33 protein-coding genes are annotated in these 41,977 nt (G+C 66.1%); 20 read left to right on the top strand and 13 right to left on the bottom strand.

The window, feature by feature from the left end; translation table 11 throughout:
• Positions 1 to 273 precede the first annotated feature (273 nt).
• Entirely contained in the window at positions 274 to 1,248 is a 975-nt protein-coding gene (locus KF833_21575; GenBank protein MBX3747906.1) for a class I SAM-dependent methyltransferase, read from the top strand.
• Between the two features lie 4 nt (positions 1,249 to 1,252).
• Here the strand turns inward: KF833_21575 and KF833_21570 are convergent, their stop codons facing one another.
• Positions 1,253 to 2,014, bottom strand: a complete 762-nt coding sequence (locus KF833_21570; protein MBX3747905.1) for a Nif3-like dinuclear metal center hexameric protein — start codon at positions 2,012 to 2,014, stop codon at positions 1,253 to 1,255.
• 285 nt (positions 2,015 to 2,299) lie between these two features.
• Here KF833_21570 and speA point away from each other — a divergent pair, with 285 nt between their 5' ends.
• Positions 2,300 to 4,237 (top strand): biosynthetic arginine decarboxylase, encoded by a 1,938-nt coding sequence (speA, locus tag KF833_21565; GenBank protein ID MBX3747904.1) that lies wholly within the window; start codon positions 2,300 to 2,302, stop codon positions 4,235 to 4,237.
• Complete coding sequence (locus KF833_21560; GenBank protein ID MBX3747903.1) at positions 4,234 to 5,019, top strand: hypothetical protein; 786 nt, start codon at positions 4,234 to 4,236, stop codon at positions 5,017 to 5,019. The genes speA and KF833_21560 overlap by 4 nt, the downstream gene beginning before the upstream one ends.
• Before the next feature lie 44 nt (positions 5,020 to 5,063).
• Here the strand turns inward: KF833_21560 and KF833_21555 are convergent, their stop codons facing one another.
• The gene (locus KF833_21555; GenBank protein ID MBX3747902.1) at positions 5,064 to 5,222 is read right to left on the bottom strand and encodes a hypothetical protein; all 159 of its coding nucleotides are present in this window, start codon (positions 5,220 to 5,222) and stop codon (positions 5,064 to 5,066) included.
• A 267-nt stretch (positions 5,223 to 5,489) separates the two neighbouring features.
• Between KF833_21555 and KF833_21550 the strand changes: the two genes are divergently transcribed.
• The 7 genes from KF833_21550 to KF833_21520 all read left to right on the top strand — a co-directional run bounded on the left by KF833_21550 (position 5,490) and on the right by KF833_21520 (position 14,660).
• Entirely contained in the window at positions 5,490 to 6,359 is an 870-nt protein-coding gene (locus KF833_21550; GenBank protein MBX3747901.1) for an alpha/beta hydrolase, read from the top strand.
• Between the two features lie 248 nt (positions 6,360 to 6,607).
• The gene (locus tag KF833_21545; GenBank protein MBX3747900.1) at positions 6,608 to 6,991 is read left to right on the top strand and encodes a DUF4160 domain-containing protein; all 384 of its coding nucleotides are present in this window, start codon (positions 6,608 to 6,610) and stop codon (positions 6,989 to 6,991) included.
• A gap of 42 nt (positions 6,992 to 7,033) precedes the next feature.
• On the top strand, positions 7,034 to 8,299 hold the full coding sequence (locus tag KF833_21540; protein MBX3747899.1) for an HlyD family efflux transporter periplasmic adaptor subunit: 1,266 nt from the start codon (positions 7,034 to 7,036) through the stop codon (positions 8,297 to 8,299).
• A gap of 23 nt (positions 8,300 to 8,322) precedes the next feature.
• On the top strand, positions 8,323 to 9,042 hold the full coding sequence (locus KF833_21535; protein MBX3747898.1) for an ABC transporter ATP-binding protein: 720 nt from the start codon (positions 8,323 to 8,325) through the stop codon (positions 9,040 to 9,042).
• Positions 9,043 to 9,123: 81 nt separating this feature from the next.
• Positions 9,124 to 9,786, top strand: coding sequence for an ABC transporter ATP-binding protein (locus KF833_21530; GenBank protein MBX3747897.1), 663 nt, complete (start codon positions 9,124 to 9,126; stop codon positions 9,784 to 9,786).
• Between the two features lie 9 nt (positions 9,787 to 9,795).
• Positions 9,796 to 12,219: an ABC transporter permease gene (locus KF833_21525; protein MBX3747896.1), complete on the top strand. Its 2,424-nt coding sequence runs from the start codon at positions 9,796 to 9,798 to the stop codon at positions 12,217 to 12,219.
• A gap of 38 nt (positions 12,220 to 12,257) precedes the next feature.
• Positions 12,258 to 14,660, top strand: a complete 2,403-nt coding sequence (locus KF833_21520; GenBank protein MBX3747895.1) for an ABC transporter permease — start codon at positions 12,258 to 12,260, stop codon at positions 14,658 to 14,660.
• 130 nt (positions 14,661 to 14,790) lie between these two features.
• Here KF833_21520 and KF833_21515 read toward each other — a convergent pair whose 3' ends face one another.
• Positions 14,791 to 15,030 (bottom strand): hypothetical protein, encoded by a 240-nt coding sequence (locus tag KF833_21515; GenBank protein MBX3747894.1) that lies wholly within the window; start codon positions 15,028 to 15,030, stop codon positions 14,791 to 14,793.
• A gap of 290 nt (positions 15,031 to 15,320) precedes the next feature.
• Between KF833_21515 and KF833_21510 the strand changes: the two genes are divergently transcribed.
• Positions 15,321 to 17,753, top strand: a complete 2,433-nt coding sequence (locus KF833_21510; protein MBX3747893.1) for an ABC transporter permease — start codon at positions 15,321 to 15,323, stop codon at positions 17,751 to 17,753.
• A gap of 210 nt (positions 17,754 to 17,963) precedes the next feature.
• Here the strand turns inward: KF833_21510 and KF833_21505 are convergent, their stop codons facing one another.
• Positions 17,964 to 18,269 carry a hypothetical protein gene (locus KF833_21505; GenBank protein MBX3747892.1) on the bottom strand — a complete coding sequence of 102 codons (306 nt, stop codon included), beginning with the start codon at positions 18,267 to 18,269 and terminating at the stop codon, positions 17,964 to 17,966.
• Positions 18,270 to 18,753: 484 nt separating this feature from the next.
• Between KF833_21505 and KF833_21500 the strand changes: the two genes are divergently transcribed.
• Together KF833_21500 and KF833_21495 are read left to right on the top strand one after the other, a co-directional pair.
• The gene (locus tag KF833_21500; GenBank protein ID MBX3747891.1) at positions 18,754 to 20,373 is read left to right on the top strand and encodes an IS1634 family transposase; all 1,620 of its coding nucleotides are present in this window, start codon (positions 18,754 to 18,756) and stop codon (positions 20,371 to 20,373) included.
• Positions 20,374 to 20,727: 354 nt separating this feature from the next.
• A complete protein-coding gene (locus KF833_21495) occupies positions 20,728 to 22,764 on the top strand; it encodes a hypothetical protein (GenBank protein MBX3747890.1) in 2,037 nt (678 codons plus the stop codon).
• 209 nt (positions 22,765 to 22,973) lie between these two features.
• On the opposite strand, the gene KF833_21490 is transcribed toward KF833_21495, so the two are convergent.
• Both KF833_21490 and ruvB read right to left on the bottom strand, forming a co-directional pair.
• The gene (locus KF833_21490; protein MBX3747889.1) at positions 22,974 to 23,399 is read right to left on the bottom strand and encodes a nucleoside-diphosphate kinase; all 426 of its coding nucleotides are present in this window, start codon (positions 23,397 to 23,399) and stop codon (positions 22,974 to 22,976) included.
• Positions 23,400 to 23,533: 134 nt separating this feature from the next.
• Complete coding sequence (gene ruvB / locus KF833_21485) at positions 23,534 to 24,658, bottom strand: Holliday junction branch migration DNA helicase RuvB (GenBank protein MBX3747888.1); 1,125 nt, start codon at positions 24,656 to 24,658, stop codon at positions 23,534 to 23,536.
• A gap of 36 nt (positions 24,659 to 24,694) precedes the next feature.
• Between ruvB and cysK the strand changes: the two genes are divergently transcribed.
• Positions 24,695 to 25,690 (top strand): cysteine synthase A, encoded by a 996-nt coding sequence (gene cysK, locus KF833_21480; GenBank protein ID MBX3747887.1) that lies wholly within the window; start codon positions 24,695 to 24,697, stop codon positions 25,688 to 25,690.
• Between the two features lie 131 nt (positions 25,691 to 25,821).
• Here cysK and KF833_21475 read toward each other — a convergent pair whose 3' ends face one another.
• The 6 genes from KF833_21475 to KF833_21450 all read right to left on the bottom strand — a co-directional run bounded on the left by KF833_21475 (position 25,822) and on the right by KF833_21450 (position 32,733).
• Entirely contained in the window at positions 25,822 to 26,193 is a 372-nt protein-coding gene (locus tag KF833_21475; GenBank protein MBX3747886.1) for a hypothetical protein, read from the bottom strand.
• Between the two features lie 302 nt (positions 26,194 to 26,495).
• Positions 26,496 to 27,668, bottom strand: a complete 1,173-nt coding sequence (locus KF833_21470) for a glycosyltransferase (GenBank protein ID MBX3747885.1) — start codon at positions 27,666 to 27,668, stop codon at positions 26,496 to 26,498.
• Positions 27,665 to 28,501: a lysophospholipid acyltransferase family protein gene (locus KF833_21465; GenBank protein MBX3747884.1), complete on the bottom strand. Its 837-nt coding sequence runs from the start codon at positions 28,499 to 28,501 to the stop codon at positions 27,665 to 27,667. Before KF833_21465 ends, KF833_21470 begins: the two co-directional genes overlap by 4 nt.
• Positions 28,498 to 30,012 (bottom strand): aldehyde dehydrogenase family protein, encoded by a 1,515-nt coding sequence (locus KF833_21460; GenBank protein MBX3747883.1) that lies wholly within the window; start codon positions 30,010 to 30,012, stop codon positions 28,498 to 28,500. Before KF833_21460 ends, KF833_21465 begins: the two co-directional genes overlap by 4 nt.
• Positions 30,009 to 31,556 carry a phytoene desaturase gene (crtI, locus tag KF833_21455; protein ID MBX3747882.1) on the bottom strand — a complete coding sequence of 516 codons (1,548 nt, stop codon included), beginning with the start codon at positions 31,554 to 31,556 and terminating at the stop codon, positions 30,009 to 30,011. The genes KF833_21460 and crtI overlap by 4 nt, the downstream gene beginning before the upstream one ends.
• A gap of 163 nt (positions 31,557 to 31,719) precedes the next feature.
• Positions 31,720 to 32,733 (bottom strand): RNA polymerase sigma factor RpoD/SigA, encoded by a 1,014-nt coding sequence (locus KF833_21450; protein MBX3747881.1) that lies wholly within the window; start codon positions 32,731 to 32,733, stop codon positions 31,720 to 31,722.
• A 261-nt stretch (positions 32,734 to 32,994) separates the two neighbouring features.
• Between KF833_21450 and KF833_21445 the strand changes: the two genes are divergently transcribed.
• Positions 32,995 to 34,053, top strand: coding sequence for a MerR family transcriptional regulator (locus KF833_21445; protein ID MBX3747880.1), 1,059 nt, complete (start codon positions 32,995 to 32,997; stop codon positions 34,051 to 34,053).
• Positions 34,054 to 34,080: 27 nt separating this feature from the next.
• Here the strand turns inward: KF833_21445 and KF833_21440 are convergent, their stop codons facing one another.
• A complete protein-coding gene (locus KF833_21440; GenBank protein MBX3747879.1) occupies positions 34,081 to 37,767 on the bottom strand; it encodes a VCBS repeat-containing protein in 3,687 nt (1,228 codons plus the stop codon).
• 112 nt (positions 37,768 to 37,879) lie between these two features.
• On the opposite strand from KF833_21440, the gene KF833_21435 reads away from it, so the two are divergent.
• The 5 genes from KF833_21435 to KF833_21415 form a co-directional block, all read left to right on the top strand.
• Positions 37,880 to 38,971, top strand: a complete 1,092-nt coding sequence (locus KF833_21435; GenBank protein ID MBX3747878.1) for a dienelactone hydrolase family protein — start codon at positions 37,880 to 37,882, stop codon at positions 38,969 to 38,971.
• A gap of 449 nt (positions 38,972 to 39,420) precedes the next feature.
• Complete coding sequence (locus tag KF833_21430; protein MBX3747877.1) at positions 39,421 to 40,599, top strand: tyrosine-type recombinase/integrase; 1,179 nt, start codon at positions 39,421 to 39,423, stop codon at positions 40,597 to 40,599.
• 126 nt (positions 40,600 to 40,725) lie between these two features.
• Positions 40,726 to 40,968: a hypothetical protein gene (locus KF833_21425; GenBank protein ID MBX3747876.1), complete on the top strand. Its 243-nt coding sequence runs from the start codon at positions 40,726 to 40,728 to the stop codon at positions 40,966 to 40,968.
• Positions 40,969 to 40,990: 22 nt separating this feature from the next.
• The gene (locus KF833_21420) at positions 40,991 to 41,593 is read left to right on the top strand and encodes a hypothetical protein (protein ID MBX3747875.1); all 603 of its coding nucleotides are present in this window, start codon (positions 40,991 to 40,993) and stop codon (positions 41,591 to 41,593) included.
• A gap of 57 nt (positions 41,594 to 41,650) precedes the next feature.
• Positions 41,651 to 41,977, top strand: a 327-nt coding sequence (locus KF833_21415; GenBank protein MBX3747874.1) for a hypothetical protein, incomplete at its 3' end; no start/stop codon positions are given.

Here is a 41,977-nt window from a genome sequence, read left to right as displayed (position 1 = left end):
ATTTTGCAGCGGCATTTTTGCGACCTTGCGTCCTGAAGTCGTGGGGAGAGGTGGGGACTTGGCGAAGCGAGGCCTCGGAGGGCCGGGTTCCACGAGGCCGCAACGGTGTGGAGCGTTGGAGGGAGGACTCGCGGAGCTCGTCCCTCCGAGTTGCTGCCTCCTCACCGACACGTTGGGGATGCAACGAGGTTGGGGAAGGGAACCTCTGCGGGTTGGATTGACCCGGTGGCGGGCGGGCCGTATCGAGGTCGGGTGACTGGAGACGATCGAGGGATGAAGCCGTCCGGGAACGCCTCGCGTTGTCCGCTCTGCGACGACGCGGGCACGCGGGTCGTGCTGCGGGCGCCGGACTTCGAGTATCGATGTCGTCCGGGGGAGTGGATGCTGGCGGAGTGCGGGCGGTGCGGGCATGTGTTTCTCGATCCGCTGCCCTCGATCGAGGAGGTGGGGGCGCTGTATCCGCCGGGGTACTACACGGTTAATCCGAAGTCGCCGATCTGGATGGAAGGGCGGGTGGTGGAGGCGAAGATGACGCGGGACGCGGAGGGATTGCGACGGCAGTTGGGCGATCGCCGGGTGCGTTCGGTGGTGGATCTCGGCGGCGGGAATCTGAGCCGGTTGATCCGGTTGAAGAAGGTTTTCGAGGCGGCAGGCGGGCAGGGGGTCGAGGCGACCTGCGTGGATCTGCAGTTCGATGACGGGATGCGTCGGTTGGCGGAGGGGGCGGGGGTGCGGTGCGTGGTGGGGAATGTGGAGACCGACCTGTCGGAGCTGGCCGAAGGGGCGCACGACCTGATCGTGATGCGGCAGTTGATCGAGCATCTGCGGGACCCGGGGGCGGCATTGCGTCAGGTGAGGCCCAAACTGGCGCCGGGGGGGCTGCTGGTGATCGACACGCCGAACCGGGGGGGGTGGGATTACCGGTTGTTCCGGCGCCGGTACTGGGGTGGGTACCATGTTCCGCGGCACTTTCATTTGTTCGACCGGGCGACGCTGGCGGGGCTGTTGCGGGAGAGCGGGTATGACATCGAGCGCCAGGGCTGCACGCCTTCGATCGCGTTCTGGATCATCAGCCTGCGCAACAGGCTGGGACTGAACTCGCTGGAGAGGGGGGCATCATTCTGGGAGTTCTTGAGCCTGAAGAGTCTGCCGGTGGTGGGGACGTTCTACCTGCTGGACCTGCTGTGGCTGAAACTGGGTGGGGCGACTTCGAACCAGTTCGTCTGGGCGCGACGGGGCGAGGGTTAGAGGGTTAGAGGCCGGTGGGGCAGTCGATGAAGTCCCAGGGCAGGCGGAAGCGGCGGGCGAGTTGGGCGGTGAGGGCGCGGACGCCGAAGGTTTCGGTGGCGTAGTGGCCGGCATAGAAGACGTTGAGGCCCAGGTCGTCGGCGAGGGCTGCGGTCCAGTGGGGTCCTTCGCCGGTGATGAAGGTGTCGATGCCGGCTTCGGCGGCCTGACGCAGTTCGGCCCCGGCGCCGCCGGTGACCACGCCGATGGCGCGGCAGATTCGGGGGCCTCCCGGGAGGAGGATGGGGGAGGAACCGGTCGCCTTGGCGAGGCGGTCGCGGAGGGCGTCGCGATCGAGTCGGGCTTCGGCACGGAAGCCGATGGGCTGGCCCTTGGTTTCGAAGAAGGGTTTCGGGGAGGTCAGGCCGACGGCGCGGGCGAGTTGGATGGAATTGCCGAGGCGCGGGTGGGCATCGAGGGGCAGGTGGGAGCTGTACACGGCGAGATCATGGTCGAGAAGGCGGCGTAGGAGCTGGTAATGGTTGCCGGTCCAGGGTTGGGGCGGGGTCCAGAACAGGCCGTGATGGACGACGAGCAGGTTGGCCCCGGCTTCGATGGCGAGTTCGATGGTGGCACGGCGGGCATCGACGGCGGCAGCGAGGCGGGTGACGCGGCCGGAGTTCTGGACCTGGAGGCCATTGACGGCGCCGGGCCAGTCGGTGAAGGCGTGGGTGCGGAGGGTCCTGTCGCAGTAGCGGATCAGGACGTCGAGGGGTGCGGCGGCCATGGTGGGGGGGGGAGCTGAGGGCTGAAGGCTGAGGGCTGAAGGCTGAAGGCTGAAGGCTGAAGGCGGAGGACGGGGGGGCGCGGTTGGGGGGGGCAACTGGGTGGGGTGGGAGAGTTGGAGGAACCCGGTTTGGTCTTGCTGCTGGGTTTCCCGGTCCGGGTCAGGGGTCAGGGTGTTCAGGGGAGAGCGGGACGACGATTTTCGATCGGGGGATGGTGTGCATTGCATCCGCGGGGTGGATTTTTATAGTCGCGCGCGCGCAGCACCCGCGGAAGCGAATCTGAAATGAGCGAACCTTTGTCCGAGGCTCCGGCGTGGAGCATCGAAGCGGCCCGAGGCCTGTACAACATCGACCGGTGGGGAGGGGGATATTTTGACATCAGCGGGGAGGGTCATGTGGTGGCCCGTCCGCTTCAGGAGAAGGGGGCATCGGTGGATCTCACGGATGTGATTGGGGAGGCGCGGGGCCGGGGGTTGAAGTTTCCGCTGCTGATCCGGTTCCAGGACATCCTGCGTCACCGGGTGCAGGCGATCAACGAGACGTTCCGGTCGGCGATCGTGGAGTTCGGGTATCAGGGGCAGTACCGGGGGGTGTTTCCGATCAAGGTGAACCAGTTGCGGGAGGTGGTGGAGGAGATCCTGGAGGCGGGGCGACCGTACGATTTCGGGCTGGAGGTGGGGAGCAAGCCGGAGATGTTTGCGGCCTTGGCGCTGCAGGACCGGGCTGGGGGGTTGATTATCTGCAACGGGTACAAGGACACCGCGTACATCCGGATGGCGTTGCTGGGGATCAAGCTGGGGAAGCAGGTGATCCTGGTGGTGGAGAAGCTGGAGGAACTGCGGCAGATCATCGCCATATCGCGGCAGATGGGGGTGGATCCGCAGATCGGCGTGCGGATCCGGCTGCTGGCGAAGGGGGCGGGGAAGTGGGCGGAGAGCGCGGGGGAGAACGCGAAGTTCGGGTTGAGCGCGGTGGAGATCCTGGCGGCCTGCGATCTGCTGCGGAGCGAGGGGCTGACCCATTGTTTCAAGCTGGTGCATTTCCACATCGGGTCGCAGGTGCCGGACATTCTGACGATCAAGAAGGCGGTGCAGGAGGCGGCGCGGTACTATGCGAAGCTGCACAAGCTTGGGTTTGCGCCGCAGTTTCTCGATGTGGGAGGGGGGTTGGGGGTGGACTACGACGGCAGCCGGTCGGCGTTCGACAGTTCGACGAACTACACGCCGCAGGAGTATGCGAACGACGTGGTGTATTACGTGGCGGACGTGTGCAACCAGGAAAAGGTCCCGCACCCGGACCTGGTGAGCGAGAGCGGGCGGGCGATCGTGGCGCACCACAGCGTGCTGGTGGTCGAGGTGTTCGGGTCGATTCACAAGACGGGGCTGGCGGAGACGCTGGTGTATGGGGAGAGCGAGCACGCCCTGGTGCGGGAGTTGCTCGACATGCGAAAGAACCTGGCCCGGCTCAACAAGCTGGAGGCCTTCCACGACGCGGCGGAGCGGCGGGAGGACGCCCACAACATGTTTGTGCTGGGGCTGATGGATCTGCAGGACAAGGCGAAGATCGAGGCGTTGTACTGGCAGATCAGCCAGGCGGTGGTGGCGAGTTTCCGGGGCCAGGCGTACATCCCGGAGGAGATCCGCAAACTGGAGGACAGTCTGGGGGACCAGTACCTGTGCAATTTCTCGGTGTTTCAGTCGTTGCTCGACCACTGGGCGCTGGGGCAGTTGTTTCCGATCATGCCCCTGGACCGGCTCGAGGAGCGCCCGTCGCGGGAGACGACGCTGGTGGACATCACCTGCGACTCGGACGGGCAGATCAACAAGTTCATCGATCTTCGGGACGTGCGGGACACGCTGCCGGTGCATGCGTTGCGGGGCAACGGGCATGGTCCGGAGCCGTATTACCTCGGGTTCTTCCTGATGGGCGCCTACCAGGACATCATGGGGGACTTGCACAACCTGTTCGGGCGTGTGAATGAGGTCCATGTCTTCCTCGAGCCCGACGAAGCGGCGGGGTACTACGTCGAGGATGTCATCGAAGGCACCACCATTGTGCAGGCGCTCACCTCGGTGCAGTACGACGAGAACGAATTAAAGCGCCAGATGAAGTCGCAGATGGACGCCGCCATCAAGTCGGACCGCCTGAAGCCCAGCGAAGCGATGCGCCTGCTGGACGAATACGAGCGGGGTTTGAAGGACTACACCTACCTGGGATCTTGACCGCACGCCTGCCCATCGAACCCGGCTGGCCTCCGGCGCCTCCGCGCGAGGGCGGCGCCGGCAGCGGCGTGGAGGGGGTGGGCGAGCCGGGTGCGGCGGGCGCGTTGCGGAGCGAGCTGGCGGGGGTGATGCGGGGATTGTCGGCGATCTTCTGGGGGCTTCCCATGGCGCTTCTGGCGTTCGCCCGGCATTTCCTGATGTTGTGGCCGACGGTGTACGATCTGTTGTTCCCGGTGGCGGCGGCGGCGTTGCTGACCTACGGGGTGACACGATTGGGCGGGTTGCACCGGCAGGAGCGGATCTGGCAGCGGGCGTTGCTGTTGACGCAGATCATGGCGGTGTTTGTGCTCGGCCTGGCGCCCTTCCTGTTCTTTTGGAGCCGCATGCCGCACATCGATTTCTTCAGTCGCGCCGTGGCCATCCTGCTGGCGCTTTCCTTTGGCTTCGTGGTGACGTTGACCCGCGCGCTGCTGCGGTTGTCGGCGATGCTGCCGGACGAGACGGCCCGGGCGGACGCCCGACTGTTTCACGGGTTGTCCACGTATGTGGTTTGCGTGCTGCTGGGGGTGGCCGTGACGCTGTACGTGCGACTTTCGCCGATCCCGCTGGCGGAGTTTCTGACGCTGCCGCGCCAGCCGTTTGGCTTTGGGCGGCAGGCGATCCTGCTGCTGCTCACGCTGGTGCCGGTGGCCATGGCGATGGCCGTGGCGTGGAAGCTGAAGGAGGTGGTGATGGCGATGCTGCTGGGTGCTGGACGCCCGACGCGGTTGGCGGGCGGTTGAATGGGGGGGTGGCGAGTTCCGGACGTCCCGGACGTTCCGTGCGTTCAGTGCGACTGGCAGCCGTAGCGGATGAAGAGGGCGAGGAAGGCTGCGGTGCCGAGAAGCAGGAACCACACGCCGTGCCCGTGGGCGGCCAGGCCGATGCCCAGTCCCAGGACCACCGAGATCAGGACGGTCACGACGAACGCAGCAAGGAACTTCATCGGCGAGGAATCTATCGGACCGTGCCGACGGCTCTCAAGCGTCAATCCCTTCCCTGCGGTGCATCGCGGAGGTGTGGGTGAGGCGCGAACTTCGCGAAGCATCGCCTCGGAGGGCCGAGTTCCACGAGGCCGCAAGGGTGGGGTGGGTTGGGATGAGGACTCGCGGAGCTCGTCCCTCCGATTTGCAGCCTCCTCACCGACAACTTGGGGATGCACCGCGGGCACGAAGGTTGCGCTGGGCGGGGAGGATCTTCAGGCTCCGGGCGCGTGGCGGACCCGCAGCCATTGGGGGGTGGCATCGCTCGGATCTTCGAGGGGGCGGCGTCGTGCGGGGAACGGTTGATCCTGCGGCTCCATGGGCGGTCGGGCGGACCCATGCTGGTGTACCTTCCGGGACTGCATGGCGACTGGACCCTGGTGGGCGGGTTGCGGGCGGCATTGGGGTCGGAGGTGGGGTTTGCCGAGTTCACGTATCCGCGGACGGTGACCTGGACCTTGTCCGAGTATGCGCGGGCCATCGAGGAGGTGCTGGAGACGGCCGGGGTGGGGAGCGGTTGGGTGCTGGCGGAATCCTTCGGGTCCCAGATCGCGTGGGACCTCTGCGCCCGGGCGACGCGATTCGCGCCACGGGGTCTGATTCTGGCAGGCGGGTTTGGGCGTTACCCGATACCGTGGGCACTGCGGCTGGGGATTGAGGTGGGGAGGCGGTTTCCGTTGAAGTGGTTTCGCGATCCGCTGCGGGCGTACGCCGTTCTCAGCCGGTGGCGTCTGGGCGGGGCGCCGGAGCGGGTCGCGGACCTCGCCGAGTTCGTGGGTCGGCGGACGGAGGAGGACCGCCAGGCCGCGGTGCACCGCCTGCGGTTGATTGCCGGGAACGATCCGGCGGAGCTGGCCGGAGAGGTGCGGCTTCCGGTGTACTATCTCACGGGTCTTTTCGACCCGATTGTTCCATGGCCCTGGATTCCGGGCTGGTTGCGCCGGCATTGTCCGGGTTTCCGGGCCTGGCGGATGGTATGGGCGTCGGATCACACGGTCTTGGGAAGCGGGCGTCGTGCTGCGGCGCGGGCGATCCTAGGATGGGTCAAGGATGGCGCGGAGGTGCCTGGAGTGGGAGGAGAGTCGTCCGGGTGCGGATGAATCGGCGAGGGTGCCCATGCGTGTCCCGTTATCGGGACGGGGCATTCGCGATCTCGAGACGGGCGACGATTCGGACAGGGACTCGAAAGGGGTATGGGTCGGAGAGCGGGGGGCTTGGAGCGGCGCCGGGTGCCATGCGTGTAATCCTTTGGGGATGAACGGATTGAGTCAGCCAATCCGGGGTTTGGGATGGGTGGGGTGGAGGCGGTGGATGGGGATGCTGGCATGGACCGTGATAGGGAGAAGGCATGCAAGAGCGAACCCCATGCAACCTGACGGTCGATTCGGGAGTGGTTGCCTGGGACGGCGCCGAATTCCGACCCGGCCTCGTCGCAGGATTCTCCGGTCGGTTCATTCACTCAGCCACTGCCATGCCTGTCATCTCACGTTTTTACGGAATCATCATCCGCCTGCTGCGCCTGCCCGGTTCGATCGGGCGGATCTACGCGAACTACGGGGAGCATGAACTGGTGCTGGATCTCCCGACGTTGCAGATCGTGGACGGTTCGGCACCGCTGCGGGTGCAGTCGATGGTCCTCGAATGGGCGCGGGCGCATCACGAGGAGATCGAGTACGCATGGCGCCAGCTCCAGGAACGGAACACGCCGGCGACCATCGAGCCGCTGCGCTGACGGGCCACGCCTGCAGTCCAACCCGCTCCATCTCCAGACGCCATGGACATCGCCCGTCCCGATCTGAAACGCCGCAAGCAACGCCGCCGCCTGATGGCGGTGGGGGCCGGCATCGGGGCGATGGTGATGGTGACGTTGGGGTTGTCACGGTTGGAACCGGCGGCGCCGAGGCTGGACCGGGCGCAGGTGTGGACCGACACGGTGAAGCGGGGCGAGATGTTGCGGCAGGTACGGGGCAACGGGGCGCTGGTGCCGGAGCAGATCCAGTACGTGCAGTCGGACACGGACGGCCGGATTGAACGGATTCTGGCGTTGGCCGGGGCCGAGGTGGAGTCGGACACGCTGCTGATGGTTCTTTCGAATCCCGAACTGGAGCAGCAGTCGTTCGACCTGGAGTGGCAGGTGAAGGCGGCCGAGGCGAATTTCAGGAAGCTCCTCGTGCAACTGGAAAGCGACCGGCTCACCCAGGAATCCGGCATCGCCACGCTGAGGGCGGAGCACACGCTGGCGTTGCTCGAGGCGGAGGCGGACGACGTCCTGGCCCGGGACGGGCTGGTGCCCGAACTGCTGGTGCGACGTTCGCGGGCCAAGGCGGACGAACTGAAGCAGCGGCTGGATGTGGAGATGCGGCGGCTGGCGATCCAGGGCGAATCCGTCGAGGCGCAACGGGCGGCCTTCGAGGCCGACCTGGCGAAGCTGCGCGCCTCGCGGGAATTGAAACGGCAGCAGGTGGACGCGCTGCAGGTGAAGGCGGGCGTGGCGGGCGTGCTTCAGCAGATCGGGGATCGCGAGATGTTGCAGGTGGGGCAGCGCATCGGTCCCGGGGCCACTCTGGCCAAGATCGTCCAGCCCCAGCGGCTCAAGGCGGAGATCAAGATTGCCGAGACCCAGGCCCGCGACGTGCAGATCGGCCAGCGGGCCCAGGTGGACACCCGCAATGGGGTGATTCCAGGCCGCGTTTCCCGTGTCGATCCGGCGGTCATCGGGGGAACCGTCACTGTGGATGTCGTGCTGGAAGGGCCGTTGCCGCGCGGGGCCCGGCCGGATCTGAGCGTGGACGGGACGATCGAGCTGGAACGTCTGGAGGATGTGCTTTACGTGGGGCGCCCGGTTCACGCCCAGCCCGACGGCACGGTGGGGCTGTTCCGGGTGGGCGAGGATGGCCGGACGGCGATGCGGGTGCCGGTCCGGCTGGGACGCAGTTCGGTCACCACGATCGAGGTCGTGGACGGGCTTCGGGAAGGCGACCAGATCATCCTCACCGACATGTCCTCGTGGGATGCCCACGAGCGGGTTCGCCTGAACTGAGATGGCGCCGGTTTCACAACGTCATGAACAACGACATCCTGATCCGGCTGGAAGGCATCCAGAAGGTGTTTCTCACTGATGAAATCGAGACCCATGCGCTCAGCGAGGTGCATCTCTCGATCCGGCGCGGCGAGTATTTCTCGATTGCGGGTCCTTCGGGTTGCGGCAAATCCACGCTGCTCTCGATCCTGGGCCTGCTCGACACGCCGAGCGGGGGTCAGTACTGGCTGAACGGGCGGGACGTGGCCGGACTGAACTTCGGGGAGCGGGCGCGGATCCGGAACCGCGAGATCGGCTTCATCTTCCAGAGTTTCAATCTCATCGGTGATCTCACGGTGTATGAGAACGTCGAGCTGCCGCTGACCTACCGGGGGACGCCGTCCGGGGAACGGAAGGCGGCGGCGATGGCGGCCCTGGAGAAGGTGGGGATGGCGCACCGGACCAACCATTATCCGTCGCAGCTTTCGGGGGGCCAGCAACAGCGGGTGGCGGTGGCGCGGGCGCTGGCGGGGAAGCCGTCGATCCTGCTGGCGGACGAGCCGACCGGGAATCTCGATTCGCGCAATGGCGAGGCGGTGATGACGCTCCTCCAGGATCTGCATCGCGAGGGGGCGACGATCTGCATGGTCACCCATGATCCCCGGTTCGCCCGGCACGCGCAGCGGAGTGTGCACCTGTTTGACGGCCGGATCGTCAACGAGGAGGTCGCGCATCTGGAATCGCCGGTGGTGACGTCCGCGTGACGCGGCGGCGGGACCGCATCAAGGAAGGACGACAACCCGGACGGGGCGCGGTGGATTGCCAATGAACGGTTCCCTTTTCCCATGATCCAGCTACGAAATCTCGAGAAGCGTTATCAGACCAGGGCCGGGTTCAGTTATGTGCTGCGCCGGATCGACCTCGACATCGGGGAGGGGGAGTTTGTGACGTTGATGGGGCCGAGTGGAGCCGGGAAGTCCACGCTGCTGAGCATTCTGGGGATGTTCGACGGCGACTATGAGGGCGAGTACCGGTTCCAGGGTCAGGCGGTGGGGGAACTCAAGGCCAGGGAGCGGGCGGCGCTCAACAAGCGGCACATCGGGTTTGTCTTTCAGCAGTTCCATCTGCTGGACGACCTGACGGTGGCGGAGAATCTCGATCTGCCGCTGTCCTACCGGGACCTCAAGCGTTCCGAGCGGGAAGCGCTGGTGGGGGACACGCTGGACCGGTTTGGGATCGTGGGGAAGAAGGACCTGTTTCCATCGCAATTGAGCGGCGGGCAGCAGCAGTTGGTGGCCATTGCCAGAGCCATCATTGCGAAACCCTCCCTGCTGCTCGCCGACGAACCCACCGGAAATCTGCATACGGATCAGGGACGCGAGATCATGGATCTGTTCAAGCGGTTGAACGAGGAGGGGACCACCATCGTGCAGGTCACCCACAATCCGGAATGGGCCCGGTACGGCGGGAAGATCGTGAAGCTCAAGGACGGATGGATGGAGGTGTGAAATTCGCCCATGAACGATCTCCGATTCGCATTCCGGCAGTTGTTGCGGCAGCCCGGGTTCTCGGCGTTGGCGGCATTTTCGCTGGCGTTGGGGATCGGGCTGGTGGCGACGCAGTTCAGCCTGATCGATGCCATCCTGCTGCGGGGGTTTCCGATTCCGGACGGGCAGCGGTTGATTCATGTGTCGCGGCTGAATCCGCAGACGGCGGATCCGCATGAATGGGAGACGATGCCGACGCGGGATTACCTGGCCTTGCGGGAGCAGCAAACCGTGTTGCGGGATCTGGCGGCCGTGGACGAGGCGGGATTCAATCTGGCGGGGCCGGGCCGGGTGGCCTCGCACCATGTCGGGGCCCAGGCGACGGCGAATCTGACGCGACTGCTGGGCGTGGCGCCGCAGTTTGGGCGGTGGTTTGACGAGGAGGAGGACCGGCCGGGAGCGGCGCTGCGGATCGTGCTCTCGCATGGACTGTGGGTGGAAGAGTTCGGCAGCGATCCGGCGATCGTGGGGCGCCCGCTGACGTTGAACGGGGAGATGGGAACGGTCATTGGGGTGATGCCGGCGCGGTTCCGGTTTCCGAACCAGCAACGTTTGTGGACCAACCTGCGGGCGGCGCCGACGGACCCGCGGGAGTCGCGTCTCCAGCGGGTCGAGGTGGTGGGGATTTTGCGTCGTGGGATTTCGCTGGAGGCGGCCCGGGCGGAATTGAACGGGATCGCGGCGCGACTGGCGGAGGCGTATCCCGAGACCCACCGCGGGTACGAACGGTTGAACGTGGTGAAGTTCGCGCACGCCTACGCGGGCGGCGGAACCGAACCGGTTCTGTACCTGATGCTGGCGATGACGGGATTCATCCTGGCGCTGGCCTGCGTGAACGTGGCGAACATGCTGCTGGCCCGGGCGTCGCGACGTTCGCGGGAGCTGGCGGTCCGGGCATCCATTGGGGCGGGTCGATGGCGGCTGGCGTGCCAGTTGCTGATCGAGGCGGTGGTGCTGGCCCTGGCGGGATCGGCGGGCGGGTTGCTGATCGCGTGGATCGGGGCGGACCAGTTGCAGCGGCACCTGTTCGAGCGGATGAACGTGCCCGGCTGGTTCGAGTGCCGGCTGGATCTGCGGGTGGTGGGGATCGCCGCGCTGGTCTCGATGGCGGCGGGGGTCGCGGCCGGGTTGGTGCCTGCGTGGCAGGCGGGCCGGGTGGACGTTCAGGCCGCCCTGAAGGACGAATGTCGCGGGGCCTCGAGTCTGGGCATGGGCCGGTTTTCCAGGGGGCTGGTCACGGCGCAGGTCGGCTTCTCGGCGATGCTTCTGGTGGCGGCGTGCGTGCTGGGCTGGACGGTGTTTCAGACCCGGCAGGCGAATCTCGGGTATGAGCCGGAGCGGCTGTTGAGCGGGAGGATCGAACTGCACGATGCCACCCATCCGGAGCCGGCCGACCGGGCGCGGTTCTACCGGGACCTGATGGACCGGCTGGCGGGGGAACCGGGGGTGGAAGCGGTCGCGGTGAGCAGCCGCAACCTGGTTCATCCCGGCGTCGGGACCCGGGTGGTTCCCGAGGGCCGGGTCTATGCCCACGAGAACGAGCAACCGCGGGTCTGGCTGGAGGTGGTGTCGAACGATTACTTCCGGCTTCTGGGGGTGGCGCCCGTGATGGGGCGGCTGTTCGACTCCCGGGAGAGGGGCAACGAGGGACGGACCGGCCTGGTGAACGAGTCGTTTGCGAGGCAGTTCTGGCCGGACGAGGAGCCGGCGGGGAGGCGGTTCCGGTCGGATCAGACCCAGGAGCAATGGGTGACCGTGGTGGGGGTGGTGCCGGACCTTCAGATGCAGGGTCTCTTCTCGCCGCCCAGCGTGAACGCGGCGGGGTTCTATCTGGCGCAGGAGCAGATGGGCTGGGGCTGGCTCAACCTCCTGGTGCGGACCCGAGGCGATGCGACGGGCCTGGCGGGGCCGGTGCGGCGCGCGGTGGCGTCGATCGATCCGGACCAGCCGTTGCATTCGATCGCGACCCTTGCCGAGCACACCTCCCGCCAGGTTCGCGGGTTCACCATCGTGGGCGTGATGGCAGGGATCTTTGCGGCCATCACCCTGTTTCTCGGCGCGGTCGGCGTGTATGGCGTGACATCGTACTCGGTCGGACAGCGCACGCGGGAGTTTGGTGTCCGGATGGCGCTTGGGGCGACGGTGACGGGGGTGCTGGGGCTGGTCCTGCGGCAGGGGGCACGTCCGATCGGCATCGGGCTGGCGGGAGGGTTGGTGGCGGCGTTTTTCATTACGCGTCCGCTGCAGGGGGTGTTCGGTGATGAATTCGTGAACAGTCCGCTGGTGTACGGGGCGGTGGTGATGGTGGTGGGAGGCGTCGGGTTGGTGGCCCTGCTGGTTCCGGCGCGACGGGCGGCGCGGGTCCATCCGATGGAGGCGCTGCGAGCGGAGTAGGGGAGGATTCCGGAAGCCACTGTCATGAATCGAAGCTCATGAACGATCTGAAACACGCCCTGCGCCAGATCCGGAGGAACCCCGGCTTTTCGCTCGGCGCCATCTCGATTCTTGCGGTGGGTCTGGCCGCGAACGCGGTGGTCTTCGGTCTGGTGGACGCGGCGTTGTTGCGTCCGCTCGCGTCGGTGCGGGATCCGGATCGGCTGGTGGCTCTGGAAGTTCCACACATGGGCAGTGCGTTCTCCCGGGACAACCTGGAAGTGCTGCGACAGGAATCCGGCGCGTTCGAAGGCTTCGCTGCGTTCTCCCGGCAGACGGCACTCCTACGGTCCGGGAACGGGCAGGAACGCGCCGATGTGGAGTTTGTGTCCGACGGTTACTTCGCCCTGCTGGGTACGCCGCCCCAATGGGGTCGAACGCTCGACGGATCGGATCGCGGGGAACCGCATGTGGTCATAGGCGACCGGTTGTGGCGTTCGCGCTTCGACGCCGACCCCGACATCGTCGGCCAGCCACTGGTCGTCAATGGCGAGCCCTTCACGATCGTCGGGGTGGCGGCGCCGGGATTCGGCGGGATGCGGGCGATGGCGCCGGTGGCGGCCTGGTTGTCCATGGATCTGGCCGAACCGCATCTTCCTGCCGGGTCACGGGATTGGGACCGGCGCTGGCTGGAGGTCTTCGGTCGGATGGCGCCCGGGGTGCGGGTCGAGACGGCCCTCGGATCGCTGGCGCCGTTGGAACCGGGACTTCTCGAGGCGTGGATGATCGAGAATCAGCGACGGCTTCGCCTGTCGCCGTGCGGACGCGGTTCGATCTCGGAGTTCGAAGCCCGGGGAGCCGCCGGCCGGGTTTCGATGTTCCTGTTTGCGGTGGTTGGATTGGTGGTGGCCGTGGCGTGCGCGAATCTTGCCTGCCTGCTGCTGAGCCGGGGGATTGGCCGGCACCGGGAGATGGCCGTGCGGCTTGCCCTGGGCGCGTCACGCGGGCGGTTGGTCCGGCAGATGCTGGCCGAGACGCTACTTCTCTCGCTGGCGGGCGGACTGCTGGGGCTGCTTCTCGCCGTCTGGGGAGCCCGGGCAAGCGCGTGGGTGGCATCGGGCATTCCCGGTTTCGACACACTCGACCTCACCCTCCCCCTCGACGGGCGGGTCATCGGTTACACGCTGATGGCCGCGGTGGCGGTGGCGGGGGTGTGCGGCCTCTACCCGGCCTGGCGTACGAGCGACGTGGCCTGCCACACCGCGATCAAGGACGACAACGGCGGTGTGGGACCCGGGCGCCGAGGGTTCGATCCGAGGTCCGTCCTGGTCGCGTTGCAGGTTGCGATCTGCGTCGTCCTTCTGGTGGGCGGCGGATTGATGCTGCGCAGCCTGGGACAACTGCGGAGCCTGCCGCTGACGTTCGACTTCGAGCGGTGTGTGGTGGTGGGGCTTTGGGAAAGGGACACTGCCATTTCGGAGGCCGAGCACCGGCGCGTCCGCCGGGAGTTGCTGGCATCCGTTCGCGACATGCCGGGGGTTGCGACGGCGGCGATCGCCACGCATCCGCCGCTCGGACCCGGTTCGTCCGCCACCTCCGTTTCAGCGGTGGAGAATCGGCGCTCCGTTTCCGGCACGTTTTTCGGGGCCGTGTCGCCGGGGTTCTTCGACACGCTGAAGATTCCGGTGCTGGCGGGTCGGGACTTTGGTTCCCGGGACATCGAGGAGGGCTCCGACGTGGTGGTGGTGAACCGGTCTCTCGCCGAAGCGCTGTGGCCCGAGCAGTCGGCCCTTGGACGCCGGCTCGGCTTCTTTGGGCGCGAGTACGAGGTCATCGGGGTCGTGGCCGACGCCTACTACTGGCAGGTGAACCAGAAACCGGGCGCGGGGATTTACCTGCACGAAGGGCAGGGGCGGGTCGGTGGGGGCGGCTTTTTGGTGGCTCGAAGCTCCCGCGAGACAGCGCCCCTGCGCACGATGCTCGCCCAACGGGTGCAACAGTCGGATCCCGGGGGTGCCCGTCCTTATGCGGCCGACTACGAGGACCTGATTGCAGTGGGGTATGTGCGCCAACGCGTGGGTTCCTGGGTGCTCGGCCTTGGTTCCCTTGTCGGGTTGATGCTGGTCAGTGTCGGGCTGTACGGAGTTCTGGGATATCACGTGGCCCGGCGGACACGCGAAGTCGGGGTGCGCATTGCCCTGGGCGCGACGCGGAGAGCGATACTGCTGGTGATGTTGCGGCGCGGACTGGCGCCGGTCCTGGTCGGCATCGTCCTGGGGGGAGGCCTGAGTCTGTATGGTGCCGGCTTCCTGCGTGCGCTCCTGCACGAGACATCGCCTGCGGATCCGATGACCTTGACGGTCGTTGTGTTCCTAATGCTGGCGGTGGGAACGCTTGCCTGCTGGTTCCCCGCGCGCCGCGCCGCGCGCATCCAACCCATGGAGGCGCTAAGAACCGAGTGAGGTGTTTCCCATCATGAGCGACTTGAAACACGCCCTGCGCCAGATCTGGAAGCGTGCGATGGAACACAAGGCCATGAACCTTTTTCAGGCGCTGGCGATTGGACCGAAGGCGTGGGGGTCCGCCGGAAGGTCAGCGGGGTGGACGGCGGGGGGTCCGGGTGGCGAGCGGGCTCATCCGTGCGACCTGGGACGCATCGACGAGGTTCCAGTCCGAGCCCACCCAGACGACGAACAGGTCGGCTTCCGCCGCGGGGGGTACGGCGAGGTACTCAGGATGCGGCACCGGCAGCGTTTCCCCGTTGGTGAGGTGGATCTGGAAGGCGCGGAACGGAGCCCGGTCGCGGAGTTTCCGGATATCGCTGACTTTCATGAATCTGTGGACAGCGTGCGCCGGCCGGGGGGGATAATCAACGTCTTCGGAGGCGGCGCGGGCGGTCCGTCAGGGTGCCGGGTGCCCGTCCAGGAGATCCGCAGGCGGAGCAGGCTCCGCTGCACTGAGAATGCCCAATCCCCAATTCACGGGACCGGGCGCGGACAGCCCTGTCCAAGGGTCGCGGGACGGGGCCGGGGTCCGAGCGGACAGGGCTGTCCGCTCTCCGAAGGGCGGGGGGCCCTTCCGACGATCTCATACTTCGCGGTGCACATCGCTTCTGGGGACTTATGATCAACGATCTTCGACTGGCTTTTCGGCAACTGGGGAGGAATCCGGGGTTTGCGGGGGTGGCGGCCTTCACGCTGGCGGTGGGGATTGGGGCGAACACGGTGGTTCTTTCGTGGATTCGGGCGACGCTGGTGGACGCGATTCCCGGGGCCGAGGCGGCCCATCGGCTGGTGGTTTTGGCGCCGCAGCACCTGACGCAGGGGGTTAACGACACGATGTCGCTGGCCGACATCGGGAGTCTGAGGGAGGCGACGAACGTGTTTGCGGGCATCACGGGATCGCAGATTGACGCCATGCCGGTGCGGATCGGGCGGGAGATCGAGTGGGTCTGGGGTCAGGCGGTCCAGGCCAATTTCTTCGAGGTGCTGGGGGTCCGGCCGGTATTGGGACGGGCCTTCGTGGAGGGCGAGGATGAGGCCGGGGCGGCGGAGAGGGTGGCGGTGATCGGGCATCGATTGTGGCGTAACCGGTTTGGGGGTTCGGCGGACGTGGTGGGTCGGACGATCGAGATTCAGGACCGGCGGGTGACGATCGTGGGGGTGGCGCCGGCGGGGTTTCGGGGGACGATGGGCGGGCTGGATCTTCAGCTTTGGTTTCCCCTGTCGGGATATGTGGCGCCGGAGGTGCTGCGGCAGCGGACGGAGTCGCGCGGGTGGCGGTGGTTGCACACGGTGGGGCGGTTGCAGGAGGGCGTGGGGATTCGGGAGGCGCGGGCGGCGGCCGGGGCGATCGGGCAGCGGCTGGCCGAGGCGCATCCCAATTCGAACCGGGACAGCACCCTTGCGGTGCTGCCGCTGTGGCGGTCGCCGTGGGGGGGGCAGGAGGTGTTTCTGCCGCTGTTGCGGGCCCTGGCGGTGGTGGCGGTGCTGCTGCTGGCGCTGGTGACGGCGAACGTGGCGAACCTGCTGCTGGCGCGGGCGCAGGGGCGCGAGTCGGAGATTGCGGTCCGCGCGGCGCTGGGAGCCGGGCCGGGCCGGTTGCTGCGGCAGTTTCTGACCGAGAGCCTGGTTCTGGCGGTGCTGGGCGGAGCGGGCGGGGTGGCGTTGGCGTGGTTGGGGAAGGGATTGTTGTTGAGCCTGATGCCGGCCACCTACCTGCCGATCGCCTACGATCTGCGGATTGACGGATGGGCGTTGCTGGCGACCGCGGGTCTCACGTTGGGGGCCGGGTTGTGCTTTGGGTTGGTTCCTGCGTTGCGGGCACTGCGACTGGATCTGCACGACACGCTCAAGGCGGGTGGGCGGGCGCAGGTGGGGCCGGCGTCCCGCGCGTGGTTGAGACGGAGTCTGGTGGTGGGCGAGGTGGGGCTGGCCTGCGTGGTGCTGCTTGGGATGGGGTTGTGCGTGCGCAGTTTTCAGAAGGCCCGACAGATTGAGGTCGGGTTGGATCCGTCCCAGGTGTGGGTCACCGGGTTCCGGGTGAGTCCGCATGCGGGGGACGCCGCCTGGGTGAACGGGCTGTTTCGAAGGCTTCGGGAGGAGGCGGCGCGGCTGCCGGGTGTGGAATCCGCGGGGTTGGTGGACTGGTTGCCGCTGGGATTCGAGGACGGGTCCACGACGGGGTTCGAAATCCCGGGGTACGTCCGCCGGCCGGGGGAAAGCATCAGCGCGCGCAGCGGGGTGGTCTCCCCGGGGTACTTCGGCACCCTGCGGATTCCGATCGAGGCCGGGCGGGACTTTCGGGATGACGATGCCGGCGGGGAGATGCGGGCGGTGGTGGTGAACCGGGCGTTCGCGAACCGGTATTTTCCCGGAAGGGATCCGGTTGGGCTGACGTTCCGGCTTTGGGGGGGGGACGCACGGATCATTGGGGTGGTGGCGACCGGGAAGTACCGGACGCTGGACGAGCCGCCGCAGCCGTATCTTTACGTTCTTTCGGAAACCATGGGGCATCGCACGCTGACCCTGGCGGTGCGGGCGCGGGGTTCGTTGAGGGCGGTGGGTAGGGAGGTGGACCGGTTGGCGGTGTCCATTGATCCGCAACTCAGTCCGGTGGCCGGACTGAGTTACGAGCAGTACATGGCGGCGGCGCTGGCGGTGCCGCGGATGGCGGCGGTGCTGCTGACGGCACTGGGGGCGATCGCCCTTGGATTGGCGGGGTTGGGGACCTACGCGGTGATGGCGCAGGGCGCACAGCAGCGCCGGCGCGAGATCGGGGTGCGCATGGCGCTTGGGGCACGGCCGGGCGACATCCGACGGTTGATTGTGGGACAGGGGTTGACGATGGCGGCGCTGGGACTCGGACTGGGTGGGGTTGCGGGGGTGGCGGCGGCGCGGGCGCTGGGAGGGGTGCTGGTGGGTGTCACGGCAGCGGATCCCCTGGCCTGGGCAGTTCCGCCCATCCTGCTTCTTGCGGCCACGGTGGCGGCGTGCTGGTGGCCGGCGGTGCGGGCGGCGCGTGTCGATCCCATGGAGGCGTTGCGGGGGGAGTGAAGGCTGGGGCCTGAAACCTGAGGCCTGAGGCCTGAGACCTGAGGCCTGAGACCTGAGGCCTGAGACCTGAAACCTGAGGTCTGGGGCCGGAGAAGGACGATGGGCGACTTGAGACAGAAGAGGAGTGAGAGGGGGCGGAAGGCCGTGGCCTGTCCGGGAGGGGGGACGCGCCGGTTGAGAATGGCTGGCTCGCCTCCGCCTCGCGGCGTGTCAGGGCTTGAGCGGATTGAGTCGGAGCAGACCGTCGAAGCGCGAAAAGTCGGCGTCGGTCGAGCACAGAGTTGCGCCGCGTTCGAGGGCCAGCAACTCACCGACATTGTCGTAATTCACATGCGGAAGAATCCCCATATCCTCCGGTGCCGTTCGAAAAGGCTTCGATTTCGGTTTGATGGACCGCTGATCCAGGCCGCGGCGAAGGGTGGTGTTGATGGCCTCCTTAAAGCTCAGCTTCTCGATCCGGCTCACTTCCCGCAGTCGCCGGGCGACATCGGGTTCCAGGGTCACAGTCGTTCGCATTCCGTGATGCTACGGAGGCGACAAATGAGCGTCAATACGACCAATCTTTGGCATCATGATGCTCGGGAGAGGCATCGATGAAGCCTGAAACCTGAGACCTGAAGACTGAAACCTGAAGACAGAAGACGGAAGACGGAGGAGGGAAGGCGACAGCGGAAGGGATTGGGACGATGACGAACTGAGACTGGCGATGCGGCAAATGGGCCGGAAGCGGGGCTTCACCGCGGTGATGGGATGGTGGCCCGCGCGGCGCGCCTTCCGCGTGGCCAGGAGCGGAACACTGAACTTCGCCGCGGTGAGCCCGGGCTCTACGCCGTGGTGGCTTACGTCGTGCGAGGTCGAGCGGGCTAGCCTAACTTCCTCCCGAATTGAGCCAAAACATCGACTTTGCTGGCGTTTTGCCAAATTGTGTAGCAAGTAAAATATGACGATAATCCAACTCGGATGTTGACTTCCAATGGACATCTGAATATGTGTGTAGCCCGTGTTCGTTCAGGCCACCTCTCCCTCGCGTAAGAACGGCAAAACCTACGTCTCCTACCTCGTCCGCGAGTCCTTCCGCACCCCATCCGGGCCTCGCTCCCGCACCGTCTGCAATATTACCGACCTGCCCGCCCACCTCCGCGATCTCATTGCCGCCTCCCTCAAAGGCCAACACTTCGTTCCAGCCGATCAAGTGCAGCTGCATCATGCTCTGGACTACGGCGGCCTCGCCGTTCTCAACGACGCCTGGGCCCGCTTCAGCCTCCATACCCTCTTCGCCGATATCGGCTCCCCACGCCAACGCGGCCTCCTCCAGGCCATGATCTACAGTCGCCTCCTCTTTCCCTGCGCCAAGCTCTCCCTGGCTCATCAGGCCGACGGCACCTGGCTGGCTCAGGCTTGCGGCCTGGATCCGCAGGAGTCCTTCGACGAGGACGACCTCTACGAGGCGATGGATCAACTCAACGGCCATTGGGTCCACTTGGAGAAGCAACTTTACCAACGCGCCTTCCCTCAGGATGTGCGGTTGGTGCTGTACGATTTAACCAGTGTTTACTTCGAGGGCGATGGGCCCGAACATCTCGCCCGATACGGCCACAGCCGCGATCACCGCGCCGATCGACCCCAGATCCTCCTGGCCGTGGCGACCGACCCCGAGGGTGTTCCCCTGCATCTGTCGGTTCTGCGCGGCAACCGCAACGACACCCAGACTCTCCAGGGCCTGCTTCATACCCTGCGCCGTCGTTTCGGCATCGCCGAAGCGACCTTCGTCTTCGATGGGGGCATGAGCAGCCGCCTCAATTTGGAAGCGATGACCGAGGCCAATCTGGGGTACGTGACCCGCCTCTCGGCCGCGACTCTGCAGAGCCTGGTGGCCGAATTGGCCTTGGAGAAGCAGATGGAGATCGGCGACCGCCAGGTGCTCATGGAAGTGACCCATCAAGCCAAGCGCTACGTCATTGCCGGCGGCCAGTGGCGTCAGCAACGCGACCGGGAGCGCCGCCAGAGCCGGATGGCCAAAGCCGAGGCGGAGTTGAAGCGCCTGGCCGCGGTAAAGCGCAAGAAAGTGGACGCTCAAAAGCTGGCCAGCCAGGCCGGACGCAGTCTGCAACGGCTCAAGGCGCACAAGTACTTCACCTATCGAGTCAACCAGCAGGGAGTCTTGGAGTGGGAGCGCAAAACCGAAGTGATCGAGCAGGAGGCCCGGCAAGACGGATGGTATTTGCTGCACACGAACGAATCGACGGAGAAGACTCCCAGCGAGCAGGTCCTAGGGCACTACAAGGGTCTCCTGGACGTGGAAGAGGCGTTCTGCGAACTCAAGAGTTACCTGGAAGTTCGCCCGGTTTACCATCGACGGCCCGATCGTGTGGTGAACCACGTTCGGTTGTGTTTTCTGGCCTACTGGCTGAGTGCGCGTCTGGGCGGCGAGTGGCGGGCCAAGGGCGAGACGGAGGAAGTCCCACGCGTCCTGCGCCACCTCCAAACGATTCGAGTCGGTCACTTGCAGATGGGCGAGGACGTGCATCGTGCCCTCATCACCCAAGTGCCCGCCCAACTGAATGCCCAACTCCACAAATTGGGGTTGGCGCCGCTCTTTTCGACGCCACCCCAGCCCTAGCCTTGTAGCCCGACAAGCCCGAGAAATCCTCGGAATCGTTGGGCTTTTTGCTCTCCGAAGGAGGAAGTTAGGCTAGCTCCGGGTGCGGGTGGCCCTGGGTGAGGATCGCTGGACCCTCTTTCGGATGGTGGTCCTTCTCCTGACCCTGGCGACGCTCCGTGCCTGCTGGCAGCCCGCCCATCGCGCGATGCCGGTGGACCCGGTTGTGGCGCTGAGGATGGAGTGACGACCGGCCGGGTCGTGCATGCAACGGGTCCCCGGACGGCAGGATTCTATCCGCAGTTGACCAAACCGGATTCGTTGCCTCCGGCTGGCCACTTGCCTCGGCTGGGGCGGGGTGTGAGGGTGCGGAGCATGGTTTTTCCGCCAGCTTGTGGATCCCATCGAGACCCGTTCAACGGCTGGGGCCATACGTTTCGAAGTCATCGAATCCTGTGCTGGCTGTTGATGGTCGGGGTGTCCATCGAGGCGGCGGCGCAGTCGGCACCTCCAGGACGGTTGCTCCGGTGGGGGAGGGGCGTTGTCCCCTACCTGGAACCGGCGCAGCGGTACGTCGAGATCGCGTGTGCCACAGAGCACGTGGTGGCGTTAAGGAGCGATGGGCATATCGATGCCTGGGGCTCCGACCTCGAGTGGCGTGAGAGAACGGCGGTGCGGGAGAGCGTCACCAATGCGATCGCGGTTGCCGCAGGGGATGGATTCGGGGCGGCACTGAGGCGAGATGGGACGGTCGTCACGTGGGGCCAGCCGTTTCGATCCGTTGCAGTCCCGGCCGGCTTGGCCGATGTGACGGCGATTAGCGCGGGCCGGCAGCATGTCCTTGCCTTGCGGAGGAATGGCACCGTCGTCGGATGGGGCAATGGTGCGGACGGCCGCTTCGCGTTTCCCGACGGCATGAGCCAGGTGGTTTCGGTGGCGGGTGGGGGCCGGCATAGCGTGGTGGCATTCTCCGACGGGACGGTGGGGTCTTGGGGGTACAACAGCTCCGGCCAGGTCGCGGCCCAGGTGGGACTGGGTGGTGTCCTCGGTGTGTCCGCCGGAAACGCCCACAGCGTTGCCCTGGTCGAAGGGGGCTCGATCTGGCAATGGGGAAATGGAGCTCCCGGCTTCCCACGGGTCACGGGTGTTCAGGCGGTTGTCGCCGCCATGGACACGACTTATGCGCTCACGTCGGACGGCCGGATCATCGATCGGTTGAACCTCAACGGATTGCCCGGACTCACGAACATTGCCCGCCTGGCAAGTGGCATGAGGCCGGAGTTCGCGATCGATACCGAAGGCGGATTGGTGTGTTGGGGAGGGAACCGATCGGGGGTCAACGAGTACCGTCTGGCCACCAACTCGTTCGTGGCCGTCGCCAGTTTTGGAGCCAGTGCGGGGGACATCTGGGAATCGCATACGCTGGCGATCACTGTTTCCGGGGAGGTGGTCGGCAGTTACTCGGGCGCTGCCTACATTGACGCCGGGTTGGTCCGGCCGATTCCAGGAACCCTGGCCATCGCCGTGGCTCCGGGCCCGGACTACGGCCTGGCGCTGAAGCCGGACGGCACCGTGGTTTCATGGGCATTGCCGGCGAGCCGTCCCAATGTCCCGGTGCCGGAGGGACTTGAAGGGGTGGTCGCCATCGCTGCGGGCGGCGACCATCGTCTGGCACTCAAGGCCGAAGGGACCGTTGTCGGATGGGGGCGGGAGACTGGGTTCGCGGCATTGCCCCCCACTGGATTGAGCAATGTCGTGGCCATCGCCGCGGGTCTGTTTCACGGCGTCGCCCTGAAGCGGGACGGGACGGTGGAGGAGTGGTCTCGCTGGGGCAGATTCCCCCGCATCCTGCCCCCGCCGGAGGCGACGAACATCGTGGCCATTGCGGCCGGAGACGACCATACGCTGGCACTGCGGGACGACGGCCGGGTGATCGGATGGGGGTGGGTCTCTGCTCCCGCGCTCCGGATTCCGGAGGATTTGAACGATGTGGTTGCCATTGCGACCAGTGGAACCCATGCCCTGGGCCTCAAGAGCGACGGTTCCGTGGTGCGTTGGGGGGATCGCGGAGACGGTGGGGGTGCGCGGATTCCCTCGTATGTGCGGGACATCGTGGCGATCGCTGCGGGAACCTACGATGACTACGCGATTCGTGCGATCCCGGCTCGCATCGAGGTGGAGCGGTCTCCTCATCCCCGGCTGAGCTTTCAGACGTTCAAGGGAAGGGAATATGCCGTGACCTATTCCGACGCGGTCCCGGGTGGAGGCTGGTCGAAACTCCGTGGGACGCGATGGCCGGGTACGGGGCAGATCCTTACGATCGAGGATCCTACGCTGCCCCTGCCGCCGGCAAGGTTCTATCGCTTGGCGGAGTATCCCCAGAGGCGCGAATTTGATCCGATCGCGGAGTAAGGAGTGAGTTGGAAGTCGTGGGCGAGGCGCGCGGGCTGAAATGTGCGGCAGCGGCGCAGGGTGGCGTTGAGGGCCTCCTTGAAGGAGAGTCGTTCGGCCTGGCTCACTTGCCGAAGGGGCCTGGAGCAACAGGATGCCTGGTGAGGGAATGGATCGATGACCGGATTGTACCGGGGCGGATACGGCTGAGGTCTTTCGAATGGGTCCGATCAGCGGTCGAAGAGGTCCCGGTCGTCGAAGAACCGCTTCAGTTCGATGGCGGCGGTTTCCGGGGAGTCGGAGGCGTGGCAGACGTTGACCATCACATCGACGCCGAGATCGCCGCGGATGGTGCCCTTGGGGGCCTTGGTGGAGTCGGTGGGGCCGAGGAGGTCGCGGACGCGGTTGACGGCGTTGTCGCCGGACAGGGCGAGGGCGATGACGGGGGATTGCTGCATGAAGGCCTGGACCTCGGGGAAGAAGGGCTTGGAGGCGATGTGGGCGTAGTGTTCGCGCAGGAGGGCGTCGTCGAGGCGGAACATCCGGATGCCCCGGATCCGGAGATCCGCGGCTTCGAAGCGGGCGAGGACCTGTCCGACGAGGGCCTTGGCGATGGCGTCGGGTTTGAACAGTACGAGAGTGGTTTCCTGTGACACGGCGCCGTGTTGGGTACCGGACCCGGCGTTGCAGATCAATCCCTGGTTCGGTTCGGGAGAGGAGCGGGAGGGGTTGGAAAGGTTAGAGCCTGTCTGAAAACTGGAAGGGCCCCTTCCAGTTTTCAGACAGGCTCTTAGAGGAGACCGGGTTGGTTTGGAGAGGGGGCCAGGGCGAGGCGGCGGCGTGCGAGTTCGGTGGCGACGCGGCCCTGGGGGGTGCGATGGAGGTAGCCTTCGAGGATGAGGTAGGGTTCGTACACTTCCTCGAGGGTGTCGGGTTCCTCGCCGACGGCGACGGCGAGGGAGTTCACGCCGACGGGGCCGCCGTTGAATTTGACGACGATGGTTTCGAGGATGCGTTTGTCCATTTCATCGAGGCCGTGTTCGTCGATCTCGAGGATGGCGAGGGCGCGGTTGGCGACGTCGCGGGTGATGCGGCCGTCGTGACGGACCTGGGCATAGTCGCGGACGCGGCGGAGGAGGTTGTTGGCGATGCGGGGGGTGCCGCGGGAGCGGCGGGCGATTTCGAGGGCGCCGTCGGATTCGATTTCGACGTCGAGGAGGTGGGCGGAACGGCGGACGATGTGCTGGAGTTGTTCGGCGGTGTAGTAGTCGAGGCGTTCCCGCATGGGGAAGCGGGTGAGCATGGGGGCGCTGAGGAGGCCGGAGCGGGTGGTGGCACCGATGAGGGTGAAGCGGGGGAGGTTGAGGCGGACGGTGCGGGCGTTGGGGCCCTGGTCGATGATGATGTCGAGTTTGAAGTCCTCCATGGCCGGGTAGAGGTACTCCTCGATGGTTTTCTGGAGGCGGTGGATTTCGTCGATGAAGAGGACATCGCCGGCTTCGAGGTTGGTGAGGAGTCCGGCGAGGTCTCCGGCTTTTTCGATGGTTGGGCCGCTGGTGGCCCGGAGGTTGGTGCCCATGGCGCGGGCGAGGATGGCGGCAAGGGTGGTCTTGCCGAGACCGGGCGGTCCGCTGAGGAGGAGGTGATCGAGGGGATCGTTGCGGCGGCGGGCGGCTTCGACGGCGATTTCGAGACGTTCCTTGACGTTGGCCTGGCCGGTGAAGTCGGAGAAGAGGGCCGGGCGCAGCGTCACTTCGAGCTGCGCGTCGGGCTGGTTCAGGACGTCAGTGACAAGCCGTTCGGACACGGGCCGAGGATTCGGGCAGGCGGGGACGGCGACAAGGCGGTTTTGGGCGGGCGTGGGGGGCTCCAATCCGGCCTTGCAGGGCGCCGGCGGGGTGGGGATGGTTCGCATTCGCATCGGTTGCAACGCCTGAACTCGCCTAGCTCTATGGGTCGCATTTATCAGAACATCGTTGAAACGGTCGGCAACACGCCTCTGGTCCGATTGAACCGGATTCCCGCCTCGCTCGGCGTGGATCCCTCGACGTCCCTTCTATTGAAGTGCGAGTTCTTCAATCCGCTGGGGAGCGTGAAGGACCGGATTGGGATGGCGATGATTGAGGATGCGGAGCGGCGTGGGGTGTTGAAGCCCGATACGACGATCATCGAGCCGACGTCGGGCAACACGGGGATTGCGCTGGCGTTTGTGGCGGCGGCGAAGGGGTATTCGTTGATCCTGACCATGCCGGAGACCATGTCGCTGGAGCGGCGCACGCTGCTGGCGATGCTGGGGGCGCGGCTGGTGCTGACGCCGGGGACCGAGGGCATGAAGGGGGCGATCCGGCGTGCCGAGGAACTGGCGAAGGAGATACCGGGGTCGTGGATTCCGCAGCAGTTCGAGAACCCGGCGAATCCCGAGGTGCATCGTCGGACGACGGCGGAGGAACTCTGGCGGGACACCGATGGCCAGATCGACATCCTGGTGGCTGCGGTGGGGACGGGCGGGACGATCACGGGATGCTACGAGGTGATCCGGCCGCGCAAACCGTCCTTTTGTGCGATCGCGGTCGAGCCGAAGGATTCGCCGGTCATCAGTCAGACCTTGAAGGGCGAGCCCTTGAAGCCGGGGCCGCACAAGATTCAGGGGACCGGGGCCGGGTTTGTGCCGGCGAACCTTCATCTGAAGGGGGAGGGCGGGGAGGAACAGATCACCGAGTGCATCCCGGTTTCCAACGATGACGCTTTCGCCATCGCGCGCCGGTTGGCGCGGGAGGAGGGCATCCTCGGCGGGATTTCGACGGGCGCCAACGTGTGGGCCGCGTGCGAAGTGGCGCGGCGACCGGAGAACAAGGGGAAGACGATCGTGACGATCGCCTGCTCGACCGGGGAGCGCTACCTCAGCACCCCGCTGGCGGCCGAGGCGCGCGCGGAAGTGGGAGGCTGAGAAGGCCGGCTGGCTTCGTTGCTTCCCGGTCTTCGCGCGGTCGCGGGACTGGCGGGGATGCTCCCTCGTCGCACCTCGCCATCCGGCCTTTTCCGGGACAACAGGGCCCCTTCCAGTTTTCCGACAGGCTCTTATCGGGGCGGTGCCTGGGGCGGGGCTGGCGAAGCCGGGGTGGAGTCCGTTGACGGGGCTGGGACGGCACTGGCGGCATTGAAGGCGGCATGGAGGACGCCTATCGCCTCGGCGGTCGGAGGGCCGGACACATGGGCTCGCAGGCGCCCCTGCGCATCGACGATGTACACGTTGGCCTGGCGCCTCGTGTATTCGAGTTGGCCGGTCACGGTGCCGTCGAAGTCGAGCAGGACGGGGCGGGGTTGGGTGCGCCTTACGGATTCGGCGATGCGGCTTTGAAACATTCTGGGAATTCCCCGGAGGGCGGCGACGCCCACGATATCGGCGCGATCGCCCCAGTGTTGTTTGAGGGTGGGGATCCAGGATTCCACGGTCTCGACCCCCTGGCGGTCGCCGACCACGAGCAGGAGCGGGCGTGAGCGTGGAAATTCGGTGTGGTGGGTGTGACCCGACTGGTCCTGGAGTTCGAAGTTCCTGAGAACGATCGGGTCCGGCGATGCCGCGTGAGTTTCCGGGGCGACTGCCGTGGCCAACGCGACGGCCAAGGCCAAGGCCAGGCACGCGGGGACAGGATGGAGGGCGCCGGCTTCACGCGGCCTGGCCGCGCCGGTCCCGCCCTTCCGCGGGGACCTTGACCCGATTCCCACCGGGCGGCAGGTGAACGATCGCATCGTCATGGGGCGGGAGGATGGCCGATGGGAGTGGACGACGGGGGATAACTGCGGCCACGCCATTCCATGGGTTGTCCGCGCCATTGTCGGAACAGGGCGACCCACTGGATGGCCATCAGGACCAGGATGCCGACCGGATGGAGGAGTGCGCCCAGTGCGCTTTGATGGAAGCGCAGGGTGGCAAGGATTCTCGGCAGGTAGGAGAGGAGGATGGCCAGGATGCCGAGGCGGAAGGCGTCCGTTCCCATCGACGCCACGCCGGCCACGATCCAGGGGAGCACCTGTCCGCCCAGGAGGAGGATGGACCAGGGCACGATGGCAGCCGGACTGGCCATGCCCTCGGTGGCGTTCTTGGCGAGACCCTGCCAGACCTCGGACGCGGACCGGTACATCCGACAGGTGGCGATGTCGGTGGCATCGAAGAGGTCTGTGAAGTGACCCGCATTCCGGAACGCTCTGGGGAGGGTGACGCCGTCGTGAAGGGAGGTCCGGATGGTCCGATGTCCTCCGGAGGCGAGGTAGGGCGTACGGCGGGCGAGGAAGAGTTGACCGCATCCTGCGGCGAAGGCCGGCCAGCGGCTTCGTCGGGCGGCGAGCATGGGGAGGAATCCGAGCAGCACGAAGTGAATCAGGGGGAGGAGGAGACGTTCGAGGAGGCCGACCGTTTGCTGGTGGGGAACGCCGCTCAGGAGGTCGATTTGGGGGTGCTGCTGCATGTGCCGGACGAGGCGTTCCAGGGCGTCCGGCAGGAGGCGGACATCGGCATCCAGGAACAGGAGGAGATCGTGTCGGGCCTCATTGGCCAGTTGCCAGCAGGCGTGTTGCTTGCCGCACCAACCCTCGGCCAGGGGTTGGCCCTGGATCAGGCGGATTCTGGGATCGCGGTCCGAAGCGGACCTGACGAGGGAGGCGGTGGCGTCGGTGGAGTGATCGTCGAGGACCACCACTTCCAGGGGTGCGGAACCGGCGGCATGAAGGACGGATTCGAGTGCCGACTGGATGGTGGCGGCTTCATTGCGGGCGGGGATGAGGACGGAGATTGCGGGCAGACTGGCAGGGGCGGGGGCGGTTGCCGGTGTGGGTCGGCCGAGGCGGCGGTAGAGGGGGAGGTTGGAGAGGAAGAGGACGGCCGGGAGGGCGGCCAAGGCAACGGCGATCCAGGCGGGGAGGATCATAATGTTCCGTGTCTGGCATCGAAGGGGCGGCCTTTGGACCAGGCTCGGAGGCGGCGCCAGGTGTCGTAGCCCGGGCCGATTCCGGCGCGACCGGACAGCAACGGGACGAAGGCTTCCGGGCGCCGGTCGCGGGCGTCTTGTGCGAGGGCATCCATGGTGACTTCGAGGGCCGACTCACAGGCTGCGGAGCAGAGTTCCGGATCGCGTTTCTGGTCGGGCGGGAGGACGACAGGGGGGCCAAACCGGACGAGCACTTCGGGGAGGCGTTCGTGCCACCAGGTGTACTCGATGGCGAGTGGGACGAGGCTCAGGACGTGACCGGTTGCGGGAGGGGGTGAGGGGAAGGGAGCCGGTTGGCGGGAGCAGCGGGTTGCGAGGTGTCCGAGACCGGGACGGAAGGCGAGGGGACGTTCGCGTGCATCCGAGAATCGCCCTTGCGGGGTCACCCACAGCATGGTGCCGGGTTGCTGCAGGAGGGAAACGGATCGGCGCAGGAACGTGGCGGCGCCACGGGGGGATCCGCCCTCGACACCGAAAAAGCCGAGGCGCTCGAAGAAGCGGTAGCGGGTCAGTGCTGCGGCGTCGATGGGTGCGAATGGTCTTCGGTCGGGGAACCAACGCGCCCAGAGCAGGAGGCATATCAAGGGGTCCCACCACGAGGCGTGATTCAGGAATACGACGAGGGGTGCGGGGGTGTCGTGGATGGGCGGTGGGGAAGCCTTGCTGATCCGGACGGCGTGGAAATGCCTGGAGACGTACCATCCTGCGTACGCGGCGAAGAGGGCGCGCAGGCGGGGTGAATCGGGGGGGACGGCACGGGCAGCCAGGCTCATGGGCTGATGGATTCCTGCCGGACGAAGGGTTGATGACGGCGCCGCCAGGCGGCCCGCACGAGACGCAGCAGGGCCCGCCAGCGGAGGGAAAGACGGGTGCCGTGGGTCCATTCGAGCGAGGCGGCGAACAATTCGTCGTCGCCCTCCCTGGCGGGTTCCAGGTGCGGCATCCAACGGCCGCGCCGGACGGCGACCACCTTGATCCGGGTGAGTTCCTCCATGCCCTCCCGCCCTCGGGTCAGGCCGAAACCGCTGGCGCCGCGACCGCCGAAAGGCACCCGGGGGTCCGCGGTGGGCAGGATGAGGTCGTTGAGGCTGACCACGCCGGCGGAGACCCGGGCCGCCAGGTCCAGACCTGCAGCGACGTCGCGGGTGAAGATCGAAGCACCGAGGGCGTACGGGCAGTGGGCGGCTGCCCCAAGCGCTTCGGCATCGTCTTCCACAGCCATCAGGGAGAGGACCGGAGCGAAGAGGTCTTCCTGCATCAGTCGCATGCCGACGGTGGCGCGGGAGACGATCACCGGACCCGACGACAGGTCTTCGCCGACGCGGTCCGAACCGAGGAGGATGGCGCCTCGGGCGCGGGCGGCGAGGACGAGGGGCACCAACCGTTCACGCTGCCGTTCGGCGATCGGGATGGGAGCCAGAGAAGGCAGAGCCGTGGCCAGACGGCTTTCCAGTTCGGCGTGGACCGATCGGTGGGCAAAGACGCGGCGCGGGGCGATGCAGGTGGCGCCGTCATTGAGGCGGAGGCCGAAGAGGAGGGCTTCGACCACCCGTTCCAGGCTGGCGTCGGAACGGACGAAGACGGCGTCATTGCCGGACAGTTCCAGGGTGCAGGGGATGAGGTGGCTGGAGGCGGCCCTGAGGACCGAGCGGCCGGACTCTGCGGAACCGGTGAGGAGGATTTTGTCGGGATGGCGCTGGATGGCGGCACCGACCGATTCGACGGCCACGGGCAACAGGCCGAGGAGGCGGGGATCGAGGCCGGCCTGGGTGAGGAGTTCGGCGAGGGCCACGGCGGCGGACTGGCCTTCCGGGCTGGGCTTGAGGACCACGGCATTGCCCATGGCCAGGGCCTGGAGGACTTGGACGCCTGGAAGGAAGAGGGGGTAGTTGGAGGGCGTCAGGATCAGGACGACGCCGAGCGGTTCCCTTCTCACCTCGGAGCGCACCCCCCACAACCAGGGGGGGCGACCGGCGACTCCCAACGGTCTGGGACGAAGGATTGCCGACGCCGTTCGTTCGATGAACCGGCAGGCATCGGCCAGGGGAACCAGTTGAGCGGTGAGGGTTTCGCAGACGGGTCTGCGAACGGTGGCGGCGAGCGGGACTGCCTGGCGGGCGAGGAGGCCCCGGAAGCGTCGCAGCACCGTGAGGCGTTCCGGGAGCGGGCGATGGGCCCAGAGGCGTTGGGCATTGCGGGCGGCGGCGAAGGCGGCCACCACGGCGGTCTCCATCTGAGGAGACGGCGGGGGCAGTCTGCGGGTGGTGGACTTGGGGGGACTCACGCCGACAGGGGCTGGGTTCCCGGCAGAGGTGTTTCGAGGCGATCCTCCGAGGTGGCCCAGGTTGGGGACACTCCCAGATCCTCGAGGACGAGTCGCGAACTGATGCGGGCGCTTTCGAAGATCACGGGAAGGCCGCTGCCGGGATGGGTGCCACCGCCGACGAGGTACATGCCATCGAACTCCTCGAAACGGTTCCGGGGTCTCAGATGGAGCATCTGGTCGAGGGTATGCGCGAGATTGAAGGTGGCCCCGCGGTAGATTTCGTAACGGTTCTCCCAGTCCGCCGGAGTGAGGATTGACTCGAACCGTATCTGCCGGCCGGCGAGGTCGAAACCCGCCGCCTTGATTCGGTCGAGGGCCAGTTCGCGGAAGCGGGAGCGTTCGCGGGACCAGTCGATGTTGGGATGTTGATGGCTGACGGGGAGAAGGACGTAGAGGGCCGAATGGTCCCGGGGCGCGAGGGTGGGATCGGTGACGCTGGGGTTTTCCACGTAGAACGAGGGATCCTCGCTGAGGACGTGGCGGGACTCGATGTCCTCGAGGTTTCGGCGGTAGTCGTCGGCGATGTAGATGTTGTGATGAGGCAGATCGAACCGGCCCTCGACCCCGAGATACAGCATGAAAGTCGAGCAGGAGTATTTCTTGCGGGCCAGGCGTTGATCCGTCCACCGGCGTCGGCGGGCGTTGGGGACCAGCCGCGAGATGCCGCGTGCAAAGTCGGCATTCATGACGAGGGCATCGCAACGGTAGCGGGCCTGCCGGGTCCTTACGCCGACGGCCCGGCGGCCTTCGAAGAGGATTTCCTCGACGGGTTCGTTCAGGCGGATCCGGACGCCGAGGCGTTCGGCCAGGCGGGCCATTCCCTGGCTGAGGGCATTGCAGCCGCCGATGGGGTGGAAGACACCATGTTCGTATTCGAGGAAGGAAAGGATGCTGAAGAGGCTGGGACAACGGAACGGGGACATTCCGAGGTACTTCGACTGGAAGCAGAAGGCCAGCCGGATGCGGGGGTCGTGGAAGAACCGCTTAAGGTAGGTATCCACCGACTGATGGGGGCGAATCATGGGAAGCATGCGCAGCAGCCGCAGGCTCAGAAGGCTTTTCCATCCGGGGAAGGGGTTCTGCAGGCAGGGAAGCATGGCCTGCATCTTGGTCCGGTTTTCAGACAGGAAGTTGCGAAATCGCGGGGCGTCGCCGGGTGCGATGGCGGCGATCTGCCGCTCCATCTCGGCCACATCGGGAGTGCAACGAAGTTCGCCGCCCCCTCCGAAGATCAGGCGATACTGCGGGTCCAGCCGCACCATGGGCACTTCCTTGTCCAGATCCGCCCCACCGGCGGCGAAGATGTCTCGAAGCACCTGCGGATAGAGGAAGAAGGTCGGACCGAGGTCGAACCGGAATCCGTTCGATTCGATGGCGGACGTGCGACCTCCGACGGAGGGGAGCCTCTCGAGGATTTGAACGCGCTGTCCGCTCGCGGCCAGCAGAATGGAGGCAGCGAGGCCGCCCGGCCCCGCCCCGACGATGGTGATTTCCTTGCTCATGGAAAATGAAGATTCCCCCGGAGGAAGATGAACCACTGCCCGGGCCTGCCGCCATGAGGCGCTTTTCCCGATCTTCTGTCGATATCCACATCACCGCCGGGGACCCGTCATGGTCCACCGGCGGTGATTCGAGCAGGGTTGGTAGGGGGGGGCTTGGGGGGGATCAGGCCGCATCCGGGAGCGCCTCCCGCTGTTCGATCCACTTGCGCAGCTTGGTGAGGGCGATGTTCTGAAGCTGGCGGATGCGCTCTCGGGTGAGGTTGAACAGGACACCGACCTCTTCGAGGGTTTTTTCCGAACCTCCCTCTAGGGCGAAACGCTGGCGGAGGATCGTCAGTTCCCGGTCGTTGAGGCGGTCGAGGAGTTCGCGAACCAGGTCCGTCCTGGTCCGTTGTTCGAGGTCCTGATAAGCGGTGCTCGACCGTTCATCGGCGATCACCTCGGAGATCGTGCTGCTGTCGTCATCTCCGAGTTGGGCATCAAGGGAGATGGTGCTGAGCATGGCCCGGCGCATCTTCCTGATCCGGCTCATGGGCAGGCCCAACTCGTCGGCGATCTCCTCGTCGGTCGGTTCCCGCTTCAATTCGTCATGCAGGCGGGAATGGGCGCGCCAGAAGTGGGCGATACGGTCTCGGAGGTGGATGGGGATGCGGATGGTGCGGGATTGGTTGGCCACCGCCCGTTTGATGGCCTGTTTGATCCACCAGGAGCTGTAGGTGGAGAACTTGGCTCCCTTGGTGGGATCGAAGTAATCCACCGCCTTCATCAGGCCGATGTTGCCCTCGTTGACGAGGTCCAGAAGGGGCACTCCATGGTGTTCGTAGTCGCGGGCGATCTTGACGCACAGCCGGAGGTTGGCGCGGATCATGTGTTCCCTGGCGCGCTGGTCGCCTTTCTGAATGCGCTGGGCCAATTCCACCTCCTGATCGGGCGTCAGGAGGGGCACTTCGCACACTTCGCGGAGGTACTGTTCGAGGGGTGATCGGACGCCCAATTCGCGGGGGACGGACTCGATGGGATTGGTCTTCGGAAGGGGCGCGGACAGCGATGGATCCTGGGGGGGCTGATCTTTGTGGATCGGAGGCGACGTTCGGGGCGCCTCACGAGGGGTGCGACGGGCTGCTGCGTCGATGGAACCTTTGGGACCGACCCTTTTCAGTGTTTTCTTCATTCCCATATCCTCTCGATTCGATGCTTCGCCAATAAAGGACTGAACCGATCCGATTCAGCGTACCCTTTCCTAGACCACGGAGAGCCAACCTCTGTTCAACATTTTTCCCCATGGGTTAGACACGTCTATGTTTTGTCTATGCAGTGCGCTTTGTCAATTGTTTGTTTAACAAACGGTGGACGCAATGGCCCAGAAGAGGGTCCAGATCAACCGCTGTGGGTTAGGGCATGCGTCTATTCGATAAAGCTGTGTCAATAATGCCATTGAATGCGTCTATCCTTTGTCTATAGTACCGCGGTGGTTCAACTTCAGCATCCCATCCAGGTCGTCTCCCGCCTGACGGGTTTAAGTCCCCACGTGATCCGCGTGTGGGAGAAGCGTTATCGGGCAGTGACGCCGGCCCGGACGGAGACGAACCGTCGATTGTATACCGATGACGAGGTGGAGCGATTGCGGTTACTGGGATTGGCGACGGAGGCGGGGCACAAGATTGGGATTATCGCGAAGCTGCCCCTGGAGGATCTGCAGCGTTTGGTGCGGTTGACGTCGGGTTCGGCGGGGGGGGATGCGAACGGGACCGGGGAGAGCCGGGGCGGGAATGGTCATCCGGCCCAGGGAGGGCAGCGATGGGGTGGGGCATTGGGGCAGGAGCGAGGACTTGGGGCGGAGGGGCGGGCTTCCCGGGAGTTGGTACAGGCGGCGATGGAACGAATCCGGGCATACGATGCGGATGGACTCGTTCAGGCGATGGAGCAGGGGGCGATGCACTTCGGGTACAGCGGGTTGCTGCATCGAATTGTATGTCCGTTGGCGCGGGAGATCGGCGAGCGCTGGCAAAGGGGGGAGATTGCGGCGGCGCATGAGCACTTCGCCTCTGCGGCCATACGCGATTTTCTGGTGCGAACGGGACGTCCTTTTGCGTTATCGGACACGGCCCCGCGGGCGGTGGTGGGGACTCCCGCCGGGCAGTTGCACGAACTGGGGGCGGTGATGGTGGCTGCTTTGGCGAGCAACCTGGGATGGCGGACCATTTACCTCGGGTCGAGCCTCCCGGCGGCCGAGATTGCCGGCGCCTGCAAGCAGAACCGGGCTTCGGCGGTCCTGCTCAGCCTCGTGTATCCGTCGGATGACCCGCAGTTAGGGGGCGAAATGGTGCTTCTCCGGAAGCTGCTTCCGCCCGAGGCGGAGATAGTGGTGGGTGGCCGAGCCTCCCGTTCCTATGGACCGTTCCTTAAGGAGATACGGGCCATTTGTCCCGGCGACCTCGACGAGCTGCGGGGCGTGCTCGAGGAGATGCGGGAATCCGGGATGGAGGGAACGGACTGACGGGTTGGGTGGCGGTCTTGGGGAGGTCTACCTGACGAGGCGCAGTCCGGCCTTGTCGGACAGTTCGATCTCCCGGGCCCGGTCGGGGATTGGGGCATTTTGTGGAGCGCCGCCGGGGAATCGCCACCAGAGGCGTGTTCCGGGGGTCACCCCGCCGAGGATCTGGATCCTGGAATCCTGGGAATATCGCCCGCTGCCGAGGCGCACCTCCCGCAGAGGACCGGGTCCGTCGTCGCGCAGAAGTCGGAGCTGGGCGCCGGCTGCATCGGGATTGGCGGCGGTGCCTTGCAGGCGCACGCGAAGTCCGGGTTGTCCCGTCCTGTTGAGCCAGGCGGTCAGTGGACCGGAGTTCTGGGTCACCAGCAGGTCGGGCCTGCCGTCCGCGTCGAGGTCAGCGACGGCCGCTCCGCGCTGTTCTCCATGGATCCTCAGGCCGCTGTGGGCACCAGAAACCGGGGCGAACCGTCCGGTTCCGTCGTTGACCAGAAGCAGTCCGCGTCCGGCGTCCTGCCGATCGTCCTCGTCGCGCGGTCCGAAGAAGTTCTGGACGCAGAAGAGGTCCTCGTTGCCATCTCCGTCGAAGTCGGCCACGGCGAAGCCGAAGATGGGGGTCCACTGGGCTTCGGGGGGAAGTTCGATGAGATCGAAGTGACTGCCGCGATTGAGCAGGACGACGGAAGCGAGGGTGGTGGCCTCGACGGAGGCGAAGCGCGGGGCGTGTTCTCCGAGGAGACGGCTCACATTGGCCCGGGCGAAATCGGCATGCCGGGGGAAGGCGGCGGGCAGCCAGCGCAGCTGGGTGGCGAGAGTGTCCCGGGTGCGAAAGGGCAGTTGATCCCGTTCGCCGGGATGCCAGTAACTCTCGACGATGGCCACCCGGCCGTCGCCTTCGAGATCGGCGAAGTGCAGCTGCCAAGGACCGCCGGGGGCCCGCTGCTGGTAGCTGTTACGTCCCCAATTGCCCGCAACGAGATCGATGCGTCCGTCCCCGTCGAAGTCCGCCGCAGCGATCCCCTGCCAGACGCCGCGCACCCGATCGAGACCGAGGTTGGAAGTGATTTCGCGCGGTTGTCCGTCGGACCAGCGAAAGACGCGCAGGGGACCCCACTCGCAGGCGAGCACGAGTTCCTGGGTGCCGTCTCCGGTGAGGTCGGCGAAGAGGGCGCCGGTTACCAGGCCGATGCCTGCGAGGGCCCGGCCGGCCTCCGCAAGTTCCTCCAGGCGCCCGCCTTCGTTGCGGAACACCCGGGTATCCGCCGCCTCCGGGTAGCGACCCGCGACCATCCGTCCAGCCACCACCAAGTCAAGGTCCCCGTCACCATCGATATCCCCGACCGCCATCGGCCCGGGACTGCTGCTCCCGCCCGGCAGAGCAGGTCCGGGGCTCCAACCGGAGGCAGTCCGGTCAAACCGCAGGACGGCGGGGTGGCCGGGCGAAGCCGATTCGTAGTTGGCCGTGGCGAGGAGGACCGTGGTGGTGCCTTCGACGAAGGACGCTGCGAGGAGGCCCAGTGTGTCGTCCGGGCTTTCGGTGCCCCAGGCGATCGGGTCCGGACCCATTTCGGGGCCGGTCGGAGTGGGACGCACCAAGGCACTTCGCGGAATGCCTCCGCGTCCGTTGCCAATCAGGACCCGGTCATCATCCTGGTGCGAGCCATCGAGCCAGAGGACTCCGGGTCCCTGGAAGGATTGGCGCCAGGGCAGCAGGGGCTGACGGGTGAACTCGTCGAAATCCGGGTCGTGGTGGAGCATTTCAGGCGGGACGGCGACGGGGACGAAGTGCGGGGAAGGGGTTTCGGATGGGGTGGCAGGTGAGGGACCCGGCCGGGCTCCGGACTGGTGGATTTCGTAGAGGTTGTCGGGGAGGGCTCGGGAAACGCGGGAGAATGTCCCGTCCCGCCAGCGCACTTCGATGGAGAGGCCGGAGGTGTTGGTGCCCGTGGCGAACGTGCGTTGATGCTGGTCACTCGAGAGGTAGCGCCCTCCGGTCAGCATTTCCTGCTCCTGCACGGGCACAGGGCCGCCCAGGACGCGGATTCGGGCCCCGGTGCCATGGGTATTGGGCGGCTGTCCGACCAGGCGCACGGCAATGCGGGGACCGGTGGCTTCGTTGCGACAGATCAGGGGGGCGTGATTGAACGAATTGCCAACGACGTCGAGGTCGCCGTCGTTGTCGAGGTCGGCGAGCGCCATTCCGTGGGTGACCACTCTGAAATCGAAACCCCACTCGCGGCTGACGTCTTCGAAGGTGCGATCGCCGCGGTTCCTCCAGGCAAGGTGCGGTGAGTCGAGGGGCGGATAGCGCAGGAGTTGGTCCACGAACGAGTCATTGAAGCGCCGGCCCTCGCCGCGCCCGGCACCGCCGGCGACGTCGAGATCGTTGACGTCGTGGGGATACCCGCTGGAGATGATCAGGTCCTCGTATCCATCGAGATCCACATCCAGAAAGATCGGCGTCCAGGACCAGTCGCTGGTTGCTGTGGCGGAGTACCAGCCGATCTCGGCGTAGGTGCCGTCCCCGCGATTCAAAGCCATGATGCTGCGCGAGAATTCGTCCCGGTAGAATGGATCCCTGGGACGACGCCAGTCGGGATCGGCGCCGCGAACCACGTGGGTCATGTGGCGGAAGTGGTCCACGGGGAGCATTTCGACCGTGTAGAAATCGAGGAATCCATCCCGGTCGATATCGGCGACGTCCACGCCCATGGAGGCGTAGCTCATATTGCGGATGGCCAGGGAAGGGGCCTCGCGGAACCGGCCCTTGCCATCATTGATCCAGATGCGGTCGGGCGTTTGAAAGTCGTTGCAGACAAAAATGTCTGGGAATCCGTCGCCGTTGATGTCCCGCAACTGGACGGTGAAGCCGAGGTCCGGGGGCGCGGCGGGGAACGGTTTCCCCTGTTCATCAGTGAAATGGTCGGGCCAGGAGATCGGGACGAAGCGGGCGCCTCCCTGGTTGAGGAAGATGAGGTCAGGTTCGCCGCTTTCGTAGAGCTTGTTGTTCAGGATCTGGAGGCGGCGGCCGGGCCGGCCGGTGACCACGGGCTGGCCACCGACCATGCGGGTGGCGATGGCCGCACCGTCACGAAGGAACGCCTCCACCGCGAAGCGGGCCACATACAGGTCGAGCCAGCCGTCGCCATTCAGGTCCGCGGCGGCCGAGGAGGTTGCGGCACCCGGGATGGAGATCCCGGCCTGGTCGATCACGTTGGTGAAGGTGCCGTCACCTTGATTCAGGAAGAGGGCGTCCGGCCCCAGGAAGGAGGTCACGTGCAGATCGAGAAGCCCGTTGCCGTTGAAGTCCGCGAACAGGGCGCCGGTTGAGAGGAGGTGGCGTGCCGCGACGCCGGCCTGTTCGGTCACGTTGGTGAACCGCCAGCCGCCCAGATTCCGGTAGAGGGCATTCGGGCCTTCGAGGTTGCAGAAGTAGATGTCGCACCAGCCGTCGCCGTCGAAATCGCCGAGAGCCACACCCGAACCGTTCATGAGGTTCTGGCGACGCGAGTATCGGGCGGGTGAACAGTAGTTGGTCCAGGTGATGCCCAGATCCGCAGGGGCAAGGCGGGTGAAGCCCGTTCCCTGGGTCGAAGGTTTCAGAGGAAGGCGCCGGTAGCCGTCGCCCTCGATCCAGTCCAGTTGGGGCGCTTCACCTCCCTGGGCGATCAGGGCATACAGGCCCATGGCCAGGAAGCAGGGGCGGACGAACGGCGGCATGGGACGTTGCTACCAGAGAACCAGCGGGGGGACCAACCGTGGAACGGCTCTCAATCCCCGGAGGGGAGGTCTTGGTTCCGGGACCCCAAAGCGGGTATCGATGGCGATGCGCATGCGAGGATCTCTCGGACTGGGAATTGGGCTGGCCACCTGGCTGGCGGCTGCGGCGGATCACGAAGTGGCCTGGTTGGACACGGTGCAACGTCCACCCGCTTTCGTGGCGGAACACGGGCACGTTCTGACGCCACTGCTGCGGGAGGAGGCAGGGACGTTGGAGGACATGCGGCTGGACTGGGAAGCGCGACGGCAGGGGCTGCGATCCCGCTGGCTGACGTTCCTGGGGCCCCTTTCGCGCCGGCATTTGGCGGGGGGGCCGGCGCGTGAAGCCCCTCGGTGGAGCGTGCTGGAGGAGGATCGTCCCAACGGGGTGCGCCGACTGCTGATTCGGTATGCGGTGGAGTCGGATCAGGAGGTGGAGGCGTATCTGATGTTTCCGGGCGACGGGCATTCGCCGCGTCCGGGCGTGGTGGTGTTCCACTCGACGGTTCGGCAGTCGATCCTGCAGCCGGCAGGGATCGAGGGGGAGCCGGAGAAGGCGTTTGGACTGCGCCTGGCGCAGCAGGGGTACGTCACGCTCTCGCCGCGCAACTTCCTGTGGACCGCGAATCGAAGCATGGACGCGGCGGGTCAGGCGCGACGATTTCTTGAGCGTCACCCTGGGGCGAGAGGGATGGACCGGATGCTGCTGGACGGTCTCGTGGCGGTGGATGTGCTGGCGTCGCTGCCAGAAGTGGATTCGGCACGGTTGGGGTGCGTGGGGCACTCGTTGGGCGGCAAGGAGGCGCTGTACCTGGCGGCCTTTGATGAGCGGATCCGGGCGACGGTCAGCAGCGAGGGCGGCATTGGAACGCGGTTTTCGAACTGGCACGACGATTGGTACCTGGGGCCGGGAATCCGGGAGGCGGGCTTCGAACGGGAGCATCACGAACTGCTGGCCCTGGTGGCGCCGCGGGCCTTCCTGCTGATTGGCGGAGAATCGGCGGACGGGGACGCCAGTTGGCCCTTTATGGACGCGGCCCTGCGGATCTACCGCCTTTACGGACCGATGGCACGCCTGGGTTTGTTCAATCATCGACAGGGCCACTCGGTGCCACCGGTGGCTGTGGAGCGGATGGAGGCATGGTTGAGGGCCTACCTTCGTTGAAGGGATTGGGCGTTCCGGGATGGGGGGAGCCCGGGGTGGCTTCGCGGGCGATTCGGGCGCGACCTCTGCCGGGTTGTCCATGGTCTGAGCCATCGACCCGGGCGACGGCCTTCGAGTCGCCGCGCAAGAAGCCACGGTGCGAAGTTCAGGCATGCCCTGGCAATAACGCATCGAACGGCTGAACGGCTGGCCGTGTGGAACAGGCTGGGGCTCGACATCGTCCGGCGACCTGATAAAGTGCCCTCCCTTGTGCGGAACCGGTTGACGGTCAGGAGGACAGCGGTCCTGCGAAGCACAGTTCCGAAGGCGACGGAGAGGTGGCCGAGTGGCTGAAGGCGGCGGTTTGCTAAGTCGGTGAAAATCCCCTGAAATCCCAGCAAAAGCCGCATTTGCCTTTGGGATTTGCCATTTGATTTGCCATAAAATCAGCTTTGTCGTACTCTGCGGGTATGACAGCGACCCCTGGCAGAGGCCGGCCCCGCAAGAGCGGCTTCAGCGTCGTTCGGTTTCGGAACCCCAGCGGTGACCTCGTCTGGAGGGTGCAGGGTAGCGCCGACGGCCGGCGGGTGCGGGAGAACTACCCCAGCGAAGCCCGGGCTTTGGAGCGTCGCCGCGAACTGGAGCGCGAACATCTTCAAGCGGAACCGGAGCCGGAATCCTTGCGGGCCACCTCGCTGACGCGGGAACAGCTTTCGGAGGCGGAAGCCGCCTGGGTCAAGCTCGCCCAGGCGGAGGCTGGACCGGGCAGCCTCCTCGGTGCCGTAGACGTTTGGCTTCGGATGCGCGCCGAGGGCCAGCTCGTTCCGGTCGTTGTATACTTCGGCGACGCCATGGACCAGTTCCAGACCTGGGTGAACCAGACGCCCACGCTGCGCGACAGGACCAGGAAGAACCTCCGAACGCGCCTGGAGAAGTTCCGGGTCCGGGTCGGGCACCGTGCGATCCACGAGATCACGCCGGACGACGTGGACCGGCTCCTGAACAGCCGTCAGGTCTCCGCCCGCTCCAGGGCCAACGACCGTCTCGTCCTCTCCCGGCTCATGAGCTGGTGCATGGAGCGTCCCCGCTGCTGGATCAAGTCCAACCCGGTGAGCGTGGTGAAGGTCGAGGTTGGCGAACTCGAAGAGCCCACCCTCCTGACCGTGGCCCAGGCCGAGGCCCTGCTGCGCGCCGCCCAGGAGACTGACGGTGGCCGGATGGTGCCTTATCTCGCCGTCGGCTTGTTCGCCGGCATCCGCAACGCGGAGCTGGGGCGGTTGACGTGGGGGCAGTTCAACCTCGCCGATGGAACCGTGCGCCTGGAGGGCAGGCAAACCAAGCCGGGCAAGGCCCGCGTCGTGGACCTTCAGCCGAACCTGATCGCCTGGCTGAAGTGGGCTGACGCTCATGGCCAGCGCGATCTGGCCTACGACCAGCGCTCGTTCGTTCGGGTGCGGGAGGCGGCTGGGTTCATAGACTGGCCCGTCAACGCCATCCGGCACACGGGGCTCAGCTTCCTGCTCAAGCGGCTGGGCAGCTTCGCCGACACGGCCATGGCAGGCGGGAACTCCGAGAAGATGCTGCGGGAGCACTACGTGGGGCGGGTTTCGGCGGCGGACACCGAGAAATTTTTCGGCCTGCTGCCATGAGCCGGCGGCTTTTCCGCTGGTAAACGACAGCGATTCAGGCAGATCGGACTTTTGTGGATTTATACTTGACGGACTCTACACAGGTTTGACATTCTTGGCGGTTTTTGTGGTAGTCTGGCGGCTGACATGCAGACTACTGACTCTCCCCCGGCCGCAAGAGCCGTGTATCTCACCACCGCCGAGGCCCTCCGGCTCTTCAAGGGCCTGGTCCAGCCCCCGCCCTCCCGGCGCACCGTCATGCTGTGGCTCAGGCGCCATAGGGTGCGCAGCGTGCGCCCCACCGGCAGCCGGGTGGGTGGCGCCAGCTATCTCTGGCACCGCGGCGACGTGGAGAAACTCCAGACGAGGTTCGCGACCGGGAAACTGTGAAACCCCAAAAAAACAAACGAACATGACCGAGAAAAAAACCATCCTCGACGAAAAAGTAGACGAGATGCTCGCAATCGCACGAGACATCGTGCTGCCCGGACTGGACGCCGAACAGTGTATACAGCGCGGGCTGGAGATGTGCGGCGGCGCCGTCGACAGAGAGCTCCTGGCCCAGATTTATCGAGTCGGATGCGACGGGGATCCGGAGAACGCCGCCCGCATCCTACTGAGCATGAGCGCCAATGCCAGGGACTGGCTGGACATACCGGCCCCGCAGCGGATCCCCATCATGAGCAAACCCATCCCGGTCCTCCGATACGGGGCCAGCGAAATCGAGGAGCACGACCTGGTGCCCTGGCGCGATCTCACTGTACCCCAGTTCCGGCGCGCCGTGGACGTCAAAAGACGATGCCTGGTGCCGCTGGATACCCAGCTCGCCCGGATGGGCAGACGCCGGAAGGCCCGCGGCCCCAAGTGGGAGATGCTGGAAAAGGGCCTGGGCTTCCCCCGCAAGTGCGAATTGTCCAATAAAGAGGTTGCAGAAATCATCTGCGAAATGGCACGCCTCGGCAAGTTCAGCGAAAAGCGCGCCGTGGCCATGATCCGCGAGCTGAGAGCGTCCTGATCGAAAAGCGGACGGCCCTCAGCGCCAACTGGGGGCCGTCCAGGAAACCAACCAGACATGCCTGCCTTACCGCCTGCGGGCGGGCCCAGCAAGCCCGAACCCATCGAGATCGACGAGTCGATGCTGTCCATCCCGCCTGGGGAGGGGGCGGAGGGTCTCGTCATCGCGCTCAGGCGCGCCGCCGTCGCCGGAGACGGGGCGATTTTCGACGGCGACCCGCCTCCACCCTGGCAGCCGGGCGAGGTCCTGGATGCACTCTACGCCCGCGCCTGCCTCGATACTCTCGCCCGGCTCCACGTTTTCGCGGCCGATGGCGATGTCCAGGCTGGTTGCCGGACGCGCATCGCGGAGCTCGACCGCATCCTCACTGAGCTCGTCGGTCGC

The organism is Verrucomicrobiia bacterium, from assembly GCA_019634625.1.
Lineage (GTDB): Bacteria > Verrucomicrobiota > Verrucomicrobiia > Limisphaerales > CAIMTB01 > CAIMTB01.
The sequence above is the reverse complement of the archived record's forward strand: the minus strand, read 5'-3'. Positions and strand labels throughout refer to the sequence as shown.

Coding starts and splice junctions, on each gene's coding strand:
- KF833_21575 (MBX3747906.1), top strand. CDS start 274: ATGAAGCCGTCCGGGAACGCCTCGCGTTGTCCGCTCTGCGACGACGCG.
- KF833_21530 (MBX3747897.1), top strand. CDS start 9,124: ATGATCCAGCTACGAAATCTCGAGAAGCGTTATCAGACCAGGGCCGGG.
- KF833_21535 (MBX3747898.1), top strand. CDS start 8,323: ATGAACAACGACATCCTGATCCGGCTGGAAGGCATCCAGAAGGTGTTT.
- KF833_21440 (MBX3747879.1), bottom strand. CDS start 37,767: ATGCCGCCGTTCGTCCGCCCCTGCTTCCTGGCCATGGGCCTGTATGCC.
- KF833_21520 (MBX3747895.1), top strand. CDS start 12,258: ATGAACGATCTGAAACACGCCCTGCGCCAGATCCGGAGGAACCCCGGC.
- KF833_21495 (MBX3747890.1), top strand. CDS start 20,728: ATGGTTTTTCCGCCAGCTTGTGGATCCCATCGAGACCCGTTCAACGGC.
- crtI (MBX3747882.1), bottom strand. CDS start 31,556: ATGAGCAAGGAAATCACCATCGTCGGGGCGGGGCCGGGCGGCCTCGCT.
- KF833_21445 (MBX3747880.1), top strand. CDS start 32,995: ATGCGTCTATCCTTTGTCTATAGTACCGCGGTGGTTCAACTTCAGCAT.
- ruvB (MBX3747888.1), bottom strand. CDS start 24,658: ATGCGAACCATCCCCACCCCGCCGGCGCCCTGCAAGGCCGGATTGGAG.
- KF833_21430 (MBX3747877.1), top strand. CDS start 39,421: ATGACAGCGACCCCTGGCAGAGGCCGGCCCCGCAAGAGCGGCTTCAGC.
- KF833_21465 (MBX3747884.1), bottom strand. CDS start 28,501: ATGAGCCTGGCTGCCCGTGCCGTCCCCCCCGATTCACCCCGCCTGCGC.
- speA (MBX3747904.1), top strand. CDS start 2,300: ATGAGCGAACCTTTGTCCGAGGCTCCGGCGTGGAGCATCGAAGCGGCC.
- KF833_21450 (MBX3747881.1), bottom strand. CDS start 32,733: ATGGGAATGAAGAAAACACTGAAAAGGGTCGGTCCCAAAGGTTCCATC.
- KF833_21420 (MBX3747875.1), top strand. CDS start 40,991: ATGACCGAGAAAAAAACCATCCTCGACGAAAAAGTAGACGAGATGCTC.
- KF833_21435 (MBX3747878.1), top strand. CDS start 37,880: ATGCGAGGATCTCTCGGACTGGGAATTGGGCTGGCCACCTGGCTGGCG.
- KF833_21545 (MBX3747900.1), top strand. CDS start 6,608: ATGCAAGAGCGAACCCCATGCAACCTGACGGTCGATTCGGGAGTGGTT.
- KF833_21570 (MBX3747905.1), bottom strand. CDS start 2,014: ATGGCCGCCGCACCCCTCGACGTCCTGATCCGCTACTGCGACAGGACC.
- KF833_21425 (MBX3747876.1), top strand. CDS start 40,726: ATGCAGACTACTGACTCTCCCCCGGCCGCAAGAGCCGTGTATCTCACC.
- KF833_21555 (MBX3747902.1), bottom strand. CDS start 5,222: ATGAAGTTCCTTGCTGCGTTCGTCGTGACCGTCCTGATCTCGGTGGTC.
- KF833_21540 (MBX3747899.1), top strand. CDS start 7,034: ATGGACATCGCCCGTCCCGATCTGAAACGCCGCAAGCAACGCCGCCGC.
- KF833_21505 (MBX3747892.1), bottom strand. CDS start 18,269: ATGCGAACGACTGTGACCCTGGAACCCGATGTCGCCCGGCGACTGCGG.
- KF833_21515 (MBX3747894.1), bottom strand. CDS start 15,030: ATGAAAGTCAGCGATATCCGGAAACTCCGCGACCGGGCTCCGTTCCGC.
- KF833_21525 (MBX3747896.1), top strand. CDS start 9,796: ATGAACGATCTCCGATTCGCATTCCGGCAGTTGTTGCGGCAGCCCGGG.
- cysK (MBX3747887.1), top strand. CDS start 24,695: ATGGGTCGCATTTATCAGAACATCGTTGAAACGGTCGGCAACACGCCT.
- KF833_21470 (MBX3747885.1), bottom strand. CDS start 27,668: ATGATCCTCCCCGCCTGGATCGCCGTTGCCTTGGCCGCCCTCCCGGCC.
- KF833_21510 (MBX3747893.1), top strand. CDS start 15,321: ATGATCAACGATCTTCGACTGGCTTTTCGGCAACTGGGGAGGAATCCG.